This window comes from Streptomyces sp. NBC_01142 (genome assembly GCF_026341125.1).
Lineage (GTDB): Bacteria > Actinomycetota > Actinomycetes > Streptomycetales > Streptomycetaceae > Streptomyces.
In genome coordinates, this window is the sequence record NZ_JAPEOR010000001.1 from 2,404,478 (window position 1) to 2,462,148 (window position 57,671).

Annotated in this window: 50 protein-coding genes, 1 tRNA gene and 2 pseudogenes (2 of these 53 running past the window's edge); 41 read left to right on the forward strand and 12 right to left on the reverse strand. The window is 70.4% G+C overall.

Annotated elements, in window-relative coordinates; genetic code table 11:
* The 11 genes from OG883_RS10995 to OG883_RS11045 form a co-directional block, all read left to right on the forward strand.
* On the forward strand, window positions 1–388 hold the 3' portion of the coding sequence (locus tag OG883_RS10995; protein ID WP_266538372.1) for a GntR family transcriptional regulator. It extends 338 nt beyond the left edge of the window; only the last 388 of its 726 coding nucleotides appear in the window; its start codon lies beyond the left edge, outside the window; the stop codon is at window positions 386–388.
* A 178-nt stretch (window positions 389–566) separates the two neighbouring features.
* Window positions 567–1,655, forward strand: a complete 1,089-nt coding sequence (locus OG883_RS11000) for a bile acid:sodium symporter family protein (RefSeq protein WP_266538374.1) — start codon at window positions 567–569, stop codon at window positions 1,653–1,655.
* Window positions 1,652–2,059: a (2Fe-2S) ferredoxin domain-containing protein gene (locus tag OG883_RS11005; RefSeq protein ID WP_266538377.1), complete on the forward strand. Its 408-nt coding sequence runs from the start codon at window positions 1,652–1,654 to the stop codon at window positions 2,057–2,059. Before OG883_RS11000 ends, OG883_RS11005 begins: the two co-directional genes overlap by 4 nt.
* 92 nt (window positions 2,060–2,151) lie before the next feature.
* Window positions 2,152–4,449 (forward strand): hypothetical protein, encoded by a 2,298-nt coding sequence (locus OG883_RS11010; RefSeq protein ID WP_266538379.1) that lies wholly within the window; start codon window positions 2,152–2,154, stop codon window positions 4,447–4,449.
* 70 nt (window positions 4,450–4,519) lie between these two features.
* Window positions 4,520–5,680, forward strand: a complete 1,161-nt coding sequence (locus tag OG883_RS11015) for a hypothetical protein (RefSeq protein ID WP_266538382.1) — start codon at window positions 4,520–4,522, stop codon at window positions 5,678–5,680.
* Window positions 5,677–8,139, forward strand: a complete 2,463-nt coding sequence (locus OG883_RS11020) for a GTPase-associated protein 1-related protein (protein ID WP_266538385.1) — start codon at window positions 5,677–5,679, stop codon at window positions 8,137–8,139. Before OG883_RS11015 ends, OG883_RS11020 begins: the two co-directional genes overlap by 4 nt.
* Window positions 8,136–9,716: a hypothetical protein gene (locus OG883_RS11025; RefSeq protein WP_266538388.1), complete on the forward strand. Its 1,581-nt coding sequence runs from the start codon at window positions 8,136–8,138 to the stop codon at window positions 9,714–9,716. The genes OG883_RS11020 and OG883_RS11025 overlap by 4 nt, the downstream gene beginning before the upstream one ends.
* Before the next feature lie 58 nt (window positions 9,717–9,774).
* Window positions 9,775–9,909 (forward strand): hypothetical protein, encoded by a 135-nt coding sequence (locus OG883_RS11030; protein ID WP_266538391.1) that lies wholly within the window; start codon window positions 9,775–9,777, stop codon window positions 9,907–9,909.
* A 63-nt stretch (window positions 9,910–9,972) separates the two neighbouring features.
* Window positions 9,973–10,641: a tellurium resistance protein gene (locus OG883_RS11035; protein WP_266541410.1), complete on the forward strand. Its 669-nt coding sequence runs from the start codon at window positions 9,973–9,975 to the stop codon at window positions 10,639–10,641.
* Complete coding sequence (locus OG883_RS11040; RefSeq protein ID WP_266538394.1) at window positions 10,638–11,492, forward strand: PP2C family serine/threonine-protein phosphatase; 855 nt, start codon at window positions 10,638–10,640, stop codon at window positions 11,490–11,492. Before OG883_RS11035 ends, OG883_RS11040 begins: the two co-directional genes overlap by 4 nt.
* Window positions 11,492–12,829 carry a protein kinase gene (locus OG883_RS11045; protein ID WP_266538397.1) on the forward strand — a complete coding sequence of 446 codons (1,338 nt, stop codon included), beginning with the start codon at window positions 11,492–11,494 and terminating at the stop codon, window positions 12,827–12,829. Before OG883_RS11040 ends, OG883_RS11045 begins: the two co-directional genes overlap by 1 nt.
* A 24-nt stretch (window positions 12,830–12,853) precedes the next feature.
* Here OG883_RS11045 and OG883_RS11050 read toward each other — a convergent pair whose 3' ends face one another.
* The 4 genes and pseudogenes from OG883_RS11050 to OG883_RS11065 form a co-directional block, all read right to left on the reverse strand.
* Window positions 12,854–13,177, reverse strand: a complete 324-nt coding sequence (locus OG883_RS11050) for a hypothetical protein (RefSeq protein ID WP_266538399.1) — start codon at window positions 13,175–13,177, stop codon at window positions 12,854–12,856.
* Window positions 13,178–13,200: 23 nt separating this feature from the next.
* Window positions 13,201–14,724 (reverse strand): hypothetical protein, encoded by a 1,524-nt coding sequence (locus tag OG883_RS11055; protein ID WP_266538402.1) that lies wholly within the window; start codon window positions 14,722–14,724, stop codon window positions 13,201–13,203.
* Between the two features lie 175 nt (window positions 14,725–14,899).
* Entirely contained in the window at window positions 14,900–15,739 is an 840-nt protein-coding gene (gene fdhD, locus OG883_RS11060) for a formate dehydrogenase accessory sulfurtransferase FdhD (RefSeq protein WP_266541413.1), read from the reverse strand.
* Window positions 15,740–15,744: 5 nt separating this feature from the next.
* Window positions 15,745–15,918 (reverse strand): annotated as a pseudogene (locus OG883_RS11065) (Fe-S-binding domain-containing protein); the annotation flags it as partial.
* A 219-nt stretch (window positions 15,919–16,137) separates the two neighbouring features.
* Here OG883_RS11065 and OG883_RS11070 point away from each other — a divergent pair.
* The 3 genes from OG883_RS11070 (at window position 16,138) to OG883_RS11080 (ending at window position 18,386) form a co-directional block, all read left to right on the forward strand.
* Window positions 16,138–17,085, forward strand: coding sequence for a beta-ketoacyl-ACP synthase III (locus OG883_RS11070; protein ID WP_266538404.1), 948 nt, complete (start codon window positions 16,138–16,140; stop codon window positions 17,083–17,085).
* A 27-nt stretch (window positions 17,086–17,112) separates the two neighbouring features.
* Window positions 17,113–17,589 (forward strand): NUDIX domain-containing protein, encoded by a 477-nt coding sequence (locus OG883_RS11075; protein ID WP_266538406.1) that lies wholly within the window; start codon window positions 17,113–17,115, stop codon window positions 17,587–17,589.
* A gap of 98 nt (window positions 17,590–17,687) precedes the next feature.
* Complete coding sequence (locus OG883_RS11080) at window positions 17,688–18,386, forward strand: GntR family transcriptional regulator (protein WP_266538407.1); 699 nt, start codon at window positions 17,688–17,690, stop codon at window positions 18,384–18,386.
* Between the two features lie 434 nt (window positions 18,387–18,820).
* On the opposite strand, the gene OG883_RS11085 is transcribed toward OG883_RS11080, so the two are convergent.
* The 4 genes from OG883_RS11085 to OG883_RS11100 all read right to left on the reverse strand — a co-directional run bounded on the left by OG883_RS11085 (window position 18,821) and on the right by OG883_RS11100 (window position 23,218).
* The gene (locus tag OG883_RS11085) at window positions 18,821–20,254 is read right to left on the reverse strand and encodes an IS1380 family transposase (RefSeq protein ID WP_266541169.1); all 1,434 of its coding nucleotides are present in this window, start codon (window positions 20,252–20,254) and stop codon (window positions 18,821–18,823) included.
* Between the two features lie 91 nt (window positions 20,255–20,345).
* Window positions 20,346–20,864, reverse strand: a complete 519-nt coding sequence (locus OG883_RS11090; RefSeq protein WP_266538410.1) for an Ig-like domain-containing protein — start codon at window positions 20,862–20,864, stop codon at window positions 20,346–20,348.
* Window positions 20,865–21,150: 286 nt separating this feature from the next.
* Window positions 21,151–22,203, reverse strand: coding sequence for an IPT/TIG domain-containing protein (locus OG883_RS11095; protein ID WP_266538413.1), 1,053 nt, complete (start codon window positions 22,201–22,203; stop codon window positions 21,151–21,153).
* Between the two features lie 271 nt (window positions 22,204–22,474).
* Window positions 22,475–23,218, reverse strand: a complete 744-nt coding sequence (locus OG883_RS11100; protein ID WP_266538416.1) for an IPT/TIG domain-containing protein — start codon at window positions 23,216–23,218, stop codon at window positions 22,475–22,477.
* A gap of 636 nt (window positions 23,219–23,854) precedes the next feature.
* Here OG883_RS11100 and OG883_RS11105 point away from each other — a divergent pair.
* The 18 genes and pseudogenes from OG883_RS11105 (at window position 23,855) to OG883_RS11190 (ending at window position 47,346) form a co-directional block, all read left to right on the forward strand.
* Complete coding sequence (locus OG883_RS11105) at window positions 23,855–25,036, forward strand: ROK family transcriptional regulator (RefSeq protein WP_266538419.1); 1,182 nt, start codon at window positions 23,855–23,857, stop codon at window positions 25,034–25,036.
* 150 nt (window positions 25,037–25,186) lie between these two features.
* Window positions 25,187–26,710: a sugar ABC transporter ATP-binding protein gene (locus tag OG883_RS11110; RefSeq protein WP_266538421.1), complete on the forward strand. Its 1,524-nt coding sequence runs from the start codon at window positions 25,187–25,189 to the stop codon at window positions 26,708–26,710.
* The gene (locus OG883_RS11115) at window positions 26,707–27,741 is read left to right on the forward strand and encodes an ABC transporter permease (protein WP_266538423.1); all 1,035 of its coding nucleotides are present in this window, start codon (window positions 26,707–26,709) and stop codon (window positions 27,739–27,741) included. The genes OG883_RS11110 and OG883_RS11115 overlap by 4 nt, the downstream gene beginning before the upstream one ends.
* 62 nt (window positions 27,742–27,803) lie before the next feature.
* Window positions 27,804–28,850, forward strand: coding sequence for a substrate-binding domain-containing protein (locus OG883_RS11120; protein WP_266538426.1), 1,047 nt, complete (start codon window positions 27,804–27,806; stop codon window positions 28,848–28,850).
* A 161-nt stretch (window positions 28,851–29,011) separates the two neighbouring features.
* On the forward strand, window positions 29,012–30,259 hold the full coding sequence (locus OG883_RS11125) for a Gfo/Idh/MocA family protein (protein ID WP_266541416.1): 1,248 nt from the start codon (window positions 29,012–29,014) through the stop codon (window positions 30,257–30,259).
* 12 nt (window positions 30,260–30,271) lie between these two features.
* The gene (locus tag OG883_RS11130) at window positions 30,272–31,276 is read left to right on the forward strand and encodes a sugar phosphate isomerase/epimerase (protein WP_266538429.1); all 1,005 of its coding nucleotides are present in this window, start codon (window positions 30,272–30,274) and stop codon (window positions 31,274–31,276) included.
* 274 nt (window positions 31,277–31,550) lie between these two features.
* Window positions 31,551–35,240, forward strand: coding sequence for a ThuA domain-containing protein (locus OG883_RS11135; protein WP_266538431.1), 3,690 nt, complete (start codon window positions 31,551–31,553; stop codon window positions 35,238–35,240).
* Between the two features lie 85 nt (window positions 35,241–35,325).
* Window positions 35,326–36,504 (forward strand): inositol-3-phosphate synthase, encoded by a 1,179-nt coding sequence (locus OG883_RS11140; protein ID WP_266538434.1) that lies wholly within the window; start codon window positions 35,326–35,328, stop codon window positions 36,502–36,504.
* Window positions 36,501–37,922 carry a UbiA family prenyltransferase gene (locus OG883_RS11145; protein WP_266538437.1) on the forward strand — a complete coding sequence of 474 codons (1,422 nt, stop codon included), beginning with the start codon at window positions 36,501–36,503 and terminating at the stop codon, window positions 37,920–37,922. The genes OG883_RS11140 and OG883_RS11145 overlap by 4 nt, the downstream gene beginning before the upstream one ends.
* A 5-nt stretch (window positions 37,923–37,927) precedes the next feature.
* Window positions 37,928–38,830 carry a sugar phosphate isomerase/epimerase family protein gene (locus tag OG883_RS11150; RefSeq protein ID WP_266541419.1) on the forward strand — a complete coding sequence of 301 codons (903 nt, stop codon included), beginning with the start codon at window positions 37,928–37,930 and terminating at the stop codon, window positions 38,828–38,830.
* A complete protein-coding gene (locus OG883_RS11155; RefSeq protein ID WP_266538440.1) occupies window positions 38,824–39,420 on the forward strand; it encodes an EboA domain-containing protein in 597 nt (198 codons plus the stop codon). Before OG883_RS11150 ends, OG883_RS11155 begins: the two co-directional genes overlap by 7 nt.
* Window positions 39,420–40,268 (forward strand): TatD family hydrolase, encoded by an 849-nt coding sequence (locus OG883_RS11160; protein ID WP_266538443.1) that lies wholly within the window; start codon window positions 39,420–39,422, stop codon window positions 40,266–40,268. The genes OG883_RS11155 and OG883_RS11160 overlap by 1 nt, the downstream gene beginning before the upstream one ends.
* A 12-nt stretch (window positions 40,269–40,280) precedes the next feature.
* Entirely contained in the window at window positions 40,281–41,450 is a 1,170-nt protein-coding gene (gene eboE / locus OG883_RS11165; RefSeq protein WP_266538446.1) for a metabolite traffic protein EboE, read from the forward strand.
* Window positions 41,447–42,922, forward strand: coding sequence for a nucleotide pyrophosphatase/phosphodiesterase family protein (locus OG883_RS11170; RefSeq protein ID WP_266538449.1), 1,476 nt, complete (start codon window positions 41,447–41,449; stop codon window positions 42,920–42,922). Before eboE ends, OG883_RS11170 begins: the two co-directional genes overlap by 4 nt.
* A gap of 37 nt (window positions 42,923–42,959) precedes the next feature.
* Window positions 42,960–43,991, forward strand: coding sequence for a sugar phosphate isomerase/epimerase (locus tag OG883_RS11175; protein ID WP_266538452.1), 1,032 nt, complete (start codon window positions 42,960–42,962; stop codon window positions 43,989–43,991).
* 256 nt (window positions 43,992–44,247) lie between these two features.
* Window positions 44,248–44,913, forward strand: coding sequence for an HAD family acid phosphatase (locus tag OG883_RS11180; RefSeq protein WP_266538455.1), 666 nt, complete (start codon window positions 44,248–44,250; stop codon window positions 44,911–44,913).
* A 198-nt stretch (window positions 44,914–45,111) separates the two neighbouring features.
* A pseudogene (locus OG883_RS11185) lies at window positions 45,112–45,716 on the forward strand (hypothetical protein); the annotation flags it as partial.
* Window positions 45,717–45,792: 76 nt separating this feature from the next.
* Window positions 45,793–47,346, forward strand: coding sequence for an aldehyde dehydrogenase family protein (locus tag OG883_RS11190; protein WP_266538457.1), 1,554 nt, complete (start codon window positions 45,793–45,795; stop codon window positions 47,344–47,346).
* On the opposite strand, the gene OG883_RS11195 is transcribed toward OG883_RS11190, so the two are convergent.
* Window positions 47,343–48,647, reverse strand: coding sequence for a DUF2254 domain-containing protein (locus OG883_RS11195; RefSeq protein WP_266538460.1), 1,305 nt, complete (start codon window positions 48,645–48,647; stop codon window positions 47,343–47,345). The two genes, OG883_RS11190 and OG883_RS11195, sit on opposite strands and share 4 nt — an antisense overlap.
* A gap of 230 nt (window positions 48,648–48,877) precedes the next feature.
* On the opposite strand from OG883_RS11195, the gene OG883_RS11200 reads away from it, so the two are divergent.
* Window positions 48,878–48,965, forward strand: a tRNA-Leu gene (locus OG883_RS11200).
* A gap of 209 nt (window positions 48,966–49,174) precedes the next feature.
* On the forward strand, window positions 49,175–50,008 hold the full coding sequence (locus tag OG883_RS11205) for a maleylpyruvate isomerase family mycothiol-dependent enzyme (RefSeq protein WP_266538463.1): 834 nt from the start codon (window positions 49,175–49,177) through the stop codon (window positions 50,006–50,008).
* Window positions 50,009–50,169: 161 nt separating this feature from the next.
* Here OG883_RS11205 and OG883_RS11210 read toward each other — a convergent pair whose 3' ends face one another.
* Window positions 50,170–50,442 (reverse strand): DUF3817 domain-containing protein, encoded by a 273-nt coding sequence (locus OG883_RS11210; protein WP_266538465.1) that lies wholly within the window; start codon window positions 50,440–50,442, stop codon window positions 50,170–50,172.
* Window positions 50,439–50,912, reverse strand: a complete 474-nt coding sequence (locus OG883_RS11215) for a DUF2269 family protein (RefSeq protein ID WP_266538468.1) — start codon at window positions 50,910–50,912, stop codon at window positions 50,439–50,441. Before OG883_RS11215 ends, OG883_RS11210 begins: the two co-directional genes overlap by 4 nt.
* 84 nt (window positions 50,913–50,996) lie before the next feature.
* Here OG883_RS11215 and OG883_RS11220 point away from each other — a divergent pair, with 84 nt between their 5' ends.
* From OG883_RS11220 to OG883_RS11235, 4 genes are all read left to right on the forward strand, one after another.
* Window positions 50,997–51,338 (forward strand): PadR family transcriptional regulator, encoded by a 342-nt coding sequence (locus tag OG883_RS11220; protein ID WP_266538471.1) that lies wholly within the window; start codon window positions 50,997–50,999, stop codon window positions 51,336–51,338.
* Complete coding sequence (locus OG883_RS11225; protein ID WP_266538474.1) at window positions 51,335–52,015, forward strand: permease prefix domain 1-containing protein; 681 nt, start codon at window positions 51,335–51,337, stop codon at window positions 52,013–52,015. Before OG883_RS11220 ends, OG883_RS11225 begins: the two co-directional genes overlap by 4 nt.
* A gap of 171 nt (window positions 52,016–52,186) precedes the next feature.
* Window positions 52,187–52,354, forward strand: a complete 168-nt coding sequence (locus OG883_RS11230) for a hypothetical protein (RefSeq protein ID WP_266538477.1) — start codon at window positions 52,187–52,189, stop codon at window positions 52,352–52,354.
* Between the two features lie 147 nt (window positions 52,355–52,501).
* Window positions 52,502–52,984: an ATP-binding protein gene (locus tag OG883_RS11235; protein WP_266541422.1), complete on the forward strand. Its 483-nt coding sequence runs from the start codon at window positions 52,502–52,504 to the stop codon at window positions 52,982–52,984.
* A gap of 798 nt (window positions 52,985–53,782) precedes the next feature.
* On the opposite strand, the gene OG883_RS11240 is transcribed toward OG883_RS11235, so the two are convergent.
* On the reverse strand, window positions 53,783–55,387 hold the full coding sequence (locus tag OG883_RS11240) for an IPT/TIG domain-containing protein (protein ID WP_266538480.1): 1,605 nt from the start codon (window positions 55,385–55,387) through the stop codon (window positions 53,783–53,785).
* A gap of 799 nt (window positions 55,388–56,186) precedes the next feature.
* Between OG883_RS11240 and OG883_RS11245 the strand changes: the two genes are divergently transcribed.
* From OG883_RS11245 to OG883_RS11255, 3 genes are all read left to right on the forward strand, one after another.
* Entirely contained in the window at window positions 56,187–57,062 is an 876-nt protein-coding gene (locus OG883_RS11245) for a hypothetical protein (protein ID WP_266538484.1), read from the forward strand.
* 25 nt (window positions 57,063–57,087) lie between these two features.
* Window positions 57,088–57,390, forward strand: a complete 303-nt coding sequence (locus OG883_RS11250; protein WP_266538487.1) for a hypothetical protein — start codon at window positions 57,088–57,090, stop codon at window positions 57,388–57,390.
* Window positions 57,391–57,568: 178 nt separating this feature from the next.
* Window positions 57,569–57,671, forward strand: the 5' portion of a protein-coding gene (locus tag OG883_RS11255) for a VWA domain-containing protein (protein ID WP_266538490.1). 1,172 nt of this gene lie beyond the right edge of the window; the window shows 103 of its 1,275 coding nt (coding positions 1–103); it begins with the start codon at window positions 57,569–57,571; the stop codon falls past the right edge of the window.

Below are 57,671 nucleotides of genomic sequence, written 5' to 3' on the forward strand. Positions count from 1 at the left end.
GGAGGAACTGCGGCCGGTCGCCGAGGAGATCGTGGTGCAGGCGCGCGAGCACAACCTCATCGGATATCTCGACGCGGACCGCCGCTTCCACCTCGGTCTTCTCGGACTGGCCGGCAATGAACGGCTGGTCGAGGCGGTGGGGGATCTGCGCAAGCGCTCCCGGCTCTACGGGCTCACCCGGCTCGACGAGCGGGGGCAGCTGATCTCCTCCGCAGAGGAGCATGTGGAGCTGCTGGATCTGATGGTGGCCGGGAACGGGACCGCCGCCGAGGAGTGCATGGCGCGCCATCTCGGACATGTCCGCTCGCTGTGGGCGCTCGCCCGTGACGAGCCGGTGGAGCCGCGCCCCAAGCGCAGCCTCGGGAAGAGCAGTCTCGGCAAGGGCTGACGGACACACACCGGGAGTGTCGGCCCCTGTTCGTCCGTGACGCGTCTGCTCGTCCGTGACGCATCTGCGGAGACATCGTGATCCGTGATGACAGTCAGTGCGGTGTACGGGATTCCCGATCGCCTGGTTCGGGAGGAGCATGGAGAGCACGCCCTGAACCGAGAAGCAAGTGGAGCACATGAGCCGCCGCACGCCGCAGTTGCCGTCCTGGCTGCCGATCGACCCGTACATCATGGCGCTGCTGGGAACCGTGGGACTCGCGGCACTGCTGCCGGCCTCGGGCGGAGCGGCCGATGTGGTCGGCGGCGCGTCGACCGGGGCCGTGGCTCTCCTCTTCTTCCTCTACGGCGCACGGCTGTCGACCCGCGAGGCGCTCGACGGGCTCAAGCACTGGCGGCTCCATCTGACCGTCCTCGCCGCCACCTTCGTGGTCTTCCCGCTGCTGGGACTTGCCGCGAAGGGGCTCGAGCCCGCGGTGCTGACGCCGCAGCTCTACAGCGGACTGCTGTTCCTGTGCCTGGTGCCGTCGACGATCCAGTCATCGATCGCCTTCACCTCCCTCGCGCGCGGCAATGTGCCGGCGGCGATCTGCGCCGGATCCTTCTCCAGCCTCGCCGGCATCCTGCTCACGCCTCTGCTGGCGGCGCTGCTGCTGGGCGGCAGCGGGGGCGGCTTCTCGGCGGACTCGCTGCTGAAGATCGTGCTCCAGCTGCTCGTGCCGTTCCTGGCGGGGCAGTTGCTGCGAAGAGGGGTCGGCGGCTTCCTGGCCCGCCACAGGAAGGCCCTCGGCCATGTCGACCGCGGCTCGATCCTGCTGGTCGTCTACACGGCCTTCAGTGAAGGCATGGTCGCGGGCGTCTGGCACCAGGTGACGCCGGTCAGGCTGGGCGCGCTGCTGGGCGTCGAGGCGCTGCTGCTCGCGGCGATGCTGGCGCTGACCTGGTACGGGTCGAAGCGGCTGGGCTTCGGCCGGGAGGACCGGATCGCGATCCAGTTCGCGGGGTCGAAGAAGAGCCTGGCGGCGGGACTGCCGATGGCGACCGTGCTGTTCGGGGCCCAGGCGAGCCTGGCGGTAGTGCCGTTGATGCTGTTCCACCAGATGCAGCTGATGGTCTGCGCGGTGATCGCCAAGCGCCGTGCGCGGGACCGGGATCCGCGAGCGGGGGAGTTCGGTGCAGGGGAGTCCGGTGCGGGGGACTCCGGTGCGGGCGAGGCAGGTGGGGCGCCGATGCCGATGAGCCCCGCGCCTGACAAGATCACCCGGTGACGACGACGTACGCCATACGCCCTTTCGGCGCCCGCCCCTGCACCCTGGTCGTCTGCCGCGGCTGCTGCTGCGGTGACGCGCGCAAGCATCCCGGCACCGACCACGAGGGCCAGTTGGCCAGGCTGCGCGAGGCGGCCGCCGCGTCCGGCGGGCGGCTCGCCGTACGGACCAGCGAATGCCTCGGTCCCTGCGGGCAGGCGAATGTGATCGTGGTCCAGCCCTCCACGGAAGGCCGCCGCCGCGGAGCCCGGGCCTCCTGGATCGGCTGGGCGCTCGACGACGACTGCATCGACGATGTCCTGGCCTGGGTGCGGGCGGGCGGGCCCGGCCTCGCCGAGCCGCCCGAGACACTGACGCTGCAACTGATCCCGGCCCCTTCCGAAGCCCGCCGCCGGGTCCGCTGAGTCACTGTCCTGCGACGATTCCGCAAAGCGGCGACACGAGTGATCGCGATCTGCTGAGATAGAAGCACGGTCGTGACGCGGGGGACGGACTGATGCGGCAGCACTTCGGGCACTTACTGGGGCTGCCCGCAGCCGTCCCACCCCTGCCCAGATCACCACTGGTCCCGGAGGCCGGCGAACTCTTCGCGGAGCAGCGCCGGCTGGGGCTGCGGCACGCGGTGGACGCGCTCTTTCCCGGCATTTCCGCGACAGCGGTGCGCTTCCGGATCCTGGACGGGCTGCAGGTGCCGGGCCGGGGCCGGCACTGGCGCCATGTGAACCGCGCGGCGCTCGCCGAGGCGCGCGACGCATGGCTCGCGGTCCCGGACACCGACCGGAGTTGCGTCACCTCCCTCTTCGCGCGCTACGACCGGATCCTCGCAAGCGACCCGATGGGACTGCGCCGGCTCGCCCTCTACGAACTTGTCGGACTGCTGCAGGCGCACCCGCGCGGCTGTGTCACCGAGGCCGCCCAGGAGCTCGGCACCGCTCCCGCCGAGGCCGAAGCCCTCGCACTCGCCGTCAGGACCGAACCGATGCGCACAGCCGATCTGCGCGAGAGCGCCGAGGCCATCGTGGACGCCTGGCGCGCACAACGGCTGCGCCGGGCGCAGGAGTACGCCACCGCGCTCGGTGACCCCGGCGGGGACCAGCGGCTCGGCCGGCTCCTGCGGCAGATCGGGCACCGTACCGGCCAGGTGAAGGCGCTCCTGGCCGACGGCTTACGGCTGGAGCGCACCGGCGACCCGGCCGCTGCCGCCGCGCTGCACCTGCGCGCGGCGCGGATCGCCGTCGACGAACCCGCGGCGGTGGAAGCCCTGTTACGCACCGCGTCGGCCGCAGCCGCAGCCTCCACCGGATCCGTCACCGCCCGGGTCCTGACCGACGGCATCCAGGTGGAGTGGTCGGGCGCCACCGGACCGTACCGGGTGCTGCGCGGACGACCGGGCCGGTGGACCGAACTGGCCGACGCCACCGGCCGTACCGCCCTCACCGACACCACGGCGCCGCTGGGCGAACAGCTTCGCTACGCGGTCCTCCCGCTGGACGGCGTGGACGGGCCGCGCATCCGGGAACTGCCCGCGGTCAGCGCCGCCGTCCTGTTCGCCCCCGAGGTCGCCGACCCCCGGCTGACCGACGCACGCGCACGCGTCACCGCCCGCTGGCAGACGCCGCCCCTGGCACGCGGCGTCCTCGTCGAACGGCACGCGGCGCAGCCCACAGCCGTGACGGCGGACCGCGACGGCTTCACGGACGCCCCACTGGGCCCGGGAGAGCACCGCTACACGATCCGCTGCCGCTACCGCACGGCCGACGGTGCAGAGACGACGTCGGCCGGTGTCACCGTGTGCGCCACCGTGCACCGCTGGCCCGAGCCCGTCACCCGGCTCGATGTCGCCCCGGGGGAGCACCCCGGCAGTCTCGCCGCCGACTGGACCGGAGGCACCGGAGCCGAGGTGCGCCTTGTCGACCTGCCCGGTCCCGTCCCCGCGCAGGGCGCCGACGTGCCGGTGCGGGACCTGCCCGCCGAGGTGGTCTGGGGGCGCAGCCCGGGCGCGCCCACGCCCACCCCGCGCACCGAGGGCAGACACCGCCTGGAACTGTGGCCGCCGCGTGGCACCCGAGCCCGGCTGACCGCCGTGAGCGTCCTCGGCGACCGGGCCTGCGTCGGCCCCTCGGTGAGCATCGAACTGCCCGCCCCCGTCGAGAACCTGGCAGTGAGCCGCGATGTGCCCGACGAGGCGCGGGTCACCTTCGACTGGCCGGGCGACGCCGACTGCGTACTGGTCCGCTGGGAGCAGTCGGGCGAGGAACACCGCAGGACCGTCACCAAGTCGGCCTACCGGACCAGAGGAGGCCTCGAGCTGACCGTCACCCCCGCCGGGGCCCGCTTCCGAGCCGCCCCCGTCACCCTCGCCGACGCCGATGTGCTGATCCCCGTCGAGGCCGGGGCGCCGGCGCTCCTGCCGCCGTATCTGGCCGTCTCGTACGACGTGGTGAAACCGCGCTGGCGGGCGGGCCGTCGGCGCCGTGTGATCGTACGCACCGAGTACGCGGACGCTGCCGGTTCCGACGGCGGCCCGGATCTGCCCGACCTCGTACTGGTCGCCCGCGCCGGTGGGGGGACCGGCAGGATGGCGCCGCCCCGTCCCCGCAATCCGAAGGACGGAGCCACCGTGCTGCGACTGAGCGGTGCCGAGATCGGCCGGGGCGCCCCCGTCCAGCGGGACGTGGACGTGGCGGTGCCGGGCGAGAGCCCGCCGTACAGCCTCCGCGCCTTTCTGCTCGGCCCACGCGCGGACTCCGCGCGACTCGAAGAACCCCCGCACGAACGCTTGGTGGTGCGCTGACGTGACAACCGTCATCTGTCCTTACTGCTTCGCCCGCGGACCCGCCTCCCGGCTTCGCTACCGCTGTCTGATGACCCGCACCGGCGTCCGTGGCGGCAGGCAGCCCTGCTCGCCCCAACGCGACGACACCTGGGCGGAGTTCAAGGGCAGCGCTGTGGCGCCCCAGGCCCGGATGCGCGGCCCCGTCTTCGATGTCGGGCGGCGGCTGGGGCTCGGCGGAAACCGGGCCGGGTGCCCCCACTGCGGGGTGCTCACCCCGGTCCGGGTCTGCACCTCCTGCCACAGTGACCTGCCCAGCGACTACTGCGACCAGGACAGCCGCATCATCGCGCTGGTCGGCGCCAAGGCAACCGGCAAGAGCACCTATGTCACCGTCCTGGTCAACGAACTGCGCCACCGCGTCGGCAGCGCCTACCGGGGCGCCCTGGCCGCCATGGGCAGTGACACCCAGCGCCGCGACAAGGAGATGGCGGCCGAGCTGTACGACCGGCTGCACCTGCCCGGAACGACACCGCCGGCCGCGCTCGGCTTCAACGAGCCGCTGCTGTACCGCCTCAGCCTGCCCAGCGCCGGACGGTTCGGCGACGGTACCCGGCACACCGCGCTCGTCTTCTTCGACGCGGCCGGCGAGGATCTCGGGGACGCGGAGGCCGTGGACCGCTACACCGATTACCTCGCCGCCGCCGACGGCATCATTCTTCTCGTCGATCCCCTCCAGCTCCCCTCCGTACGAGAGGAACTGCCGACCGGCGAAGGGCCGCCACTGCCGCGTGTGGAGACCTCGCCGCAGCAGATAGCCGCCGACATCGCAGGACAGCTGCGCGGCCACGGACGGCGCGGTGCGCGCGGCAAGGTGTCCACCCCGGTGGCCGTGACGCTGACCAAAACCGACATGGTCAGGCCCCTGCTGCCGCACCAGTCGCCGCTGCTGCGCAACGCCCGTCATGACGGCGGGACGTTCGACGACGCCGGACGGATCGCCGTGCACGAGGAGGTGCGCTCCCTGCTGGAGGGCTGGGACGGCGGTGAACTCCACCGTCGGCTCGACCGCGACTTCGCCGATATCTCCTTCTTCGGGCTCTCCGCGCTCGGCTCGTCGCCGCCCGCCACCGCACCGGCCGATGTGCCCAAGTCGGGCCCTCAGCCGGTCCGGGTCGAGGACCCGCTGCTCTGGCTGCTGGCCCGGCGCGGCCTGCTGCCCGTACGCAAGACCAAGGGAGGCGGCTCATGAACAGCAGCACCCACCTGCCCCAGCTGCACTACACCTCCGCCGCGCCCGGGCCCGACGGCTCCGGATTCCGTTTCACCGCGGTGAGCGAGACCGTACCCGCCAATCTGCTGCGCGAGATCGAGCAGCTCGTCGGATACGAGCCGCCGCGCGACGCCCCCAGCCGTCCCTCGGCGAGTGAACTGGGCCTGTTTCCCGCAGCGTTCACTCACAGCACGCTCTCGGACGGCAGCCGGCTGCTCTGCCGCAGCGTCTACACCGGAGCGGACTACAGCGGCCGCTACGGCAACTTTCATGCCCACGCGATCTGGCTGCCGGGCGACGAACCCGTTCCTTCCGGACTGCTCCCCGTGGAGCTGTGGGAATCCCCCTCCTGGTCCCGGGGCACGCCGGACGGCGGCCGCCCCGAGCCACTCACCGCACTCCCGCCGGGCCGTCGCATGGACCGGCCGGGACTCACCGCCTTCGCCGCCGCCAGGGCCGAGCGGCTGCCTGCCTTCCTCGCCGATGTACGAGCCCTGTTCGCCGCGCCCGACGCGCCTCAGCTGATCGTCGTCGAACGCGACGCGCACCACATCATGCAGTGGATCGCCCTGGCCAGCGCCGTCCTGCCGCGCGAACTGGCGGACCGGCTCACCTTCACCTCGTACACCCGGCGCCCCCTCCAGGCGCGGCAGCAGATCGTCGGGATCTTCCCCGACGCGGACTTCACCTTCTCCGGCGGCGCCGACCACCGCTATCGCGTCCACGACAGCACCGGCGGCGCGTCCGGCCCCGCCCGCGAGGACGGCTGGGCGTCGGTCGCCGCCCGCGTCTGGACCGCGGGGCTGCCCAAGCTGTTCACCGCCGCGGAGAAGCTGCCGCCCGAAGGCGCGGACGGCGGGCCCTTCGACCACGGCCGGCTTGCCGCGGTCGCCGCCGCCGAGTGTGTGGCCCTCGACTCGGCGGGCCGGGCGGCGGCGGCTCGTTGGGCCACCCGCCACGGGCCCGCCCACGACGCCGAGTTCTGGGGCCCGCTGCTGGCCACCCTCGCCGAGGGAGGCGACCCCCGGACCTCGGAGGAGTGGCTCGCCTTCGGCCCCCTCGCCGCACAGCTCGGACGGATGGCCGACCACGCGGCGACCGCATCGCTCAAGGAGGAGCTGCTCGGCACCCTGGCATCGGTCGGCCGGGCCCCGCTCGACCTGGTCCTCGCCCTGCTCGATCTGGCCGACGCGCTCAGCGTGGAGACCACGGGAGTGCTGCCACTCCTGGCCGAACGGGCCTCCGCCGCGCTGCTCGGCGCGCAGAGCTCGCACAGCGCGCAGAGCTCTCCCGGCGCGGCGAGCTCTCCCGGCGCGGCGAGCGCGCACAGTGCGGCGAGTGCGGACGAGGACCCGGCCGCCGTCGCCGCCGCGCTCGGCCGCCACCCCGGTATCCGCGGCGCCGTCCTGGGCGAACTCGACCTGGCCGCTGCCTCCGGCGACCCGGTCCGCCTCGCCGCCGTCGTCCGCGGCGCCATGCCGGACGTGGATCTCACCGACACTCCCCATCTGCGCATGGGCGAGGCGGCCGGGCGCCGACCGCCGGGCGACGACGACCCGGTACGGGCCTTCCACGCCCTGGTCGCCGAAGCGGGGCACGCGTACAAGGGCCGCCCCGCCGTACTGCGCACCGCCTACCGGCTGGCCTGGGCGGAGCGTCCCATCACCCCGGGACAGGCACGGTTCCTGCTCAACCAGCTGCCGCCGGACTGGCTTGCGTCGTCCGGTATCGAGCGCCGGGTGACCGAGGCGGCCCTGGCGGCGCCCGCCCGCGATCCCGACGCTCCCGAACTCGCCGCCGACCTGCTGCGCTACACGACCGGCGCCCTGGAGCCGCGCACCCGCAGCGCTCTCTCCCTGCTCGCCCTCGCCGGGCAGATCGCCGACGGCCGGGCCACCCCCGGCTTCACCGAGCAGTCCGTCGCCCTGTGCCGGATGACCACGCCCCTGGAGCCTGCCATCGCCGAGCGGATCGGCGGCGCCATCGCCGGCACGCTGCTGTCCCCCCAGCCGCCGCCGGGCGAACTGGAGCAGCTCGCCCGCTCGGGCGACCCGGACCTGCTCGGCGCCTATCTGGCCATGGCCCGCGGTGACACGGTGCTCGGCCGGCTGCGCACGTCGCCCTCCTATGTCGCCGCGTGCTTCTTCCACTGGTCCAGCGGCCCGGGTCTCAACTCCGCATGGGAGAGGACCCGCACCACGCTCCTCGCCGATGTGCTGCGCCCTGTCGTGCGCCGGCTGCCCCCGGAGGCCGTCGCGGAAGTCGTACGGCACCTGGAGCGGCCGGGCGGCCGGTGGGCCCGCGACTTCCAGGAGTGGAACCGGCCGGGCCGGATCGCCCGGCTGGGCGGCCGGCTGCTCGGCCGTAAACCGCCCGAGACGCCCCCGGGACCCGGCTCGCCGGGCACCACCGCTCCCGGTGAGGAGCGCCGCCGATGAGCCCATGGCTGTCGTACCCCCTCCTGACCTTTGCGGCCTTCACCGGCGTCATCGCGCTCTTCGTGGCGCTGTACGCCTTCCCGGCCGCGGCAACGAAGGCCGTCGCCGCCATCGGGCGGCGGCTGGGCCCGTGGCGGACCGGCGCCGCCGACCCGCGCATCGTGCCCGTGTCGCAGGACGAGCCCGCTCAACTCTCCTACTGGGCACGCCAGGTGCTCGAGGACGTCGCCAGCGCCGTCGCCACGGCGGTGTCGGTCCTGCGCCGGAGGCTGGTCACCGAGTGGCTGGGCACCTCCGCCAGGAACCTGCTGCGTGGACGGCGCCCCTCCTCCAGCCCGGGCGAAAACGCCTTCACGACCACCGTGATGACGCTCACCGGCCCCGGGTTCGGCCTCGGGGCCGTCGTGGGAGCGAGTGCCGCCGCGCTCTTCCTGATACTCGTCCTCCTGCTCTTCGGGGCACTCCTGGCGGTGGTGTCGGGGGCCCTCGCGGCGGCGGCGCTCGCCCTGCGCGGCCTGGACCGGGCCGGGCTGCTGGTCCGCAGGATCCGTATGAAGTGCCCGTACCCGGGCTGCTACCGGCCGATCGATCTGCCGGTCTACCACTGCCCCGACTGCACGGCAGCCCACCGCAGGCTGAGGGCCGGCCGGTTCGGCGTGCTCAGGCGGGTCTGCGCCTGCGGAAAGCGTCTGAACACCAGCTTCCTGACGGGCCGCCACAAGATGATGTCGTACTGCCCGCACTGCGATCTCGCCCTGCCCGGATCACTCGGCACCATGCGGATCGTGCATGTGCCGATCGTCGGCGGCACCTCGTCCGGCAAGACCATGCTGATGGCCGCGATGGTGGCCGGGCTGCGCTCCTGGTCGGACCGCGGACAGCTCTCGGTCGACTACGCCACCTCCGAGGACCAGCGTGAACTGCAGCGGCTCAAGAGCCAGTTGGACCAGGACGGCTGGGTGCAGAAGACGGCCGCTCCACAGCCCAGGGCGTTCATGCTCCAGGTCACGCGCGGGCGGCGACGCCGGCTGCTGTATCTGTACGACCCGATGGGGGAGACCTTCGGTGACGCCGGTGTCGTACGGGAACAGCAGTACCTGGCACACGCCGACGGTGTGGTGCTCGTCGCCGACGTCCTCGCGGAACCGGAAGTACGCCGGGCGCTCGGCGGGAGCGACGCCCGGCGCACCGTCGACGCGCGCCCCTCGCCCGAGGGGCCCAAGGACACCTACGACCGGCTGGCGGGCGAGTTCGCCGCGATGTCCGGCCGCCGCGCCAGGACCCCGGTCGCCACCGTGGTCACCAAACGCGACGTACTGGACCAGCTGGACTCGCTGCCGACGCCCGGGACCCGGATCGACGAGTGGCTGACCCGGATCGGTCTGGGGGACCTGGTGCAGAGTCTGGGACACGACTTCGGCGACACCCGCTACTGGGCGGTAAGCGCTCAGGCGGCCACCGGCGCCGGAGCCCTCGACGGGGAGAGCCGACGGGCCGCCGAGTCCGTTCTGTGGCTGCTCTCCAGAACCGGACTGCCCGTCAAACCCCTGCTCACCAGTGAGGCGGCGAAGCGATGACGGACGCAGCCCGCAGGTCTGGGGTCGAGGCCGACGGCAGAGTACGGAGGCGCCGCGGATGAGTTACGTACCTGATCACACGGCACGTCAACGGCGTGTCGTGCTCGGCCTGTTCATTGTGGCGGTCGTCATTGCCGCCGCTGCCGTGCTGTTGACAGTAGGACTGCTGCTGACCCGGACGCTGCCCCAATGAGGGCCCGCCCGCGCACAGCGGCAGGGAGGAGGACATGCAGTGAGTGACATTCCCGGCGGCCCGATGGAGAACCGACCGGTTCATTTCATCTGGATTCTCGATGTCTCCTATTCGATGATGGGCGACAAGATCGGACAGCTCAACTACGCCATCCGCGAGGCCGTCCCGGAGATGCAGTCGGTGGCGCACGACAACCCGGCGGCCCAACTGCTGCTGCGCGTCCTGACGTTCTCGTCGGTCGCGACCTGGCATGTCGCCGACCCCGTCCCGGTGGAGAGCTTCACCTGGCAGGACGTACAGGTCGACGGCGGGACCAACCTGGGGGACGCGCTCTATGCCGTCGCCCGCGAGCTGGAGACGCCGCCCATGCCGCAGCGGGCGCTCAAGCCGGTGCTCGCCCTCGTCTCCGACGGCCAGCCGCTCGACGAATGGCGCGAGGGCCTCAAGGCCATCGACGCCACCCCGTGGGGGAAGAAGGCGGTCCGCGTCGCCATCGCGATCGGCGCGGACGCCGACCGGAGCGTGCTCCAGGAGTTCCTCGCCAACCCCGAACTCCAGGTACTGGACGCCAACAGTCCCAAGCAGCTCGCCGCCGCGATCCGCTGGGCCTCCACGGCAGCGGTCAAGGCCGCGTCGCAACCCGTGGCGAGCGGCACACCCGGCGCGAAGCAGGCTCCCCCGGCCTTCGCGCCCCCCGTCCTGGACGACGACGATGACGATGATGTGTGGTGAGCGTGCCGCACCATGAGATCCGGGACCCGGACTGGGACATTCTCAGCGGCAGTGCCCAGGGGCCGGCCAAGTCGCTGAACCAGGACTGGAGTGACGCCGAGACCATTCCCGACGGCACCGTGGTGCTGGCGGTCGCCGACGGCCATGGCTCCGCCGCGCACCCCCTCAGCCACCTCGGCGCGCGCTACGCCGTCGACGTCTTCAAGCTGTCCGGTACGGACTTCGCCGCCCGAGCCCGCCAGGCCGGGGGCGGCGGGCTGCGGCGGCTGTGGGCGGATGCCCACGACCGCGTGCCGCGCGAACTCGTCCGCACCTGGCAGGACTGGGTCGTCAAGCGGCATCGCACCGAAGAGGGGGAACCGCAACCCCCCGCCCATGAACTGCTGCGCGCGTACGGCACCACGCTGATCGGCGCTGTCCTCACCGAAGGGCTCTTCGTTGCCTGGCAGTTGGGCGACGGCGACCTGATGGTCGTCGACGCGGACGGCACCGTCGCCCAGCCGCTTGCCCCCGCGACACCCGAACTGGGCGACGAGACCGAGTCGATGTGCAGCCGCCAGGCATGGGACCTGGTGCGTGTGCACTGGGCCCCGGTCAGCGACAGGGCCCGGCTGCCGCGCCTTGTCGCCCTCTCCACGGACGGCCTCTCCAACAGCTTCGCGGCCCGCGACGGCTTCGTACGGTTCGTTCAGGAGATGGACCAGCGGATCGCGGCCGAGGGTCCCCTCGCGATCCGCGAGGCCCTGCCGGCCTGGCTGGCGCGTGCCGGCAGCTACTCCGGCGACGACACCACCGCGGTCGTGGCACGCCTTCGGCGTCCCGCTCCCGCACTCACCGAAACGGAGGACTGATGTCCGGCATGCTTGACAGCGGTGTCCGGCTCACGACGGACACCGGGGACGAAGTGGCGGTCGCCGGAATGCTGGGCGCCGGTGGCCAGGGCGAGGTCTACCGGGTGAAGACGCCGACCGTCGACAAGGCGCTCAAGTGGTACTACCCGGCCTGTGCCACACCCGAGCAGCAGCACATCGTCGAGGGCCTGGTGGGCCGTGAGTTCGACGACGACCGGTTCCTGTGGCCGCAGTCGTTCGTGACGGGCGGCCGCGCCGGCGGCTTCGGCTACCTCATGGACATCCGGCCCGACCGGTACAAGGGCCTGCCCGCACTGTTCCGCAGGCAGTTGCGGACCAGCCCGCTGGCGCTGGTCACGGCCGGGCTCAACATGGTCGAGGCCTACCAGTCGCTGCACTCGCGGGGCATCGCCTACCGGGACATCTCCTGGGGCAATATCTTCTTCGACCCGGACAACGGCGACGTACTGGTCTGCGACAACGACAATGCCGTCAGCGAGGGCGACAGCACCGGGATCTCCGGAACCATGGAGTTCATGGCGCCGGAACTGGTCCGCGGCGAACCCGGCGCCGTCCCCGGCACCCAGACCGACCTGCACTCGCTGTCCGTGCTCCTGTTCATGCTCCTGATGAACCACCACCCCCTCAAGGGGCGGGCGGAGCTGGAGATCCGCTGTCTCGACGAGGCGGCGGAGAAGCGGCTGTACGGCAAGCGGCCGGTGTTCGTCTTCGACCCCGTCAACGACGACAACCGGCCCGACCCCGTGGAGCACGGCACCGTGCTCGCGACATGGGCCGCCGCTCCGCCCATCCTGCAGAAGCTCTTCACCCAGAACTTCACCGAAGGCCTGCACGACGGCACCCGCCGGGTCCGCGAAACCCAGTGGCGCCACGCACTGAGCGAGGTACGCGACTCCATCGTCGTCTGTGCCGAATGCGGACGGCAGAACATGACGGAACCGCAGTCCGCCACCCCCGGAACCTGCTGGTCCTGCGGGCGCACGCTCATCCTGCCGCCGCGGCTGGTCGTCACCACGCTCCGGCCCAAGGTCGAACGGAACGTGCGGCTGCGCCGGGCGGCCAGGGTGTACGCGCACCATCTGGTCGCCGAGCCGGTCCGGCACCGCTACGACGACGCCACAGTCGTCGCGGAACTGGTCGAGCATCCGCAGAAACCCGGCAAGTACGGGCTGGCCAACCGGTCCGGCGAGAACTGGACGGCCCGTAAGTCGGACGGCACCACCCAGCAGGTGGCGCCGGGCCAGACGGTGCCGCTGCGCGCGGGTCTGGAGTTCGACCTGGGGTCCGCGGCGCGGGCGGTCGTACGCCCGGACTGACGAGGGGCCACGCGCCTTCGGCCCCTACAGGCCGACGGCGCCGCCCAGCGCCTGGGCGAGGGCCAGCGCGGCGCTGCCCGCGCCGGCCCCCGCCTGGATCGTGTCCAGCCAGCCGCGCACCCGGCCCTGGTCGAGTGCGCGGTCCTCCTGTTCCGCACCCACGATCTCGCCCTGCAACAGCTGTGCCTCGCCGACCAGTTCGGGCCGCTCCGCCTGCAACTGCCGGATCAGCTCGCCCGCCAGCCGTACCGCCTCGGCGGGTGAACTGCCGTTGTTGACCACGATCTTTCCGTGGTCACCGAAGTTGCCGGGGCCGTTGATCGAGCCCCGGAAGTTGTACGTACTCATCTCTCTCCTCACCCTGCTGTGCCCTAAGTGGTCTTGCCGCCCGCCTGCGGGGACTGCTGAGCCCCGCCCCCGCCCCCTGCATAGCCGCCCGGTCCCTGGCCGTGCCCCTGCTGCCCGATGGCGATGTTTCCCTGGTTGCCGATGTTGCTCGGCCCGTTGACGTTGCCGATGTTGTACGTCTGGTTGTTGATCACCTTCTGGGCGCGGTCGAAGTCGCTGGTGTCGACGTTGTGGTCGATGAGGAACTTCTCCGTCGCAATCAGTACGCCCTGCTGGAGCCGCTGGAAGGCATCCTGCGCGTCCATGCGCTCGTCGAAGTCCATCGTGTCCAGGTCCGCGGCCCGCTCACGCAGACTGTCCAGCGCCCCGTAGTCGTACGCGGCGTGGTACTTGGTGATCTCGCGCCGGATCTTCCGCAGCTCGCGCTCGTGCCTCACGCTCCGGGCACGCCGGCGCCGCATCCGTCCGAAGGCCCCCAGCAGCATCCAGCGCAGACTCGTGGCGGTGAACCGGACCAGCGCCCACCACTGTTCGAGACCGCCGAGCGGCAGATAGGCGACATGGCTGAACCGGATGTGCACCGGCGGCAGCACATAGGCGGCGACCTGCCAGGAGAGCCGGTTCTGCGTGAGGCGCGCCCGCAGATGCATCGACACCACATACTTGCCGCCGCTGCCGACCATCTCCAGGCTGAGATAGGTGCGCATCCCGCCGCCGGGCCGGATCACACCGGCCTGGACGAGCTGTTTGTCGATCCGCGGAAGAGGGCGGCGCAGCGGATCGGGCAGCAACTGCGCGCCGAGGCTCGGCACATGCAGCCCGCGGACGTAGAGGCGGTTACGGGCCCGCAGGCCCTCCAGGCCCGCGACAGCGCCCATCCCCCGCGCCATGTAGGTGTGCAGACCCACCGCGTCGAACGGCATGAGCGTGAGCTTGCCGCCGCCGGGTGCGTCGGCCGGCCGGCCGACGTCGATGCTCGGCCAGACGTCCTCCTTGATCTTCTCGCCGCTTCCGACAAAGGGGTTGTCGGCCTCGACGTGTGCGTCGTACGGGACGACGTTGGCCAGGCGCAGTGCCTTGAGCCGGTCCTCCGTCGCCGCCTCCACGGGCGCCGCGAGGTCCTGCGGCTTCTCCTGCCCCCGGTAGACGCCGCGGGCTGCCCGCCACGCGGAGTGTCCGCTGCGGTGGACGACGACTGCCGCCACCACCAGCGCGAATGCGGCGGCCAGGCCGAACGCGGCGGCCGCGCTCCGGTGGCCGTTGCCCAGCGAGGCGAGTGCCGCGATCACCGAGGCGACGATGGTGAGCAGGAGCACGGCGAGCTGCCCGTCACGTAACCTCCGGCGCTGCTGCGCCGCCCTGGCGTGCCGTACGAGCGCCACGAGGTTGATGCCCAGCGGCAGCCCGATCGCCTTGAGCCGGTCCGCGGTGAACTCGTCGAGTACTTCCTGGGCGAAGTCCTCGTCGAGATGCGTGTGCGCGCAGAGCAGCCGGGTGACGGCGTCCTCGCGGTACTGCGGCAGGAGCGGCATGGGTGCTGGCGTCATCGGTCCCCCTCCTGGTGATGCCATTCCCAGCCTAGGGAGACACGGTGGATCTGTCCGCCGATTTCAGCAGGCCAGGCGGCCGAACCCGGCCGGTCGTCCGGCCTCCTGCGGTGGGACCCGGCCGCCACAGGGCGATCCCGCCGACCGGTCCCGAATCCCGTGCAACCAAGGCACTTCAGACCTCGGTGCTCAGGGCGATGCGCTCGTCGCCCGCGTACACGTTCATATTGGGACCGCGCAGAAAACCGATCAGGGTCAGCCCCGTCTCGGCGGCCAGGTCGACAGCGAGCGACGACGGGGCGGAGACGGCGGCGAGCACCGGGATGCCCGCCATCACCGCCTTCTGGGCGAGCTCGAAGGACGCCCGCCCGGAGACCAGCAGAATCACCCGGGACAGGGGCAGCCGGTCGTCCTGGAGCGCCCGGCCGACCAGCTTGTCGACAGCGTTGTGCCTGCCGACGTCCTCCCGTATGTCGAGCAGTTCCCCCTCCTCCGAGAAGAGCGCCGCCGCGTGCAGCCCCCCGGTCCGGTCGAAGACCTGCTGCGCCGCCCGCAGGCGGTCGGGGAGGCCGGCGAGCAGAGCGGGCTCGACGCGGAGCGGGGGAGTGTCGGCGATGGGGAAGCGGGCGATGGTGCGTACGGCGTCGAGGCTGGCCTTGCCGCACAGACCGCAGGAGGACGTGGTGTAGACGTTGCGCTCGAGGGTGATGTCGGGGACGGGCACGCCCGGCGCGAGCTGGACATCCACCACGTTGTACGTGTTGGTGCCGTCGTCCTTCGCACCGGCGCAGTACACGATGGTGCGTATCTCGCGCGCCGCCCCGAGCACGCCCTCGCTGACCAGGAAGCCCGCCGCGAGCGCGAAGTCGTCGCCCGGGGTGCGCATGGTGATCGCGAGCGGCTTGCCGTTGAGCCGGATCTCCAGAGGCTCCTCGGCGACCAGGGTGTCGGGACGGGTCGACACCGCCCCGCCCCTGATGCGGATGGTGCGGCGGCGCTCGGTGACCCGTCCCATGACGATCACATCCGATTCTGTACGTGCTGGAAGCCGAAGCGGCCCTTGATGCAGCGGTTGCCGTGGGTCACCGGGCTGTCGTGAGGCGAAGTGACCTTGAAGAATTCATTCTCCTGCAGATGCAGAGTGAGCTTGCAGCCGACGCCGCAACAGGCGCAGACCGTGGTCGTCTCCGTCCGGTCGAGCGGCCGAGCGAGGGCGAAAGTGAGAGAGACGAGGAGAGGAAACGTCGACAGAATATTGTCTACAGTATGCTGTTCAGGGTCCAAGGGGGCGTTGCCACCCTGGGAGAAGCTCCAAAGTCCTGGCCCCGAAGCTGTGGGATCACGTGCCGTCGTACCAGGCGGTAACACCCAAGACTGGGTAGTTCCTGACTTTCGTTGCGAGGGGAACCATCCATGACCGGCTCACGTGTCGTCGCCCTGGGGCACTACCAGCCCGCCAAGGTGCTCACCAACGATGACCTGGCGGCCATGGTCGACACCAGCGACGAGTGGATCCGCAGCCGCGTCGGGATCGAGACCCGGCATGTGGCGGGCCCCGACGAACCGGTCGACGAGCTGGCCGCGCACGCCGGAGCGAAGGCCCTCGCCTCCGCCGGTCTGACGCCCGCCGACATCGACCTCGTCCTGGTTGCCACCTCCACCGCCATCGACCGCTCCCCGAACACCGCGGCCCGCGTCGCGGCCCGCCTCGGCATGGGCTCGCCCGCCGTCATGGACCTCAATGTCGTCTGCGCGGGCTTCACGCACGCGCTCGCCACGGCCGACCACACCGTACGGGCGGGAGCCGCGACCCGCGCCCTGGTCATCGGCGCCGACAAGATGGCCGACATCACCGACTGGACCGACCGCACCACCTGCGTGCTCGTCGGCGACGGCGCCGGCGCTGCGGTCGTCGAGGCGACCGGTCCCGACGAGGACCCCGGCATCGGCCCGGTGCTGTGGGGCTCGGTCCCGGAGATGGGTCATGCCGTACGCATCGAAGGCACCCCGCCGCGCTTCGCGCAGGAGGGCCAGTCGGTCTACCGCTGGGCCACCACCCAGCTCCCGCCCATCGCCCGCAAGGTCTGCGAGCGGGCCGGCGTCACTCCCGAGGAGCTGGCGGCAGTCGTCCTGCACCAGGCCAATCTGCGGATCATCGAGCCCGTCGCCCAGAAGATCGGTGCGGTGAACGCCGTGATCGCCCGCGATGTGGTGCAGTCCGGCAACACCTCGGCCGCCTCGATCCCGATGGCGCTCTCCAAGCTCGTCGAGCGCGGCGAGATCGCGTCGGGAGATCCCGTCCTGCTCTTCGGCTTCGGTGGCAACCTCTCGTACGCGGGTCAGGTGATCCGCTGCCCCTGATCGCCCAGGGACCTCCACACTGACCCCATGGAGACGAAGCGAAGCGCCGGCCTGCTGCTGTTCCGCAGGCGGGGTCCCGCCACCGAGGTTCTCATCGGCCACATGGGAGGGCCGTTCTGGCAGGCCCGTGACGCGGAGGCCTGGTCGGTGCCGAAGGGTGAGTACACCCCGGAGGAGGAGGCGATGGCCGCCGCGCGCCGGGAGTTCCAGGAAGAACTCGGCCTGCGGCCGCCCGACGGGACCTGGCTGCCGCTCGGTGAAGTCCGTCAGGCGAACGGCAAGATCGTCACCTGCTGGGCACTGGAGGGCGACCTCGACACCGCCCTCGTCGTGCCGGGCACCTTCACCATGGAGTGGCCGCGGGGATCAGGCCGTGTCCAGGAGTTTCCCGAGATCGACCGGGCCGAGTGGTTCGAGGCCCGGGCGGCGAGCGAGAGGCTGGTGAAGGGCCAGCGTGTCTTCCTGGAACGGCTCGAGGAGCTTCTCGAGCCGGACTCGCAGTGACCGGAGGCGACGGGATCTCCTCCGGGCACAGGGGACTGTGCTCGGTAGACTGTAGACAATAGCCAAGTGTCGCTCGCTGTTGTTGACCAGGAGGGACCGTGACGTTGTCCGCAGGACTCCCGCAGGGAACCGTGCCAAAGCTGGAACGCCCGGGTCCGCTGCGCGAGCGCGTGTACGAAGCGCTCCTGGAACTGATCACGACCCGCGCCCTGCGTCCCGGCCAGCACCTGGTCGAGAGCGAACTCGCGGGCCATCTCGGGGTCTCCCGCCAGCCCGTGCGCGAGGCGCTGCAGCGGCTGAACACCGAGGGCTGGGTCGATCTGCGCCCGGCGCAGGGCGCGTTCGTCCATGAGCCGACCGAGTCGGAGGCGGACCATCTGCTCTCGGTCCGCACACTTCTTGAGGCGGAGGCGGCCCGGCTGGCCGCCGCGAACTCCGGCCCGGCGGGCATCGCGGCGCTGGAGGAGCTGTGCGCACAGGGCGAACAGGCTGTGGCGGACGACGACGCCGACCTGGCGGTAGCCACCAACGCGCGCTTCCACGCGAAGGTGATGGAGCTGGCCGGGAATCCCGTCCTGGCGGAGCTGGCGGGTCAGGTGGAACGCCGGGTCCGCTGGTACTACACGCCGGTGGCGCGGCAGCGCGGCAGACAGTCGTGGATCGAGCACCGGGAGCTGATCGCGGCGATCCTGGCCCGTGACGAGCAGCGCGCGACCGAGGTCGTGCGCGCGCACACCGAGCACACCCGGACGACCTACCACCAGCGCGAACAGGGTGAGAGGGCGTTGTGGACGTAGCGCCGTTCGCCCGCGGGGCCGGGTCCTGCAGCGTGTGGTGCGTGCCACGGCACGGCGGGAGGACCGCTCTCGTACGGGACGTACCTGGGCGACTCCCTATCTTCATGGGGTGATTCGCTGTCTTCATGCGGTGATGCGCTCTGGCGCGCGTCCTCGACTTCGGCACCGGGCTCGTGCAGCCCGGAACGGTGACGTGGGTCCGTGGTGCGGGCCCCACGTCACGACGAGAGCAATGGACGCGCGCCAGGCGCCGGCGCGTAGTTCCCGCGAGGAGCTAACCTCGCTGTTTCGCTTCGGGTGGTTGAGGCGGTCTGATCGCGGCGGACCGGTGATTTCGTTTGCTTGTCGTCGGGTGGGCATGGCTGGGCCCCGGCGCTCGGGCCGGGTGCTCCAGGGTTCCTCGGGTCGTGGGTGGGCAGGGATGGTGCCGAGGTTCAGGTGGACGGCCGTGGCAGGGCCGTGAGGCGGGCGAATGCGCTGCTCAGTTCGTGCCGCCAGGGCCAGGTTGCGGAGATTCGCAGGTTAAAGCGGCGTCCGCCGCGGGTGATGCGGGCGGCGACGTGCAGCAGCCGGTAGCGGAGCTTCTTGGGTTCGGCGGTAGCCAGTTCGCTGTCCAGCAGGAGGACGCGCGTCCAGGCCAGCAGGTCGATTGCCGCGAGGCTGAGTTCGAGCCAGGCGGTGTTGATGGTGAAGTGGCGTGAGGGGAAGCGGCCGAAGCCTGTGGTCTTGCCCGTTCGGATGTGGTCCTCGACGGTGGCGTGCCCGCGGTGGCGGACTTCGAGGAACTGGGCGGAGCCGCCGGTGAACGGTGTGTCGGTGAGGAACACCTGATGCCGCAGGCCCTCGTCCTGGTCGAACAGCGAGAGCTGGGCGCCGGGGTGTGGACGTTCCCGTCGGACGATGATGCGGGTGCCGGGCGGGTAGCCGTTCAGGTCGACCATGCCGGTCAGTTCGGCGACCTCGGCCCCGGCACGCAGGGTTCCGTCCTGGTCCAGGGCGGGATGCCAGACCTGCCCGGGCAGGGCCCGGACCGCGCGGCGGACCGGCTCGGTGACCGCGTATCCGACCGAGAAGAAGGTACGGATTCCTCGTGTCCGCAGGTTCCGGACGTGAGTGAGGAAGGCTTTCGCTCCTCCGGCGCTGTCGGTGCGGATCAGGATGTCGATGCCGTGCCGGTGAGCGTCGGGGATCTGTGCGAGGGCCTGATCGAGGACTGTGATGTGATCGGCGGCGGTGTTGGCGCCGGCGTTGCCGGGCCGCAGCAGCCCGGACATGGCCTCACCGGTATTCGCCAGGAAACACAGCAGCGGGTGGTAGCCGAAGCCGCCTTTGTAGGTGGGCGCGGCCTCCTCCTTCTGGGAGTGGCACGTGATCAGCGTGGCGTCGATGTCCAGGACGAGACCGGGCAGTTCCTGCCCTGCGGCCCGGGTCGTGGGTATGCCGGTTCCGGTCTCGGCGGCCTGCAGCCAGGCCACTTCCCGGGCCTGGGCCCTTGCCGATCGCAGCGCAGCGAGTACGTTCTCGTCCGTGTCGGCGAGCAGCCGCCAGGCCGTGGGTGTCGAGGCGACCGGACCGAACACCTCTGCCTGGTCCCTGAGCACGGCCAGGTCGGCGATGGCTTCGCCGCCATCGGCAAGAGTCACCGCAAGGTCGGTCGCGACCCGGCCCGGATCGTGCCCGGTTGCGCGGGGACGAAGAGGCCGCAGCGCGGTGGAGTACGCGGTCGTCAGACCGGTGGCATCAGCGAGATCGGCGAGCAGACGTGCCCCGGCATGCCCGACCACCCCCGCTCCGTCAGCCGACACATGGAGCTTGGGACGCGAACCGATACCCTGCACGCAGAAAGTGCCTTCCGCCTGGACCGACAGAACCCCTCGACAAGGTTCATCGTCCCAGCCCAGAAGGCACTTTCGCGTTACCGCCCGTGATCCGGACACAGGTCCAAGTGAAACGCGCAGGCTAAGCGGTCTCGGCGCGGGTGTTGCCGGGGACGAAAACGATTGTGCCGCCACCTGCAACCGTGCCGCCGCCTACAATCGTGCCGCCACCTACGATCCAGCCACCATCGCCATCACAGGTGTGGCAGCAGGGGTACGGAGGTTCGGGCGTATTCGGTGTTCCTGACACCTGGACGGTGGTCGTGCCGTTCGAGGCGTTGCAGTTGGCGTTGCCGTTGTATGCGGCGGTGATCGCGTGAGCGCCGGTGGAGGCGAAGCTGACCGAGTAGGCAGCTGCCCCATTGGCCGCGACGGGCACGGTGGTCAGGAGCTTCGCGCCGTCGAAGAACGTGAGGCCGAGGCCGCCGCTGGGGTCACTCGAGCACACCACCGTCGCGGTGAGCAGGACCGATTGCCCAACGGTCGCTGATGAAGGTGTTGCCTGGACCGTGGTTGCCGACGGCACTGCTGCTGCTGCCGCCGCTGTCGGCGCCGGCGAAGCAAAGGTCACCACCGCGGCGAACGCCGCGAAGGTGACCATTTTCCAAGCTTTCACTTCTCGCCAACGTCTCACTGAATTGCCTCCTTGATCGGCCGTTGGGTGAGGACTGCCCCAAGGGCGTGCCCCTATACCGCACGTTCCTGCATTTCAGGGGACGTGTCTGCTTGGTCGATCCAATCGGTTGACGGAACTCGTCCGAACGGGCGGGATCCGTCCTTTCCAGGTTCGAGGACGAAGAATTCGGTTCCGTTTCTCCGCGCACTTCCCGGTGCCCCATCCGGCTTTCCACAGCCGGTCGGACCGACAGGAACGGGAGCGCGGGACTCTAGATCACGGGAGGTGCCACACGCGTGTAGGTGAGGGAGTTGCTGGTGCCGGCGTCAGTGGTGACTTTGACGAGGACGGGCCCCGCCGCTCCCGCCGGGGCCGACGCGACGACGGTGGTGTCGGACAGCACGGTGAACGCCGCGGGCGTGGTGCCGAAGAGGACGGATGTCGTGGTGGTCAGGCCGCTGCCCGTGAGGGTGACACCGGCCCCGGGTCCCGTAGGTCCCTGGACGGGGGAGAGGGCGGTGAGGACCGGCGCCGCCAGATAGATGTAGAAGACGGAGTTGCTCGTACCGCCCGGGGTGGTGACCTTGAGAGCGACGGTCCCTGTTCCCGCGGGCGCGACGGCGGTGATCTGGTTGGCGGAGTTGACGGTGTAGGAGGTGGCGGGTGTGGATCCGAAGGTGACCGCTGTGGCTCCGGTGAACCCCGTGCCGGTGAGGGTGACGGTGGTACCGCCGGAGGTCGGGCCCTGGCTGGGCGAGACCGAGGTGAGGGAGGGCGCGCCCACGTAGAAGAAGAAGACGGAGCCGGTCGTACCGTTGGGTGTGGTGACGGTGACGGGCACAGCACCAGTTCCCGCGGGCGCGACGGCGGTGATCTGGTTGGCGGAGTTGACGGTGTAGGAGGTGGCGGGTGTGGATCCGAAGGTGACCGCTGTGGCTCCGGTGAACCCCGTACCGGTGAGAGTGACGGTGGTACCGCCGGAGGCCGGACCCTGGCTGGGCGAAATGGCGGTGAGGGTCGGCCCCGCCGCGTAGACGTAGAGGGCCGGATTGCTGGTCCCGGCAGGAGACGTGACGGTGACGAAAACGCTGCCCGTGCCGGGCGGGGCCACCGCGGTGATCTTCGTCGATGAGTTGACCGTGTAGCCGAGCGCTGCGTTGGGGCCGAAGTTGACCGCAGTGGCTCCGGTGAGACTGCTGCCGTTCAACGTGACGGTGTTGTTGCCGGCTGCGGGCCCCTGATTCGGAACGACCGAACTGAGAGCGGGCGCGGCGGCGATGACGGCGTGCCCTGCTGCTCCCGCCGCGTGGGCGCTGTTTTCCACGGGTGTCTCCGTAGGTGTCTGGCGGCCCGGGAGGGCCGGAAGTGGTCGATCGGGTTGTGCGTGCCGTTGCCTTGCCGCGAACTCCAAGCGCACCGACGGGCGTCTGTATCCCCGTCCGGTCCTCGCGCCTGGTCAGGTGGGGCAACGGCCCCCGACCCAGGAGGGATTCTGGGGCGGGGGCCTTGGAAGGCGGATACGGCGTCCTGGGGAGTCACCGCATCCGCTTCCGGTGGGGGGGGTCCCCGGGTGTGGCCGCGCCTGAGGGCGACGGTCAGATTCCGGGCCCTGCGATGTACTCGAACGCGTCCGTGGCGGTCGCGCTGCCCGCGTCGTTGGTGACGACGACATCGACCAGACCGGCTGCCCCGGGAGGTGTGAAGGCCGACAGGGCGGTGTCGGAGATCACGGTGAAGGGCGCAGGCACGCCGTCGAAGGTGAGTGAGTTGGTGCTGGTGAGGCCGGTGCCGGCCACGGTGACCGGCGTGCCGCCTGTCGTCGGCCCCTCGTCGGGCGTGACCGTCGTCACCGTCGGCGGGGAGACGTAGGTGTATGAGAGCCCGTTGCTGGTGCCGCCCGCAGTGGTGACGCTGACTCCCACCGAGCCGGCCGCACCAGCCGGTACGACGACAGTGATCTGGCCGTCGGACACCACCGTCGGCACCGCACTGTTGGCGCCGAAGGAGACGCTGGTGGCGGTGGACAGGCCGGCGCCGGTGAGCGTGACGGTCCCGCCGCCCGCCGTCGATCCCGATGTCGGGCTGAGGGTCTGCTTGAACGGTGCCCCAACGTAGTAGAAGGGAATCGGGCCGCTCGTCCCTCCCGGAGTGGTCACGGTGACGCCGACCGACCCGTTGCCGGACGGGGAGACGGCGGTGACCTGGGTGGGCGAGACGTTGGTGACGGAGGTCGCGAACTTGGTGCCGAAGCGGACCGCGGTGGTGCCGGACAGGTTCGTGCCGGTGATGGTGACGGCTGTGCCGCCACCACTGGATCCCTGGTTCGGGCTGATTGGCATGAGAGGCTCCTCTTCGCTCGGAATGCGGTACATTGCCGAGCAGTTATCTGGGCGTTGAATCCGGGCATCGAGGAACATGGCCTGCCGGGCGTCAACTGCCGCCGGATCAGAGGCCTTTCTCGCGTCTGTTGAGGATTCTCGCGCCCATTGATGTGGGTGTGAGAAGTAACCCATCCGGGTGATTATTGAGACAAGGCTTCAGACACGGAGTCAGCCGTTCAGTCGAGCGCTGAGAGGTGAAATGCAGCTCATTCGCGGCGCATTTATGAAAAGCGCTTAATCGGGTCATATTACCGGCGGCGTCGAATGTGTTGACCGAGGTGGACGCCTCCCGGCCGCTGCGCGAGCGTCCCGGTTGCTGCGGCAAGGGGGATGCGATGCCCACGTCCACCGCGTCCTGCGGGGCTTCCGGGTCGTCTCCGTCACGGACCCCCGTCGCGGCCCCGCCACAGCCCGGCCAAGGCCCCGCCGCCTCTCCGCCGCGGCTCGTCCTCGGTCGGTCAGATCTTTGTCCCGGGTGTGGAGAAAGTTGTGCTGGAACTCTGCGCAAGTTCTTCCCAGCTGGAGAAAGCGCTGCTACGTTCCCCTCGAAAGCCCGACGGACGGCCTGGCAGGCGGGAGGGGCACGTGAGACGTATGACAGCTCGACCCGCGAATGCGCATCAGGCGCGACTGCTCAGGCTGCTGCGCGACGGCGGGCCCAACTCCCGTGCCCAGCTGGGCGATCAGGTCGATCTGTCCCGGTCGAAGCTGGCCGTGGAGGTCGACCGGCTGCTGGAGACCGGCCTCGTCGTCGCGGACGGTCTTGCCGCCTCGCGCGGCGGGCGGCGTTCTCACAACATCCGGCTCGCGCCCGCCCTCCGCTTCCTCGGCGTCGACATCGGCGCCACCTCGATCGATGTGGCTGTCACCAACGCGGAGCTCGAGGTGCTCGGCCACCTCAACCACCCCATGGACGTCCGCGAGGGCCCGGTCGCCGTCTTCGAGCAGGTCCTGTCGATGGCGGCCAAGCTCAGGGCCTCCGGACTCGCCGAGGGTTTCGACGGGGCGGGCATCGGAGTCCCGGGGCCCGTCCGCTTTCCCGAGGGCGTACCGGTGGCACCCCCGATCATGCCCGGCTGGGACGGCTTCCCGGTCCGCGAAGCACTCAGCCAGGATCTGGGCTGCCCCGTCATGGTCGACAACGATGTGAACCTGATGGCGATGGGGGAGCAGCACGCGGGCGTCGCGCGCTCGGTGGGCGACTTCCTGTGCGTCAAGATCGGTACGGGCATCGGCTGCGGCATCGTCGTCGGCGGCGAGGTCTACCGCGGTACGACGGGCAGCGCCGGCGACATCGGCCATATCCAGGTCGAACCGGACGGGCGTGCCTGCGCCTGTGGCAACAAGGGCTGCCTGGAAGCGCACTTCAGTGGCGCCGCGCTCGCCCGCGACGCCGAGGACGCGGCGCGCAGCGGCCGGTCGGAGGAGCTCGCGGCCCGGCTGGAGACGGCCGGCAGGCTCACCGCCGCCGATGTGGCTGCCGCCGCGGCCGCGGGCGACGCCACCTCGCTCGACCTCATCCGCGAGGGCGGCAACCGCGTCGGCCAGGTCATCGCCGGACTCGTCAGCTTCTTCAACCCGGGGCTCGTGGTGATCGGCGGCGGGGTGACCGGCCTCGGCCACACGCTGCTGGCCAGCGTACGCACCCAGGTCTACCGTCAGTCGCTGCCGCTGGCCACCGGCAACCTCCCCATTGTGCTGGGCGAGTTGGGGCCCGCCGCCGGAGTGATCGGCGCGGCCCGGCTCATCAGCGACCACCTGTTCTCGCCGGCCTGACCGGGCCGGACGATCACGTAACACCACGCGCGGACCACGAAACACCGCGTGCAGCACGCAGCACAACAGGCACCACGTACCACGTACCGCCACGCGTACCACCACCACGCCCTGCCCGCTCACCGGCCGCACCCGCCGAGGGGATTTGTCATGGCACCAGAACCACCCCTGCTCACCATGTCCGGCATCACCAAGTCGTTCCCCGGTGTCCGCGCCCTCGACGGGGTGGACCTGGAGGTCCAGGCCGGCGAAGTCCACTGCCTCCTCGGCCAGAACGGCGCCGGCAAATCCACCCTGATCAAGGTGCTCGCCGGGGCCCACCAGCCCGACGGCGGAGACATCACCTGGCGCGGCGGAACCGTCTCCCTCAAGTCGCCCATCGCCGCAATGCGGCTCGGCATCGCCACCATCTACCAGGAGCTCGACCTGGTCGAGGGACTGTCCGTCGCCGAGAACGTGTTCCTCGGGCACGAGCCCACCTCGGCCGGATTCGTCGTACGCGGCGGGGAAGCGAGATCGGCAACAGGCAGGCTACTGAAGCGACTTGGCCACCCCGAGATCGATCCGACCCGCCGCGTCGGAGACCTCTCCGCCGCCCAGCAGCAGATCGTCTCCATGGCCCGCGCGCTCTCCCACGAGGTACGCCTCATCGTGATGGACGAACCCTCGGCCGCCCTGGACCCCGACGAGGTCGACAATCTCTTCCGTATCGTCGGCGATCTGACCGCCGACGGAGTCGCCGTCGTCTACATCTCCCACCGCCTCGAGGAGATCCGGCGGATCGGCGACCGGGTGACCGTCCTCAAGGACGGCCGGGCGGTCGCCGTCGGCCTGCCGGCCCGGGACACTCCGACCCGCGACATCGTTGCCATGATGACCGGCCGGAACGTCGAGTACGTCTTCCCCGAGCGGCGGGAAGCGGTACGGGCGGCGGCCCAGCAGCCGGTTCTGCGGGTCGAAGGGCTCGCCAGAGAAAGGGAGTTCGCCCCGGTCGACCTGGAACTGAGGCCGGGCGAAATCGTCGGCCTCGCGGGGCTCGTCGGATCGGGACGCTCCGAGATCCTGGAGACGATCTACGGCGCCCGCAGGCCCACCGCCGGACGTGTCCTCCTCGACGGCACCCCGCTCCGCCCCGGCAGTGTCCGCGCCGCCGTCCGTGCCGGAATCGGACTCGCCCCCGAGGAGCGCAAGGCGCAGGCGCTGCTGATGCTGGAGTCCGTCACCCGCAACGTCTCCCTCTCCACGCTCTCCCGTTTCTCCCGTGGCGGCTGGCTCAACCGCCGCGAAGAACGGGCCGCGGCACAGCGGGCGACCCGTGAACTCTCCTTGCGCCCCGACAACCCCGACACCCGCGTCCGCACCCTCTCCGGCGGCAATCAGCAAAAGGCCGTGCTCGCGCGCTGGCTGCTGCGGGGCTGCCGGGTGCTGCTGCTCGACGAGCCCACTCGCGGCGTCGATGTCGGCGCACGGGCCGAGCTCTATGCAGTGATCCGCCGACTGGCCGACGAAGGGCTCGCCGTACTTCTCGTATCCAGCGAAGTGCCCGAAGTCCTGGGCCTCGCCGACCGGGTGCTGGTGCTCCGCGAGGGCAGCGTCGTGCACACGGCCGACGCCCGGGAGCTGGACGAGCACCGCGTACTCAACCTCGTGATGGAAGGGAGCCCGACGGCATGACGCAGCCAGCCACTCCGGCGCAGCAGGACGCGTCGATACCCACCACCAAGTCCGCACCGGACACCGGGGGGTGGCGCCGCCCGCTGGGGCTGCGCGCGGATGTCCGCAATCTCTCGCTGCTGGGCGTCCTCGCCGTTCTGATCGCGGTCGGCGGCATCACCAAGCCCGACGAGTTCCTCGCCGCGAGCAACCTCCAGCTCGTCCTGACACAGGCCTCGGTCATCGGTGTCGTGACCGTCGGTATGACGTTCGTGATCACCAGCGGTGGCATCGATCTGTCGGTCGGCGCGATCGTGGCGCTGGCTTCGGTCTGGGCGACGACGCTGGCGACCCAGGAGTTCGGGTTCGCGGGCATCCTCTTCACCGCTGTGGTGGTGGGACTGGGCTGCGGGCTGGTGAACGGTCTGCTCATCGCGTACGGCGGGATGGTGCCGTTCATCGCGACCCTCGCCATGCTCGCCTCGGCTCGCGGACTCGCCCTCCAGATCACGGACGGCAAGACCCAGATCGTCACCGTGAACTCCGTACTCGACCTCGGCATCAAGGACGCGTACGTCCTCGGAATCCCGCCGCTGGTCCTGGTCTTCGCCGCCGTGACGGTCGTCGGCTGGCTCCTGCTGAACCGTACGACCTTCGGGCGGCGCACCGTCGCGGTCGGCGGCAACGCGGAAGCCGCCCGCCTCGCCGGCATCGACGTACGGCGCCAGCGGCTCTACCTCTATCTGCTCTCCGGGCTGTGCTGCGGAATCGCCGCCTTCATGCTGATCGTCCTGGCCGGCTCGGGACAGAACACCAACGGCAATCTCTACGAACTCGACGCCATCGCCGCGGCGATCATCGGCGGCACGCTGCTCAGCGGCGGCCGGGGCACCATCGTCGGCTCGGTCCTCGGCGTCCTGGTCTTCACCACGATCACCAACATCTTCGCCCTCAACAATCTGGAGAGCGCCGTCCAGCAGATCGCCAAGGGCGCGATCATCGTCGCCGCCGTCCTGGTCCAGCACCGCACCCTGCGCGGCGCCGAGCACTGACCCACCACCCCCTCCCGCTTCCCCACATCTGTCGCACCACCCGGCCGAAGGGTTGATCCGTCATGCCAGAAATCCCAGCCACCAGCCGCAGAGGACTGCTTTTCGGCACTGCCGCGGTCTCCGCCGGCGCGCTGCTGACCGCCTGCACCAGCAACGAGCCCAAGAAGCAGGAACCGGCGACGAACAATGTGCCGGAGGCCGACGACAAGCCCGGCAAGGCCGTCACCATCGGCTTCGCCGGACCGCAGGCCGACCACGGCTGGCTGAACGCCATCAACGAGAACGCCAAGGCACGGGCGAAGAAGTACTCCGAGGTGACCCTGGAGATCACTGAGGGGTCCAACGACACCGCCGCCCAGATCGGCCAGGTCCAGACCCTGATCAACAAGAAGGTCGACGTCCTGGTGATCCTGCCGGCGGACGGCAAGGCTCTGACCCAGGTCGGTCTGCAGGCCATGAAGGCCGGAATCCCCGTCATCAACCTGGACCGGGTCTTCGCCTCTCCGCAGGCGTACCGCTGCTGGATCGGCGGCGACAACTACGGCATGGGCCTCAACGCCGGCAACTACATCGGCGAGCAGCTCAAGGACAAGCCGAACGCCAAGGTCATCGAGCTCGCCGGCCTCGACAATCTGGAGCTCACCAAGCAGCGTACCCAGGGCTTCGACGACGCCCTGAAGAACTACCCCAACATCAGGAAGGTGGCCCGCCAGGCCGCCGACTTCACCGTCGAGTCGGGCCAGGCGAAGATGGCCCAGCTCCTCCAGGCGCAGAAGCAGTTCGACGCCCTGTGGAACCACGACGACGACCAGGGGGTGGGCGCGCTGCGCGCCATCGCGCAGGCCGGCCGCAAGGACTTCCTGATGGTCGGTGGTGCCGGAGCCAAGTCCGCGATGGACGCCATCAAGGCCGACAACAGTGTTCTCAAGGCGACGGTCCTCTACCCGCCGACGATGGCCGCCTCCGCCATCGACCTCGCTCGCTCCCTCGGGCAGTCCAAGGGTCTCAGCGGGATGTCCGAACTGGAGATCCCCGCCTCGATCACCCTCTACTCGGCCGTCGTGACCAAGGAGAACGTGGACGAGTACCTGCCCACGGGCTTCAGCTGACCGGCCTGCCGCCTTCACCGAGCAACCGATGAGGAGGAACCCGTATGGAACAGAGGGACAGTGAGGCCAGTGAGGCCGCACCGTCGGCTGCCAGTGCACCGGCACCCGGTGGGTCGGGACCCGTTGTGCCGGCGTCCGGTGTGCCGACGCTCGGCGTCGGCATGGTCGGATACGCCTTCATGGGCGCCGCCCACTCGCAGGGGTGGCGCACCGCGGGACGCGTCTTCGACCTCCCGATGCGGCCGGTCCTCGCCGCGATCGGCGGCCGTGACGCGGCCGCTGTGCGGGCCGCCGCCGACAAGCACGGCTGGGCGGCGGCGGAGACCGACTGGCGCGACCTCGTGACCCGCGACGATGTGCAGCTCGTCGACATCTGCACACCGGGGGACAGCCATGCGGAGATCGCCGTCGCGGCGCTGGAGGCGGGCAAGCACGTGCTGTGCGAGAAACCGCTCGCCAACTCGGTCGCCGAGGCGGAGGCAATGGTCGCGGCGGCAGAACGGGCACGGTCCAACGGTCAGTTGGCGATGGTCGGCTTCAACTACCGGCGGGTGCCGGCGATCGCGTACGCCCGCCGGCTGATCACCGAGGGCAGGCTCGGGACGCTGCGCCATGTGCGGGTCACCTACCTCCAGGACTGGCTGGTCGACCCGGACTTCCCGCTCACCTGGCGGCTCAGGCGCGAGCATGCGGGATCGGGCGCACTCGGCGACCTCGGTGCGCACATCGTGGACCTCGCGCAGTATCTGGCGGGAGAGCCGCTGGTCGGGGTCTCGGCGCTGTCGGAGACATTCGTACGGGAACGGCCGCTGCTGCAGGGAGCCTCGTCCGGCCTCTCCGACTCTTCCGGTCTCTCCGACGTGTCCAGCACCTCCGGCTCGCCCGGCCTCTCCGGCCCGTCCCGCCTCTCCGCTCCGGGCGGCGGCGCGCGGGGGGCGGTCACCGTCGACGACGCGGCGCTGTTCACCGGCCGGCTCGCGTCGGGGACGCTGGCCTCCTTCGAGGCCACCCGGATGGCCTCGGGCCGCAAGAACGCCCTGCGGCTCGAAATCAACGGCGAGCACGGGTCGTTGGCCTTCGACCTGGAGCGGCTCAACGAGCTGTCCTTCCACGACCACACCGAGCCCGCCGCCTCCTCCGGTTTCCGCCGGATCCTGGTCACCGAGCCCGGCCATCCGTACCTGGAGGCGTGGTGGCCGCCCGGTCATGCGCTGGGCTACGAGCACACCTTCGCCCACCAGGCCCGCGACCTGGTGGAGGCGATAGCCGCCGGGAAGGACCCCGCGCCGTCGTTCGCCGACGGACTCCAGGTGCAGCGGGTGCTCGCCGCGGTGGAGGAGAGCGCAGAGAAGAACGCCGTCTACACCCCCGTACAGGCCGTGCCGGCCGTCCAGACACAGGCTCAGTGAGGAGAGGTCCCCATGCCACGTCCGTTCACGCTGTTCACCGGCCAGTGGGCCGATCTGCCGTTGGAGGAAGTCTGCCGCCTCGCCCGCGACTTCGGTTACGACGGCCTCGAACTCGCCTGCTGGGGCGACCACTTCGAGGTGGACAAGGCGCTCGCCGACCCCTCGTACCTCGACGGGCGGCATGCGCTGCTCGAGAAGTACGGGCTGAAGTGCTGGGCGATCTCCAACCACCTGGTGGGACAGGCCGTCTGCGACAGCATCATCGACGAACGCCACCAGGCGATCCTGCCCGCCCGGATCTGGGGCGACGGTGAGGGCGAGGGCGTACGGCGGCGGGCGGCGGCCGAGCTCAAGGACACCGCGCGGGCCGCTGCCGCCTTCGGGGTCCGTACGGTCATCGGCTTCACCGGCTCCTCCATCTGGCATCTGCTGGCGATGTTCCCGCCGGTGCCGGAGCGGATGATCGAGCGCGGCTACGAGGACTTCGCGGAGCGCTGGAACCCGGTCCTCGACGTGTTCGATGCGGAAGGGGTGCGCTTCGCCCACGAAGTACACCCCAGCGAGATCGCGTACGACTACTGGACCACGCACCGGACACTGGAAGCCATCGGCCACCGGCCTGCCTTCGGGCTCAACTTCGACCCGAGCCACTTCGTCTGGCAGGACCTGGACCCGGTCGGTTTTCTCTACGACTTCCGGGAGCGGATCTACCACGTCGACTGCAAGGAGGCGCGTACGCGTCTCGACGGGCGCAACGGCCGGCTCGGTTCCCATCTGGCGTGGGGCGACCCGCGGCGCGGCTGGGACTTCGTCTCGGCCGGCCATGGCGACGTCCCCTGGGAGGACGTCTTCCGGATGCTGCGCTCGATCGGCTACGACGGGCCCGTCTCGGTGGAATGGGAGGACGCCGGAATGGACCGCCTGGCGGGCGCTCCGGAAGCGCTTGCAAACCTGAAACGGTTCGACTTCGACCCGCCCACGGCTTCCTTCGATGCGGCCTTCGGAGGCGGCGAGTAGCACATAAGGGCAGGTCCGAGCCCGGTGGTGAATGCGCTGCCGGGCCGGTCCGGCCTGCCCGGACGCGCCTTTGTCCTGCGTGGGGAAGAAGTTGAACTTCCCTACTGCACAAGGGCTTTCCGACCCGGACGAACCCCGCTACCGTCCCATGAGGTGTACAGGACATAGGTGGTCCCCGGTGTGACGGCGCACTCCGGTTCCACGACCAGCCCGCCCGGCGGTTGAGGGCAGAACACCGCCCCGCCCGTTCGACCGGCCATCCCGGAGGACATTCGTGCACAGGAAAAGGCTCAGAGCGCGCAAAGCACTCGCACTCCTCACCGGCAGCCTTCTCGCCGCAACCTCGCTCGCTTTCACCGCACCACAGATCGCGGCCGCCGCCGACCCCGACCCGGCGCCGGCCGCCGAGGAATTCCAGCAGGTCACCCTCGCCAAGGGCGGTGAGGAGACCGGCGAGCCCATGTCGCTGGCCGTGCTGCCCGACCGCAGCGTGCTGCACACCTCACGCAACGGCGAGCTGCGCATGACCGACAGTGCCGGCAACACCCGTGTGGTGGGCACCATTCCCGTCTACTCCCATGACGAGGAAGGCCTCCAGGGCGTCGGCCTCGACCCGAAGTTCAGCGAGAACCGCTTCGTCTACCTGTACTACGCGCCGCCGATGAACACTCCGGCGGGCGACGCCCCCAACGAGGGCACCGCCGAGGACTTCGCCAAGTTCGACGGCGTCAACCGCCTCTCGCGCTTCGTCCTGAAGGCCGACGGCACCCTGGACAACGCCAGCGAGAAGAAGGTCATCGACATCCCGGCGACCCGTGGCATCTGCTGCCACGTCGGCGGTGACATCGACTTCGACGCTCAGGGCAACCTCTATCTGTCGACCGGCGACGACTCCAACCCCTTCGCCTCCGACGGATACACCCCCATCGACGACCGCCCGGGCCGAAACCCGGCGTACGACGCCCGCCGCACCTCCGGCAACACCAACGACCTGCGCGGCAAGATCCTGCGGATCAAGGTCAACGACGATGCGTCGTACTCCATCCCCGACGGCAACCTCTTCGCGCCCGGGACCGACAGGACCCGGCCCGAGATCTACGCCATGGGCTTCCGCAACCCCTTCCGGTTCAGCGTCGACAAGAAGACCGGCATCGTCCACGTCGGTGACTACGGCCCCGACGCCGGCACCGCCGATCCCAAGCGCGGCCCGGGCGGGCAGGTCGAATTCGCCCGCGTCACCAAGGCCGGGAACTTCGGCTGGCCCTTCTGCACCGGCAAGAACAACGCCTACGTCGACTACGACTTCGCCACCAAGACGTCCGGCGCCACCTTCGACTGCGCGGCCCTGAAGAACGACTCGCCGTACAACACCGGACTGGTCGATCTGCCGCCCGCGCAGCCCGCCTGGATCCCCTACGACGGTGGCTCACTCCCCGAGTTCGGCACCGGCTCGGAGTCCCCGATGGGCGGACCGGTCTACCGTTACGACGCCGAGTCCACGTCCCCGGTGAAGTTCCCCGAGGCGTACGACGGCGACTTCTTCGCCGGTGAGTTCGGCCGCCGCTGGATCAAGCGGATCGAGCAGGGCGAGGACGGTGCGGTCCAGTCCATCAACCCCGTCCCGTGGACCGGGACCCAGGTGATGGACATGGCATTCGGCCCGGACGGCGCGCTGTACGTCCTCGACTACGGCACCGCCTGGTTCGGCGGCGACGAGAACTCCGGCCTCTACCGGATCGAGAACGCCACCGGCGGACGCTCCCCGGTCGCCGAGGCCGCCGCGAACAAGACCTCCGGCAAGGCGCCGCTGCGCGTCGCCTTCTCCTCCGACGGAACCACCGACGGCGACGGCGACACCCTGACCTACGCCTGGAACTTCGGTGACGGCGGCACGTCCACCGCGGCCAACCCGACGTACACCTACAAGAAGAACGGCACCTACACGGCGACCGTCACCGCCAAGGACCCCAGCGGCCGGACCGGCTCCGCCAGTGTCCATGTGGTCGTCGGCAACACCGCCCCCAAGGTGACGCTCGAACTCCCTGTGGAGGGAGCGCTGTTCAGCTTCGGCGACGAGATCCCGTTCAAGGTGAGGGTCACCGACCCGGAGGACGGGACGATCGACTGCGCCAAGGTGAAGGTGACCTACATCCTCGGCCATGACAGCCACGGCCACCCCATCACCTCGGCCAACGGCTGCTCCGGCACCATCAAGACCTCCTCGGAGGGCGGACACGACCCCAACGCCAATATCTTCGGCGTGTTCGACGCCGAGTACACCGACGGCGGTGGCGGCGGCCAGGCCGCGCTGACCACCCACGACCAGTCGCAGCTCCAGCCGCGCCACCGGCAGGCCGAGCACTACAACAACTCCGCGGGCGTCAAGATCCACAACAAGAGCAGTGCGAACGGCGGCAAGACGGTCGGCGACATCCACAACGACGACTGGATCTCCTTCAAGCCGTACAACCTGACCGGATCCACCAAGCTCACCGCCCGGATCTCCTCCGGCGGCGCGGGCGGCTTCCTCGAGGTGCGCACGGGATCAGCGACCGGGAACCTGCTGGGGTCCGCCCCGGTGCCCGTCACCGGCAGCTGGGACACCTTCCAGGACATCGACGTACCGCTACGGGCCGTACCCAGCAAGACCACTGAACTCTTCCTGGTCTTCAAGGGCGGCGCCGGAGCGCTCTACGACGTCGACGACTTCGAGCTCTCCCACAGCGCCCCCGACCGGACCGCCAAGCGCGTCCTGGTCTTCTCCAGGACCGCCGGCTTCCGCCACGACTCCATTCCGGCCGGCGTCGCCGCCCTCAAGGAACTCGGGAAGACCAGCAACGTCACGGTCGACTCCACCGAGGCGGCCGCGCAGTTCACCACCAGCAACCTCGCCCGCTACGACGCGGTCGTGTTCCTGTCCACCACCGGTGACGTACTCAACGCCGACCAGCAGCAGGCGTTCGAGAACTATGTCGCCACCGGCGGCGGCTACATGGGCGTGCACGCCGCGGCCGACACCGAGTACGACTGGAAGTTCTACGGCGGGCTGGTCGGCGCGTACTTCGCCTCCCATCCGCAGATCCAGCCCGCGACCGTACGGGTCGAGGACCACACCCACCCGTCGACCGGGCATCTGGACGACGCCTGGGAGCGCACCGACGAGTGGTACAACTACCGCACCAACCCGCGCACCCAGGCCCGAGTCCTCGCCACCCTCGACGAAACCACCTACGAGGGCGGCACCATGAAGGGCGACCACCCGATCGCCTGGTGCCAGACGTACGAAGGCGGCCGCGCCTTCTACACCGGCGGAGGCCACACCAAGGAGTCGTACGCCGAGCCGGACTTCCGCCGGCATCTGCTGGGAGGACTGCGCTACGCCGCAGGCCAGGTCAAGGCCGACTGCACGCCGGCGACGGGGTACCGGCCCCTCTTCAACGGCAAGACCCTGGACGGCTGGAAGCAGGCCGGGCCCGGCAAGTTCGCCGTCGTCGACGGTGAACTGCGTACCGAGGGCGGCATGGGCATGCTCTGGTACCAGGCCAAAGAGCTGAAGTCCTACTCCGTCAAGCTCGACTGGAAGATGGCGGGCGACGACAACTCCGGTGTGTTCGTGGGCTTCCCGGCCTCCGACGACCCCTGGTCGGCGGTGAACAACGGGTACGAGGTGCAGATCGACGCCACCGATGCGGCCGATCGCACCACCGGCGCCGTCTACGGCTTCAAGTCCGCCGACCTCAAGGCCCGCGATCGCGTGCTGCGGCCGCCCGGCCAGTGGAACAGCTACGAGATCCGGGTCCAGGGTGAACGCCTCCAGCTCTTCCTCAACGGAGCGAAGATCAACGACTTCACCAACACCGACCCGGCGCGCAGCCTGAAGGACGGCCATATCGGTCTCCAGAACCACGGGGCCGACGACCAGGTGTCCTTCCGCAACATCCAGCTCAGGGTGCTGCCCTCCTAGGGCGCCCGTCAGCCGGCGGCGGGCGGAGGGGCGCCGTACCCCCCGCCCGCCGTCTCCACCACACCGAATGGCAGGGAGGCAGCCTGTGTCCGCCGAGTCCGCCGAATGCGCTGAGCCCGTCGAGTCCGCCGAACTCGTCGAGTCCGCCGAGTGCGCTGGAAGAAGTGTCGGAGTCTGGTTCGTCGGAGCACGTGGTTCCGTCGCCACCACGGCGGTCGCCGGATGCGCGGCGGTCAGCGCCGGACTGCATCCGCCGAACGGCATGGTCACCGAGACCCCGCCGTTCTCGGGCTCCGGACTGCCCGCCCTGTCGTCGCTCGTCTTCGGCGGACACGACACCGCGCACTGTCCGCTGCCCAAACGCGCGGAGGAACTGACGACGGCGGGCGTGCTGCCGCACGGGCTCGCGGCGGCGGTACGCGGAGAACTCACCGCCGCCGACAACGAGATACGCCCAGGTGGTCCGCAGGCCGGCGACATTCGCACCGACGAAGAACTGATCGCCTCCTTCACCGCGGACCTGACAGGCTTCCGGGAACGCCACGGGCTCGCCCGGGTCGTCGTCGTCAATGTCGCCTCCACCGAACCGCAGCCCGCGCCCGACGCCGTACGGCTGCCGCCCAGCTCGCTGTACGCGGCCGCGGCGCTGAGAGCCGGCTGCCCCTACGTCAACTTCACCCCCTCCACCGGGCTGCGCACCGCCGCCCTCACTGCCGCCGCCGCGGCCAGTGGACTTCCCCACGCGGGCCGTGACGGCAAGACAGGCCAGACGCTGCTCCGTTCCGTGCTCGCCCCGATGTTCGTGCAACGTGCCCTGTCCGTACGGGCATGGTCGGGCACCAACCTCCTGGGCGGCGGGGACGGAGCGGCGCTGGCCGACCCGGCGGCCGCGGCCGCCAAGAACGCCGGCAAGGAACGCGTCCTGTCGGACACGCTCGGCCACACGCCCGAGGGTGAGGTCCACATCGACGACGTACCGGCTCTCGGCGACTGGAAGACCGCCTGGGACCACATCGCCTTCGAGGGTTTCCTCGGCTCGCGGATGATCCTCCAGACCATCTGGCAGGGCTGCGACTCGGCACTCGCGGCCCCGCTGGTCCTGGACCTGGCCAGGCTGGTGGCCCGCGCGCACGAGGCGGGAATCGCGGGTCCCCTCCCCGGACTGGGCTTCTACTTCAAGGACCCGGACGGTGGCCCCGCGGGCCTGTCCGAACAGTTCACGCAGCTGCTCACCTTCGCCGACCGGCTGCGGGAGGCCAAGTGACCCTGCGGGCCTGGGCGGAACTACTGCGCGTCTCCGCACTCTTCACCGTCCCGGGCGACGCGCTGGCGGGCGCGGCCTCCGTGGGCCGTGCTCCCGACCGCGGCACCGCGTACGCGGTGGGCGCCTCACTGTGCCTGTACGAGGCGGGCATGGCGCTCAACGACTGGGCGGACCGCGAAGAGGACGCGGTGGACCGCCCCCACCGCCCGATTCCCTCGGGCCGCATCACCCCGGCCGCGGCGCTCACCGCGGCGGGCGCCCTGACGGCGGCCGGCCTGGCCCTGGCCTCCCGTGCGGGCCGCCCGGCCCTGGCGGTGGCGACGGCGCTTTCGGTGACGGTCTGGTCCTACGACCTCCACTTCAAGCACACCGGGGGCGGCCCGGCGGCCATGGCAACGGCGCGGGCACTGGACCTGGTGCTGGGGGCTGTGGCCACGGGCGCGGGCGCGGGCGCGGGCGCGCGCGGCGCGCAGCACGCACCGCCACCGGGCGCGGGAGGAGACGGTTCACCCAGGCTGAGCGCGAGTACGAAGAGCAGTGCGAGTACGCAGGGGAGCGCGAGTACGAAGGCGACCGCGAGCACGAAGGGCAGTGCGAGCACGTCAGGGAGCGAGAGCGGTGCGGCGGGTGCGACGGCGACGCGCGGGGTCCGTGCCGCCGGCCGCCCGCAGGCGCGGGGTGCGGGCTCGGAAGCCGCAGGTACGGCCCGGTCGGCCAGTCGTGCGGCATCGTGCCCCGGCGCACGGCCCACCGGCGGTGGAGGCAGGAGCCCCGCTCGGCCGACCACGTGGGACACAGGCATGGCTCGCCCGAGCGCGAGCACCCCGGGCGCGGCAGGGCGCCGCGGGCCGCGCCCGTCCGGCACCTCCGCCGCACGGATTGAGGACGCCACCGGTTTGCATCGACTGCCGGACGCGGGCCTGCGCGGCGCACTCGCCGCGCTGCCCGCTGCCGTCGTGCTCGGCGCGCACACCTATGCCGTGACCACCGTCTCGCGACACGAGGCTCAGGGCGGCTCGACCTCCGCGCCGCTCGCCGCACTCGCGGCGAACCTCGGGCTCGGCGCCCTCGTGGCCCGCGAACAGCGGGGGCCCGGGGGCCCGCTCTCCACGCGGCGGAGGCGACTGCCGATGCGGCCAGGAAAGGGAGGGGCAGAGGGCCAGCACCTCACCCCCACAGGCCTCCTCGCCGCCGTACTCGCCGTCACCTACGTCCGCACCGCTGCCAAGCCCCTCCTCCACGCCGCACTGAACCCCTCCCCGCCCCTCACCCAGCGCGCCGTCGGCGGCGGTATCCGGGCCATGATCCCGCTCCAGGCCGCCCTCGCCGCGCGCGCCGGAGCCACCGTCATCCCAGTCGCGGTCATGGGCCTCGTACCGCTCGCCCGCAAGCTCGCACGGAAGGTGAGCCCGACATGAGCGACATGAGCCCCGATCCCCGCCCCGGCCTCCGCCCCGATCCCCGCCCCGAGCCGGTGATCCGCCTCGGCTACGGCACCAACGGGCTCACCGATCTCAGGCTCGACGACGCTCTCGCCCTCCTTGCCGACCTCGGCTACGACGGTGTGGGACTCACCCTCGACCATATGCACCTCGACCCCCTTGCCCCCGATCTGGCCACCCGGACCCGCCATGTGGCGCAGCGGCTCGCCACGTTGGGCCTCGAGGTCACTGTGGAAACCGGCGCCCGTTACGTCCTCGACCCCCGCCGCAAACACGGTCCCTCCCTCCTCGACCCCGATCCCGGCGGCCGTGCCGCCCGTACCCGGCTGCTGATCACCGCCGTGCAGGTCGCCGCCGACCTCGGCGCCCACGCCGTGCACTGCTTCAGCGGAATCACCCCCGCGGCCACCCCCACCGACACTGCGTGGAAGCTCCTCGAGGAGTCCCTGACCCCCGTCCTGGACGCTGCCGCGACCGCCGGCATTCCGCTGGCCATCGAACCCGAGCCCGGTCACCTCCTTGCCACCCTCGCCGACTTCCACCACCTCCGCCGCACCCTCGGCGACCCCGACCCCCAGTTCCTCGGCCTCACCCTCGACATCGGCCACTGCCAGTGCCTGGAAGCCGCTGGGCCCGCCGACTGCGTACGCGACGCCGCCCCCTGGCTACGGCACGTCCAGATCGAGGACATGCGCCGCGGCGTCCATGAACACCTCCCCTTCGGCCACGGTGAGATCGACTTCCCGCCCGTGCTCGAAGCCCTCGCCGGCACCGGCTATCAGGGACTCACCGTCGTCGAACTGCCCCGCCACTCGCACGCGGGCCCTGAACTCGCCCGCGCCTCCATCGAGTTCCTGCGGACGAAGGGAGCACCGGCATGCTGAAGACCCGCAGGGAACTCGATGCGCAGCTCGGCGGAGCGGCGCGAGCCTGGCTCGACCAGGCGCTCACCGAAGCCGCGCGTGCGCTACCCGTGTGGGAGCTCCGGTTCGCGTCCGCCGGGCGCCACTGCGGCCAGGACCACGCCGACTCCGTACGCACTCTCCTCCTTCGGGAAGCGTGCGCCGACGGCGCCACTCTCACCCGCCTCTACCAGCAGGGGACCGCCGCCGAACGCCGTGCCGTGCTCCTCGCCCTGCACTCCCTCGTCGGCAGCCCCGCCGCGCTGCCACTCCTCGAGGACGCCCTGCGCACCAACGACACCCGGCTCGTCGCCGCGGCCGTCGGCCCGTACGCCGCCGCGCACCTCGATGCGCATGCCTGGCGGCACGCGGTCCTCAAGTGCCTGTTCACGGGCGTGCCCGTGGACGCGGTCGCCGACCTGGAGCGCCGGGCCGCAGGCGACGGCGAGCTGGCCAGGATGCTCGCCGACTACGGCGCCGAGCGCACCGCCGCCGGCCGAACCGTCCCCTCCGACCTCCCTCGCGTACTGACCCTGACCGGCGAGCGGCCCGATCGGCCCGAGGAGTCCTGATGCGCATCTTCGACCCCCACATCCATATGACCTCCCGCACCACCGACGACTATCAGGCGATGTACGCCGCCGGTGTCCGTGCCCTCGTCGAACCGTCCTTCTGGCTCGGCCAGCCCCGCACCTCGCCCACCAGCTTCTTCGACTACTTCGACGCACTGCTCGGCTGGGAGCCCTTCCGCGCCGCCCAGTACGGCATCGCCCACCACTGCACGCTCGCCCTCAACCCCAAAGAGGCGAACGACCCTCGCTGCACCCCCGTCCTGGACGCCCTGCCCCGCTATCTCGTCAAGGACTCCGTCGTCGCCGTCGGCGAGATCGGCTACGACTCCATGACCCCCGCCGAGGACACCGCCCTCGCCGCCCAGCTCCAGCTCGCCGCGGACCACGGCCTGCCCGTCCTCGTCCACACCCCCCACCGGGACAAGCTCGCCGGACTCCGCCGCACCGTCGACGTCATCCGTGAATCGAACCTCCCCACGGACCGCGTCCTGCTCGACCACCTCAATGAAACGACCGTAGAACACGCCACTGACAGCGGCAGCTGGCTCGGCTTCTCCATCTACCCGGACACCAAGATGGACGAGGACCGCATGGTCGCGATCCTGAAGACCTACGGAACCGAGAAGGTCCTGGTCAACTCGGCCGCGGACTGGGGCAGGAGCGACCCGCTCAAGACCCGCAAGGTCGGCGACGCCATGCTCGCCGCCGGCTTCACCGAGGACGACGTCGACCAGGTTCTGTGGCGCAACCCCGTCGCCTTCTACGGCCTCAGCGGCCGCCTCCAGCTCGACCTCCCCGAACCGGAGACCCTGCACGAGGGCAACTCCATTCTCCGCGGCGGGGAATGAGGAGGCACACGTATGCGCTTCCGCCACCCCGACGGGACCACCGTCCACCTCTCCTACTGCACCAACGTCCACCCCGCCGAAACCCTCGACGGTGTACTCGCCCAGCTTCGCGACCACTGCGAGCCCGTACGCAAACGCCTCGGCCGGGACCGCCTCGGCATCGGTCTCTGGCTCGCCAAGGACGCCGCCCACGCCCTGATCAACGACCCGGCGGCGCTGCGCGGCCTGCGCGCCGAACTCGACCGCCGCGGCCTGGAGGTCGTCACCCTCAACGGCTTCCCCTACGAGGGATTCGGTGCCGAGGAGGTCAAGTACCGCGTCTACAAGCCGGACTGGACCGCTCCCGAACGGCTCGCCCACACCACCGACCTGGCCCGCCTCCTCGCCGCCCTCCTTCCCGACGACGTCACCGAAGGCACCATCTCCACCCTCCCGCTCGCCTGGCGTACACCCTTCGCCGACACCGCGGCCGAGGCCGCGCACACCGCCCTGGCCACCCTCTCCGCGCGCCTCGACGCACTGGAGGAGCTGACCGGAAAGTCGATACGCATCGGTCTGGAGCCGGAGCCCGGCTGCACGGTCGAGACCACCGCCGACGCGATACGCCCCCTCACCGCCATCGGATCCCGGCGGATCGGCATCTGCATCGACACCTGCCACCTCGCCACCTCCTTCGAAGATCCCGGAACAGCCCTCGCCGCCCTCGACGCGGCAGGCGTCACCATCCCCAAGGCCCAGCTGTCCGCCGCCCTCCACGCCCAGGAACCCCACCTCCCCGAAGTACGCGCCGCCCTCGCCGCCTTCGCCGAGCCCCGCTTCCTCCACCAGACCCGCACCCGCACCGCCGCCGGGCTTCGCGGCACCGACGACCTCGACGAGGCACTCGCCGGCGAGACGCTGCCCGACGGCGCCCCGTGGCGCGCCCACTTCCACGTCCCCCTGCACGCCCCGCCCGCCCCGCCGCTCGCCTCCACCCTCCCCGTACTCCAGGACGCCCTGACGCAGCTTGTCGGCGGCACCGGTCCCCGCACCCGCCATCTCGAGGTCGAGACGTACACCTGGCAGGCGCTCCCCTCCGAGCTGCGTCCCCGCAACCGCACCCAGCTGGCCGACGGGATCGCCGCCGAACTCACCCTCGCCCGCGATCTCCTGACGGACCTCGGCCTGAAGGAGCTCCCATGACCGATGCCAGCGACAGCAGCGATGTCAGCGATGCCACCGACGCCGCCACCCCCAGCGACCGCAACGACCCCGCCGGGACCGCAAGCCCCACCCCTCTCCTGGTCCTGGACGTCGTCGGTCTCACCCCCCGGCTCCTCGACCACATGCCCCACCTGAAATCCCTCGCCCGGTCCGGCTCCCAGGCCCCCCTTTCCACTGTGCTGCCCGCCGTCACCTGTGCCGCCCAGTCCACCTTCCTCACCGGCGCACTCCCCGCCGAACACGGCATCGTCGCCAACGGCTGGTACTTCCGTGAACTCGGCGACGTCCTGCTGTGGCGCCAGCACAACGGCCTCGTCTCCGGCGACAAGATCTGGGACGCCGCCCGCCGTGTCCACCCCGGCTACACCGTTGCCAACATCTGCTGGTGGTACGCGATGGGCGCAGACACCGACATCACTGTCACTCCCCGCCCCGTCTACTACGCGGACGGCCGCAAGGAACCCGACTGCTACACCCGGCCCCCGGCCCTGCACGACGAACTCACCCGGAAATTCGGCACCTTCCCCCTCTTCCACTTCTGGGGCCCGGGCGCGGACATCGTCTCCAGCCAGTGGATCGCCGACGCGACCCGCCACATCATGCGCACCCGACACCCCGACCTGACCCTGTGCTACCTCCCGCATCTCGACTACGACCTGCAGCGCTACGGCCCCGACGACCCCCGCTCCTACCGTGCCGCCGCCGACCTCGACGCCGTCATCGCTCCGCTGCTGGACGATGCCCGTCAGGAAGGCCGCACCGTCGTCGCCCTGTCGGAGTACGGCATCACCCGCGTCAGCCGGCCCGTCGACATCAACCGCGCCCTGCGCCGCGCCGGCCTGCTCGAAGTGCACACCCAGGACGGCATGGAGTACCTCGACCCGATGGCCTCACGGGCCTTCGCCGTCGCCGACCACCAGCTCGCCCATGTCTACGTACGCCACCCCGAAGACCCCGGAGAACTCGCCGCCACCCGCGAAGCCCTCGAGGACCTCCCGGGCATCGAGCAACTCCTCGACGACGAGGGAAAGAAGGCCCACGGCCTCGACCACCCCCGGTCCGGCGAGCTCGTCGCCATCGCGGAACCCGACGCCTGGTTCACGTACTACTACTGGCTCGACGACGCCCGCGCCCCCGACTTCGCCCAGCTCGTCGAGATCCACCGCAAACCCGGCTACGACCCGGTCGAGCTGTTCATGGACCCGCTCGACCCGTACGTACGCCTCAAGGCGGCCAAGGCGATCGTCCGCAAGAAGCTCGGCATGCGCTACCGCCTGGCGGTCGTGCCCCTCGACCCCTCACCTATTCGCGGCAGCCATGGCCGCCTTCCCACGAGCGACGACAGTGACAACGGACCGCTCATTCTGTGCTCCACCCCCCGCGCTGTGGATGGCCGTGTCGCGGCCACCGATGTGAAGTCCCTGCTGCTTCAACTCGCTGGTCTCCACTGAACCAGACGCCACTGACAATCCGATCCCAGGAGATCCCATGAGCCGCACGAGCAAGGCCAACGACCCCGAACTCGCCCACAAGCTCAGCAGACGCAACATGCTCGGCGTCGCCGCGGGCGCGACCGCCGCCGCCCTCCTCGGCGCCTCGGCGAGCCCCGCCGCCGCCCACAGCAAGGGCCGCGGCCGCCCCGTCCTTCCCCCCGGCCGCCTCGGCATCCAGCTGTACTCGCTGCGCGACAAGGTCTCCACCCTCGGATTCGCCAAGGTCTTCGCCGAGCTGGAGCGCTATGGATACGACGAGGTCGAGTACGCCGGCTACACCCAGGGCGCCGCGGGCGCCATCACCCTTGCCCAGCTCAGGCAGTTGACCCGTGACCACGGACTGCGCGGAATCGGCAGCCATGTCAACTACTACGACGACAGCAACCCGGGCGCCTACAGCTTCGCTCAGAACCTCGACAGGGTCCTCGACGACGCCCAGGCCCTCGGCCTCGAGCACATCGGCACCGCATCCGGCCCCTGGCGCTACGGTGCGACGGTCGACGGCTGGAAACGCTGCGCGGAGGACTTCAACCACTACGGCGCCGAGGCACGCAAGCGCGGCATGAAGTTCTACCAGCACAACCACGCCGAGGAATTCTCCTTCGCGACCGACAAACCGCACATCCGCCTCTATGACGTTCTGCTGGCCGAGACCGACCCCGACCTGGTCTTCCTGGAGATGGACATCTACTGGGCGTACGCGGGCCAGTTCCGCTTCTCCCAGCGCGTCGACGGCACGCCCGCTCCTTTCGACCCGCTGCGCTATGTCCTCAAGCAGCCCGACCGCTACCCGCTCTTCCACGTCAAGGACGGCGAACACGACGCGTCCGCCCGCGACGGGTACCGCATGGTCGACGTCGGGGACGGGGACATCGACTACAAGCGTTTCATCTCCGCGGTGAGCAGGACTCACGGCGGACGCAAGGACCACCACTGGCAGGCCGAGCACGACAACCCCGTCGAGTCGTTCGCGTTCGCCCGCAAGTCCAGCGCTCACCTTCACTCACTGCGCGAGAAGGACTGCTAGGACGCCGCACGGCTCCCTGCCAGACCGCCAGACCGCCAGACCGCCAGGCCGCCCGTCGGCGACGATTCGCCGACGGGCGTCTCGCGTGCTCATGTGTGTCCGCCGTACATCCTGCGTACGAACAACATCTTGCTACCGACCAGTAGAGGGAATGTTGCCTTCCGTCCATCATGGGACGCGAGCATGCCAAGACTCGTCTGTCTGTTCGGGACAGACGGGCCTTCTCTGAGCTGTTCCGAGACCCAGGAGACCCCCCATGCATGTACGCAAATGGAGAACGCGGACGGCGGCGACCTTCGCTGCGCTGGCGTTCACCATGGCCACCCCGGTGGCGTCGGCAGCGGACGCGACCGCCTCGAACCGGTCGGCACACACGGCAGTTCATGCCGCACAGCAGTCGCCTGCGGGTACGGCGCAGCTCCTGGACGTCGACTACGGGACCTGGCAGCGTGACGTGGCCGCCGTTGTCGCCGTGGCCCGCCCGTACATCGAGCAGCGGACCTCGGGCGCCTCCGGCGAGAAGCAGGCGATCGTCCTGGACATCGACAACACCTCGCTCGAGACGGACTTCCGTAACTTCTGGGAGTACCCGACCCCGGCGGTCAAGCCGGTCCTCGACCTCGCCCGCTTCGCGGACTCCCGCGGCGTGGACGTCTTCTTCGTCACCGCCCGGCCGGGCATCATCTATTCGCTCACCCAGTACAACCTGCGAAAGGTCGGCTACCCGGTCTCCGGTCTGTACGTGCGGGACCTGCCCGACCTCTTCGACGAGGTGAGCGCCTACAAGACCGGCAAGCGGGCGGAGATCGAGGCGAAGGGCTACACCATCATCGCCAACATCGGGAACAAGCCCAGCGACCTGGTGGGCGGTCACGCCGAGCGGACATTCAAGCTGCCTGACTACGACGGCCAGTTGTCGTGAAACAGCGGGTGGCTGCGGCGCCCGGTTTCCCGGCCGCCGCAGTCCCCCGCAGGTCCGCTGCCCGCCGCACCCAGCCGCCCGGACCGGATCAGCCCATGTCTCGGCGGATCGGACATGGATCGGGCTCGATACGCCCCCCGCGGCCGCCCCGGCGGATGCAGGAGCACCGCGACACAGCCGGCGAACAGCGAGATCGCCCGTGTCATCAGCCCTGACAACCTCAACTGCCCCGGCCTGATCAGCCCGGGCCAGTCCGATGCCGGCATCATCCCGGCCGGCATCGCCGCCAAGCCCGGGCAGGCCGGACTCGTCTCCAAGCCCGGGCAGGCCGAACTCGTCTCCAAGCCCGGGCAGGCCGGACTCGTCTCCAAGTCGGGCACGCTCACGTATCAACTCATGTACGAGCTGCGGGAGACAGGCCCTCGTCCGCGGTCGGCATCGGAAGCGACCCGGTCGTCGGCGCGCCCCCACATCGACCGCCCTGCCGCCTTCCAGCAGGGCCCGGACACCGAACTCATCGTGCTCGTCGAGGAGATCGGAGGTGACGCCGAGGAACGCGCGGCGGCGTACATCGCCGATGACATCAGCAAGCCTGTCGTCGGCCACATCGCAGGCTTCACTGCTCCGGAGGGCAGGACGATGGGCGCCGTGCCGGCGCCATCGGCTCAGGCTCCTCCGACACCGTGCACGCCAAGAAACAGGCCCTCGAAGCGGCTGGGGTACACGTCGGAGCGATCCCCACCGAGATCTCGCGACTCGTCCTCGACCGCCTCGCGCAGCCCGGTGACGTCGCCGATCATTGACGCCGAGTGCGTGCCACACACTCACGGCCGTTCATCCGGCCCCTCCCGCCCCCTTTCGAGCGGAGACCACATCCTCATGGCGCCCACCCGCACCCCGACCCTCACCCTCAAGCCGGGCACCGCCTGGTCCGACGCCTGGCAGCGCTGCCTCGCCGTCGCCCCCGAGTCCTTCCGGGACGACCGCGTGCTGAATCTCTGGGACGCCCAGTGGCAGCCCGACGGCAGCCCCCTGCCCGCCACCAGCCCGATCGACCTCAGTCCGATCGCGGGACCGCCGCGCCTGGACGCGGCCACCGCCCAGAAGACCGTACGGGCCTCGCTCGACCAGCACCGCGCCTGGCGGCACGTTCCTCTGGCGGAGCGCCGGGCCCGCGTCGCCGCCACGCTCGACGTCCTCACCGAACACCGCGAGCTGCTCGCCCTGCTCCTGGTCTGGGAGATCGGCAAGCCATGGCGGCTCGCACAGGCCGACGTCGACCGTGCGATCGACGGAGTGCGCTGGTACGTCGACGGCGCCGAGCCCATGCTGGCGGACCGTACGCCGCTGCCCGGCCCGGTCTCCAACATCGCCAGCTGGAACTACCCGATGTCCGTCCTGGTGCACGCGATGCTCGTGCAGGCACTGGCCGGGAACGCGGTGATCGCCAAGACCCCGACCGACGGCGGCGTCGCCTGCCTCACCCTGGCCTGCGCTCTCGCCGCCCGCGAAGGCATCCCGATCACGCTGGTCAGCGGCAGCGGCGGCGAACTCTCCGAGGCCCTGGTGCGCTCCCCGGAGATCGGCTGCGTCTCCTTCGTCGGCGGCCGCGACACCGGGGCCCGTATCGCCACCGCAGTCGCCGACCTCGGCAAACGCCACATCCTCGAGCAGGAGGGCCTCAACACCTGGGGCGTCTGGAACTACACCGACTGGGACGCGCTCACCGCCGTGATTCCCAAGCTCTTCGACTACGGAAAACAGCGCTGTACGGCGTATCCGCGCTTCGTGGTCCAGCGAGCGCTGTTCGCGGAATTCCTGGCGGCCTACCTCCCCGCCGTACGTTCCGTCCGTACCGGCCACCCCCTGGCGGTCGAGAACCCGGCCGACTCCCTCCCCACCCTGGACTTCGGCCCGCTGATCAACGCGGCGAAGGCCGAGGAGCTGACGGACCAGGTGGCCGAGGCGATCGACCGCGGCGCGGTCCCGCTGTACCGGGGCTCACTCACCGACGGCCGTTTCCTCCCAGGCCAGGACACCTCGGCGTACGTCCACCCGGTGACACTCCTGAACCCCCCGCCCTCCTCTCCGCTCCACCACGCGGAACCGTTCGGCCCGGTCGACACGATCGTCCTGGTCGACACGGAGGCGGAACTGCTCGCCGCGATGAACGCCTCGAACGGGGCGCTGGTCGCCACCCTGTCGACCGACGACCCGGCGACGTACGAGCGACTGGCCCCGCAGATCCGTGCCTTCAAGGTCGGACACGGGAAGCCGCGCTCCCGCGGTGACCGCGACGAGCTGTTCGGCGGCTTCGGGGGCTCGTGGCGGGGCGCCTTCGTCGGCGGCGAGCTGCTGGTGCACGCGGTGACCGAGGGGCCCGAGGGCGAGCGCTTGCCGGGCAACTTCCCCGACTACCACCTGATGCCCTAACCGATGCCCTGGTGGTCGGGGGTGAGGGCGAACTCGCGCTCGGCCGCCTCCGGCACCGTACGCTCCACGGCCTGCACGAGGAGCGTACGGTGCCGGACCAGTGGCTCCCTCCGCTCCTCCGGCGCGAGAAGCAGCAGATCGTCGATGCCGGCCAGAATCCGCCGGGACACCTGTGGATTCCCCTGCGCATGGAGCCGCATCTCGGCCAGCCCCAGATCCACCAGGTCGGTCCACCCGGGCACGTCCTGCACCAGCCGCACGTCGCCGCGCCGGTCCCGGTGGTGCACCTCCCCGAGCGGCCGGCGGGCCACGGCCGCCAGGAACTGCACGACCCGGTCCAGGCACTGCACGGCGGTGGTCGGGTCGTTCACGGCCGGTGACAGCGACCGCAGCCCGATGTCCGACAGCTGACGCAGACCGAACGCGAGATCCTGGTGAAACGTCCGCTCGACTCCGACGGAGACCGTGTATCGCAGCGCGCGGCGAGGCGGCGCGCTCCCGCCGTGCACGGCGAGCACCGGCGTCCCCGGCACCACGAAATCCCCGATCCGCGGAATGAGTCGCAGCACCACACCCTGCCGCCGCGCGGTCCGCACCAGCCGGGCCACATTCACATCCAACAGCACCCCCGCCCGCCCCTGGTACGCGATCCGTGCGGTCTCGGGCGGCAGCCGGGCCCCACCCGGCACCACGACGGGCTGCCGGTGCAGCACCTGGAAGGAGTCCCGGGTGATCCGCTCGACGACCGGCCCGATCTGCATCAGCCGCAGCGTCGAGGACACATAGCCGATGAACAGGAACAGGCTCAGCAGCACCAGCAGGATGGTCAGCACGCTCTGCAGCAACGGCACGGAGGTGACGCGCCGCGGATCGGTCTCGCTCTCGTACGAGCTCAGTACCAGCAGTGAGAACAGGAACGTCGACAGGAACACGGTCAGCGTGAGCTTGCTGATCCGGCTCCGTACGAAGATCCGCACGACCCGGGGCGTGAGCTGCCCGCTGGCCATCTGCACGGCCACCAGCGAGATGCTGAAGACGACGCCGATGAAGGTCATCATCGCGGAGCTGATGGTGGTGACGATGGTCTTGGTGTCCTCGGCGAACGAGATCAGATCGCCGAGCTCCTCGTACGCCTCCTGGTCCTTCAGGTATGCGACGAGCCGGGCGTCCACCTCGTCTGCCACCCACCACAGGAGCATCGCGCACACCAGCCCGGCGGTCGGCGCGAACCAGAAGGTGTCCCGCAGATGCTCGCGCAGCGGCGAGAGCAAGCGGGGCCGTCGATAGCTGCGATCACTCACGTACGCGAAGGTAGCGCCACGACCGCGTTCAGGGTCGGACGTCGCGGGGCGATCCCCTGGACTGTGCGTACGCGGAACGCAACACTCTGTACGCAGGTGGGGCGACGTGGGCCGGACGGCCTCGAACGAGTCCGCCGCACCCCACTGACCACGGGATATGCAGGTGAAGGGCACCTCAAACCCCTGGTATTGTTGTCCATGTCGCCACGGGAAACCGGGGCGGTCACCTGGTCCGGGTGGCGGAATGGCAGACGCGCTAGCTTGAGGTGCTAGTGCCCTTTATCGGGCGTGGGGGTTCAAGTCCCCCCTCGGACACCAGAGAGACCCCAGTTCATCTGGGGTCTTTTGCGTTTCCAGGCCAGAGGCGGGGTGGTTGCAGCCCCCGAACGGGCCGTTCCGCTCCCGGTTCTCCGCCCCGATCATCGCTCGGACTCTTGTCGCAGGCCCCTGTGGCCTGGTCTTGTGTACCGCGGCAGCCAAGGACGGGTCTGCCGACGGGTTGCGCGCGTTCCGTGTGGCCGTAGGCGATGGGGAGCAGCGTGGAATCAGTGACGGGGCAGGACGTACGAGGCACCCTGCCCGACGGACTCGCCGACGCGATACGTGACACCGCCGAGAACATCGCCGCACTGTTGCGCGGGGTTGCCGACACGGGTGCCCCGGTGCCCGGGTCGGAATGGACCATGGGCGAGGCGGCGGCGCATCTGGCGCAGGCCAACGAGCTGATGGCGGACATCGCGGCCGGGCACGAACGGAGCTACGGCGACGGCACGCCGCAGAGCCTGGCCGCGGCCAATCAGCGGGCCCTGGCCGAATTCGCGGAGCGCGGGGCCGATCCGCTGGCCGACATGATCGTGGCGCAGGCCAATGCCTATCTCGAGGCGATGGACCAAGGCTTGGCGGAGGAGGCCGTGCTCACCCCGTTGGGCCCGATGTCCCGGGCAGTGCTGGGCTCGTACCTGCTGACGCACATGCTGGGCCACGGCTACGACCTCGCGCGTGCGGTGGGCCGCCCGCACATGATCGACGCCGCCCGGGTGGAGCTCACCCTGCCCTTCATGATCACGGCCATGCCCCGGGTGACCAATGCCGCTGCCACCGCCGGTCTGACCGCCCGCTACCGGGTCCGGATGCGGGGCGGCACGGGCTTTGGTGTCACGTTCACGAACGGTGCGGCAGCCGTGAGCCCGGGGCCGCCGAGCCGGCCCGACTGCACGATCCTGATCGAGCCGGTCACGTTCCTCCTGATGGCGCTCGGTCGCTGCGAACCGTGGGGCGCGATCGCCCGGGGCCGAGTCCTTGCCTGGGGCCGCAAGCCCTGGCTCGGTCCCCGCTTCCCGACGCTCTTCACGGCGCCGTGAGCGCGCGTACGCCTTCGCTGTGGCCGTCGGTCACCTGAAGGAGCCCTCTACCGAGCCGGCTTCCGGCGGACGGCGGCCTGAATCCGGGTGCGCGCTTCGTGTCCGCCGGCAAGACGATGTACCAGGCCCTGGACTCCCGTCTGTCAGGCGCCACTTGGTGGTCACGCCCCGAGAACTCGGGAACGGTTTCGGATCCGCCGCAGGGCGAGCAGTCCACCGACTCCCGGGATGGCGGCGCGCCACCGGGCGCCCTGCGAGGCGGCCGAAGAGGCAAGGGCAGTGACCGCGATGACGACGAGGTAGGCCGTGCCGTGCAGCGGGCCGACCAGCGTTGTGATCGCCTGCGTGTGTGTGGTCAGCAGGTTGCCGAGCAGGACCGCGAAGGAGGCAGCCTCGGCGCCGGCCGCGATCCGCAGCGTACGCACCGTGATCACGCTCCCGTGGTGGAGCCGGGGCGAACGATCATCAGGATGACGACGACCGCCCAGAGGACGTTGAAGATGCCGGTGAGCATGGTCAGCCGGGTGGCCGCGGAACGCGGCCCGTCCTCGGTGGCCGTGTCCTGGGTCAGTGCGAGCAGGCGCTGCTGGCCGGGCAGGATGGCCATGGCGAGGATGACGGCGGCGATCACGGTCAGCGCGAGCGACGCGATCAGCCAGGCGTCGGTGAGGACGCCGAGCGCGGCGCCGGTGGCGAGCCCGAAGACCGGCACGGCGAGACCGGCGACAGCGTAGCCGCGGCAGATCTTGTGCAGGAGTGCGGCGATCGTGGCGGCTCGAGCGTCCGGATCCTGGCCGCCGGATGCCTGCAGCGCGTAGCGGGGGAACATCGAGGCGGCCACGGTGATCGACCCGACCGCCAGGATCGCCGCGAGGACATGTACGGACAGCAGCACCTTGGTCACTGCGGGCGCCTCCAAGTCAGATCATGAATGTGTTGGCTGCCAATACATACACTGCCTACCTCATTTTGGGTAGGCTGCCTACTCATGAAGGCAGACGCGGTGCGAGGGCACCTGGACGGACTGTTGCTGGCCGTGCTCGAGCCGGGCCCGCTGCACGGCTACGCGATCATCGCCGCGGTCCAACACCGCAGCGGGGGCGCACTCGAGCTGCGCACGGGCACGATCTACCCGGCCTTGAACCGGCTGGAGCGGATCGGGCTGCTGAGCAGCAGCTGGCAGTCCTCCGGCGAACGGCGACGGCGTTGCTACGAACTCACCGAGGCGGGACGGCACACCCTGGCCGGCGAGCGGACCGCGTGGAGCGAGTTCACCACAGCGATCGGCTCGGTCCTGAACCCCGTCACACCGCCCGGACTTGCCACATGAACGCCATCGGCCGGCAGGCCGACCCCATCGAGGACTACGTCGCGGCCCTGACCGCCGCCCTGCACGGCCCGGCCCGGGCCAAGGCCCGGATGATCGAGGAGATACACGACGGCCTCGCGGACACGGTAGCCGCGCACACCAGCGAGGGAACGCCCTACCCACGCGCCGCCCACCAAGCCGTCGGAGAGTTCGGGACCCCCGACGAGCTCGCGCCGATCTGCCAACGGGAACTGACCATCGCCCAGGCCCGGCACACTGCTCGGGCCGTCGCCCTCACCGCCCCCTTCCTGATCGCCTGCTGGTACGTGGCCCGGACCGCCGACCACGGTCAGTCCTGGCAGCTGCCACGCATGGCTCAGCTGCTGGCTGTTCATCTGGCCGGTGTGGCGACCGGCGCCGCACTGCTCGCCGCGGCGACGCTGGCCACCACCGGCACCCTCGCGCGTCGGCTGCCCACGCCGCACGGGCTGCCCGTCGCGGTCGCATGGACAGGCACCACTGCCAGCGTGGCCATGGCGGTCGCGACGCTCGCGCTCGCCACGGCCTCCGTCCTGGCGACGAACTGGCCACTGCTCGCGTTCGCCGCCGCGCTCGCAGCCGCGTCGCATGGGGTGGTGGCGGCCTCGGCCCGCGCCTGCCGCCGATGCGCGCGCCTACCGACCAATGATCGCCGGTAGCTACCCGTGTGTGGCTGACTGCCGGTCGCCGGCGTCTCCTGGAGCGCGACCGGCACGTTGACCGCCCGCGATGTACGAGCGAAACCGCACCACTTCGTGCGGCCCCCGGCGCTGCCCCGCCTTCCTGCGTCGGTCGGTCAGGAACTCTGCGCGGCGTTACGGGCGCGCACCATGAGCATGCCGATTGCCGGTCTCCAGCGCGTCGAGGATGCAGGCGTCGATGTCCGTGAACCCGTGACGCTTGAGCAGATCGGCCCGAGCGCAAGGCTTGTACTGCCGGCGAAGGCGAAGGCGAAGGCGAAGAGGCCCCCGCCGCAGCCGGAGCGAGAGAACACGTAGGGGCGTGGCGGGCTGACCCGACGACCCGCCGGTACATGCAGTCACGGGCTGCGGTACGTGCCCCGCAGGCACCGCTGGAACCGCTGGTCAGCGAACCGCCACATGGCCACGCTGAGTGGTGTGGAGACCGAATCCGTATGCATTGACATGCTGCAATCGGCAACACCTGCAGGACAGTTCACGCAGTTGCTGAGCGCCACCCGGCGTGGTGCGCGTCTGGCGCGGCTGCTCGCTGTCGAGCAGATCACACAGTGGGGGTGGCCCCGCGGCAGTGAGCGGGCAGAAGCCGCCGAGGCCGTCGTCGCCGAACTGGCCGCGAACGCCGTCATGCACGGACGGCTCCCCGGCCGGGGATTCCGGCTCAGCCTCGTACTCCTGCCGAGCGCCGGCCTGCTCATCGAGGTCACCGACCCGCGGGGCGAACGCCTTCCTGTTGTCCCCAGGACGGCCGACGAGGAAGGACATGGACTGGTCATCGTGGAAGCGCTGGCCGCCGACTGGGGCGTACGGTCCTGCCCGCCGTCCGGGAAGACTGTCTGGGCGGAGATCTCCCCGGCTCGCCTGCGCCCGGTGGCTGCTTCCGTCGATCCCTCGGACGCTGTGCGCCCTGCCGCCGCCGAGGAGACATGAGAGCGCGGCCGCTTTTTCGGGGAACTCTTTGGTGCGCCCGACGGAGCGGTCGCTCCCGGCCGCGGTGATGGCGTTGTTCACTGGCGTCGGCCGGTCGGCAGGTGGGCCGTCTCCGCCGTGACGCGCGTATGCCGCGGAGCGTCGGGCGGGGCCACCCGACTCCTCGGCCGGGCTCAGGGCGACAACCGACCAGCCGGTGCCACGCTGTGTGGCACCGGCTGGCGGATCCAGTCCCTCTTTTGGGGTGCCCATCGCAGAATCACGGATGGACACTGGCTGCCCTACGCGCAAGGAGGCCAGCGGACAGACCGGATACCGCGCTCCCCCGAGGAGGGATGGGCTGCCCACCGGTTGGATACGAACAGTGAGCCACGTTACGGAATATGCCGCAAGGGATATTACCCTCAGTCACTCAATCGGCGGGCGTACAGGGGAGCATGGCTGAGACAGGGTTCGACCGATTGAGCGCCCTGGCGCTCGTTCTGCGCTCTGGTGCGCAGGGAAACGGGCATCACCGGACCCCAAGCTGCTTCTGGCTGTTCACATTGCGGTCAGCATCAGACCTCCGGTCGGTCCGGTCTGACCCTGGTTGCAATGAGCGCTCGAGGCACACGTGCCCACCAAGAGTGATGGCAGCTCGGCATCTCCTCGGTCGGCACAGCCAGGCGGTGACTCGGCGCGACCAAGTCGGTCGGGAAGTCTGCCCGGGCTCACGCGAGTTGACCTCGCACGGCTGCCGGCAAAAGAGCGCGGACCGGCCGGAGACACCCGGCCGGTCCGCTGGAGGGCGCCTCGCGGTTACACGTAGGTGAAGCCCCCGGTGACGGTGGTGCTGCCGGCCGGGGTGGTGACGACAACAGCGGCGTTGCCGACTGCTCCAGCAGGCGTGATGCCGGCCAGCACGGTGCCGGTCGGGTCCACCACGATGCCGGTTGCCGGGACACCGCCGATGGTGACCGTCGCGCCGGTGAGGTTCGCGCCGACGATGACGAAGACCGTACCGCCGACGGCGGGGCCGGTGGCCGGGGTGATCGAGATTGCCGTGGGCAGCGGTGGTGCGATGTAGGTGAAGCCGCCGGTGACGGTGGCGCTGCCGGCCGGGGTGGTGACGACGACCGGTACGTTGCCTGCGGCGTGTGCCGGAATGACTCCGGTCAGCACCACGCCTGCCAGGACGTTGACTCCGGTGGCGGGGATGCCGTCGAAGGTGACTGTCGCGCCGGTGAGGTTGGTGCCCAGGATGGTGAAGAGGGTGCCGCCGGTGGTGGGGCCGGCGGGCGGGACCAGAGCGATCACGGTCGGACCGGCCGGAATCGGTGGTGCGATGTAGGTGAAGCCGCCGGTGACGGTGGCGCTGCCGGCCGGGGTGGTGACGACGACCGGTACGTTGCCTGCGGCGTGTGCCGGAGTGACTCCGGTCAGCACCGAGCCTGCGATGACGTTGACTCCGGTGGCGGGGATGCCGTCGAAGGTGACTGTCGCGCCGGTGAGGTTGGTGCCCAGGATGGTGAAGGGCGTGCCGCCGGTGGTGGGGCCGGCGGGCGGGACCAGGACGATCACGGTCGGACCGGCCGGAATCGGTGGTGCGATGTAGGTGAAGCCGCCGGTGACGGTGGCGCTGCCGGCCGGGGTGGTGACGACGACCGGTACGTTGCCTGCGGCGTGTGCCGGAGTGACTCCGGTCAGCACCGAGCCTGCGATGACGTTGACTCCGGTGGCGGGGATGCCGTCGAAGGTGACTGTCGCGCCGGTGAGGTTGGTGCCCAGGATGGTGAAGAACGTCCCACCGGTGGTGGGGCCGGTGGGCGGGACCAGAGCGATCACGGTCGGACCGGCCGGAATCGGTGGTGCGATGTAGGTGAAGCCGCCGGTGACGGTGGCGCTGCCGGCCGGGGTGGTGACGACGACCGGTACGTTGCCTGCGGCGTGTGCCGGAGTGACTCCGGTCAGCACCGAGCCTGCGATGACGTTGACTCCGGTGGCGGGGATGCCGTCGAAGGTGACCGTTGCACCGGTGAGGTTGGTGCCCAGGATGGTGAAGAACGTCCCACCGGTGGTGGGGCCGGCGGGCGGGACCAGAGCGATCACGGTCGGACCGGCCGGAATGGGCGGTCCGATGTAGGTGAAGCCGCCGGTGACGGTGGCAGTGCCGCCCGGGGTGGTGACGACGACCGGTACGTTGCCTGCGGCGTGTGCCGGAGTGACTCCGGTCAGCGCCACGCCGGCCACGACATTGACTCCGGTGGCGGGGATGCCGCCGAAGGTGACCGTCGCACCGGTCAGGTTGGTGCCCAATATGGTGAAGAACGTCCCACCGGTGGTGGGGCCGGTGGGCGGGACCAGAGCAATCACGGTCGGAGCTGCGAGTACGGACAGATCGGGGGCCTGCAGAGTTGCGGACATGCTGGTCCTCCTGGGAGAGCTGGCTGGGTCGGTTGCGGGTTGGAGCGGCGCCTGCGCCGTACGCCCTGGTCTCCTGCGCGACCCCGACGAGGGTTCAGGCGCAGCAGAAGGTCAGGAGCGATCGGCCGAGGCGGGCCCCTGTCGAAAGCAGGGTCGGCCACCGGCGGTCGGAGAGAGCGGGTTGGCGGCTGGTGACGGGCAGTTCTCTGCGCCGTCAGGTCGCTTCACCGGTTTGCTTCCTAAGGGGGCGGTGGGGCAACTTCGTCCATCTGCCAAGGGCTCGAGGGCCCTTTGGCCGGGCCGCCCGCGGGGATTGCCGGTCTGCAGCAGTTGTCCACCATGGGGGGTGTGGGCGGCTGCTTGTAACCGGGCCTCTCGGGGGGCGCCCATCGCAGACAGAGTCGTGTCGACTGCTGCTGGCAAGGCGCATCAGGACAGGTCAGCGGACATTCAGATGTCGCGCTACCCGGATGGGATGGGCTGCCCGCCGGTACCTACAGTGACCCAGACGGGTGTACGCCTTGACAATAGACGGGACATCACATCACTCGGATGGCGGAGCGCGCGATCCGAGGGCGGAGCGAATGGCAGTAGTGGATCCACCCCACACACTCCCTGTGCGCCCTCCGCGCCCTGCGCTCGTGGTTGACGTCGAACGCGACCGATCGCGACCGCCCCTCGCCCGGAAGTGCGGCGCCGCAGGCGCCGTTCACCCGGGCGGGCGTCGTCCGGGGGCCGACGCAGCTCTCGGCATCTAGCGTGGGACGGGGGACACGCGAAGAGAGATCGGGACCGCGTCATGTTTGTCACTCAGCTCGCTCTGGTGTCCGAGTCCACTCGCATCAATCCCTCCCAGCTGAACCGCGTGGCGGCCGCCCTCCAGAAACAGGCGACCCGTGACTTGAGCCCCCTGTGGGGGATCGACGCCACCGTGGACGCCTTCGCCGAACTCGAGGACGTCCCGGTGGGCTATTGGCCGCTGATCGTGGTGGACGACGTGCCCGACGCGGCCGGGTTCCACCACGACGAGAACGGGCAGCCCTTCTCCCTGATCGAGTTCGGCGACAGTTGGTCGCTGACCGCCAGTCACGAAATGCTGGAAATGCTCGTCGATCCGTGGGGCAACCGTCTGGTGCCCGGCAAGTCGCCCAAGCCCGACCAGGGACTGGTGGAATTCCTGGTGGAGGTCGCCGACCCGTCGGAAGACGCGGAATTCGGATACACGGTCAACGGAATGCTCGTCTCGGACTTCTACACCCAGAACTTCTACGACCCCGTCGTCACCACCGGCACGCGCTACAGCTTCGGCGGCCACATCAGCGAGCCCCGTCAGGTACTTCCCGGCGGCTATCTCAGCTGGCGCGAACCCATCACGGACCACTGGTGGCAGCAGACCTGGTTCGAGGGCAACGAGCCGAAGTTCCGGCACCTCGGCCGGTTGACGGACCGTACGTCCGGTCTGCGCGCGGCCATCGACGCCATGACCAAAACGGCACCGCGCCTCGCACGGCGGGGGCCTGTCTCCGAGCGGTACGCCGCCGCCACCGTCACCCGTATGCAGGCCAAGGAGAGTACGGGCGCACGCGCCGAGGGCTGGCGCGGCCTGATCGCACAGATGCGCAGCACCGGCTCCCCCGAAGGCGGATTCACGGACGGCGGGCCGGACCGGGGCTGAAGGCCGCCTCGAGGAGGAGGCCGTGATGGCCGAAGGCGCCGGAAAGCGCAAGAGCTACGCAGAGCTCATGCGGCAGCTCAGGAAACGTGGCCGGACCAATGCGCCCGCCGACGAACCGGGGGAGCAGGAGAGTCTGCGAGAAGCCGTCCATCGGCGTATGCGGGAGCTGGACGAGAGCGAAGGCGGAGAAGGCGGCGGTACGGGTGAGGGGGCGCGGAAGCCCCGTACCGGTGAGGACAGGAACGGACGCCGGAACGCAGCCGACGACGACGCAGCCGACGACGACGCGGCGGACGACGACGCGGCGGACGACGACGCGGCGGAGTGACGTGGGTGAGTGACGTGAGTGGGTGACGTGGCGCCGATCCGCTCTCCTGACGCAGACGCAGACGCAGACGCAGACGCAGACACAGACGCAGACGCAGACGCAGACGCCGTCACCGTCCCGAACACTGATGCCGGAAGCTCGTTTTGGATCGGTGGACGATCTTCAATACGATCCGGCGATGATCATAAGAAAACGGCTGGCCGCTGCGGCGTGCGGCCTGCTGGCCGCCGTGACCGTCGGGCTCTCCCCGGCGGGCGCCGCCGCCGATGAGCCGGCGGCGA

Bases quoted from the DNA above. Each gene is read 5' to 3' on its own strand.
- OG883_RS11030 (WP_266538391.1), top strand. From the start codon at position 9,775: ATGAGTTACGTACCTGATCACACGGCACGTCAACGGCGTGTCGTGCTC.
- OG883_RS11050 (WP_266538399.1), bottom strand. From the start codon at position 13,177: ATGAGTACGTACAACTTCCGGGGCTCGATCAACGGCCCCGGCAACTTC.
- OG883_RS11150 (WP_266541419.1), top strand. From the start codon at position 37,928: ATGAGCCCCGATCCCCGCCCCGGCCTCCGCCCCGATCCCCGCCCCGAG.
- OG883_RS11220 (WP_266538471.1), top strand. From the start codon at position 50,997: ATGAAGGCAGACGCGGTGCGAGGGCACCTGGACGGACTGTTGCTGGCC.
- fdhD (WP_266541413.1), bottom strand. From the start codon at position 15,739: ATGGGACGGGTCACCGAGCGCCGCCGCACCATCCGCATCAGGGGCGGG.
- OG883_RS11100 (WP_266538416.1), bottom strand. From the start codon at position 23,218: ATGCCAATCAGCCCGAACCAGGGATCCAGTGGTGGCGGCACAGCCGTC.
- OG883_RS11055 (WP_266538402.1), bottom strand. From the start codon at position 14,724: ATGACGCCAGCACCCATGCCGCTCCTGCCGCAGTACCGCGAGGACGCC.
- OG883_RS11120 (WP_266538426.1), top strand. From the start codon at position 27,804: ATGCCAGAAATCCCAGCCACCAGCCGCAGAGGACTGCTTTTCGGCACT.
- OG883_RS11190 (WP_266538457.1), top strand. From the start codon at position 45,793: ATGGCGCCCACCCGCACCCCGACCCTCACCCTCAAGCCGGGCACCGCC.
- OG883_RS11240 (WP_266538480.1), bottom strand. From the start codon at position 55,387: ATGTCCGCAACTCTGCAGGCCCCCGATCTGTCCGTACTCGCAGCTCCG.
- OG883_RS11170 (WP_266538449.1), top strand. From the start codon at position 41,447: ATGACCGATGCCAGCGACAGCAGCGATGTCAGCGATGCCACCGACGCC.
- OG883_RS11125 (WP_266541416.1), top strand. From the start codon at position 29,012: ATGGTCGGATACGCCTTCATGGGCGCCGCCCACTCGCAGGGGTGGCGC.
- eboE (WP_266538446.1), top strand. From the start codon at position 40,281: ATGCGCTTCCGCCACCCCGACGGGACCACCGTCCACCTCTCCTACTGC.
- OG883_RS11000 (WP_266538374.1), top strand. From the start codon at position 567: ATGAGCCGCCGCACGCCGCAGTTGCCGTCCTGGCTGCCGATCGACCCG.
- OG883_RS11160 (WP_266538443.1), top strand. From the start codon at position 39,420: ATGCGCATCTTCGACCCCCACATCCATATGACCTCCCGCACCACCGAC.
- OG883_RS11020 (WP_266538385.1), top strand. From the start codon at position 5,677: ATGAACAGCAGCACCCACCTGCCCCAGCTGCACTACACCTCCGCCGCG.
- OG883_RS11250 (WP_266538487.1), top strand. From the start codon at position 57,088: ATGGCCGAAGGCGCCGGAAAGCGCAAGAGCTACGCAGAGCTCATGCGG.
- OG883_RS11025 (WP_266538388.1), top strand. From the start codon at position 8,136: ATGAGCCCATGGCTGTCGTACCCCCTCCTGACCTTTGCGGCCTTCACC.
- OG883_RS11130 (WP_266538429.1), top strand. From the start codon at position 30,272: ATGCCACGTCCGTTCACGCTGTTCACCGGCCAGTGGGCCGATCTGCCG.
- OG883_RS11090 (WP_266538410.1), bottom strand. From the start codon at position 20,864: ATGGTCACCTTCGCGGCGTTCGCCGCGGTGGTGACCTTTGCTTCGCCG.
- OG883_RS11035 (WP_266541410.1), top strand. From the start codon at position 9,973: ATGGAGAACCGACCGGTTCATTTCATCTGGATTCTCGATGTCTCCTAT.
- OG883_RS11235 (WP_266541422.1), top strand. From the start codon at position 52,502: ATGCTGCAATCGGCAACACCTGCAGGACAGTTCACGCAGTTGCTGAGC.
- OG883_RS11075 (WP_266538406.1), top strand. From the start codon at position 17,113: ATGGAGACGAAGCGAAGCGCCGGCCTGCTGCTGTTCCGCAGGCGGGGT.
- OG883_RS11110 (WP_266538421.1), top strand. From the start codon at position 25,187: ATGGCACCAGAACCACCCCTGCTCACCATGTCCGGCATCACCAAGTCG.
- OG883_RS11010 (WP_266538379.1), top strand. From the start codon at position 2,152: ATGCGGCAGCACTTCGGGCACTTACTGGGGCTGCCCGCAGCCGTCCCA.
- OG883_RS11175 (WP_266538452.1), top strand. From the start codon at position 42,960: ATGAGCCGCACGAGCAAGGCCAACGACCCCGAACTCGCCCACAAGCTC.
- OG883_RS11105 (WP_266538419.1), top strand. From the start codon at position 23,855: ATGACAGCTCGACCCGCGAATGCGCATCAGGCGCGACTGCTCAGGCTG.
- OG883_RS11225 (WP_266538474.1), top strand. From the start codon at position 51,335: ATGAACGCCATCGGCCGGCAGGCCGACCCCATCGAGGACTACGTCGCG.
- OG883_RS11205 (WP_266538463.1), top strand. From the start codon at position 49,175: ATGGGGAGCAGCGTGGAATCAGTGACGGGGCAGGACGTACGAGGCACC.
- OG883_RS11070 (WP_266538404.1), top strand. From the start codon at position 16,138: ATGACCGGCTCACGTGTCGTCGCCCTGGGGCACTACCAGCCCGCCAAG.
- OG883_RS11015 (WP_266538382.1), top strand. From the start codon at position 4,520: ATGACCCGCACCGGCGTCCGTGGCGGCAGGCAGCCCTGCTCGCCCCAA.
- OG883_RS11155 (WP_266538440.1), top strand. From the start codon at position 38,824: ATGCTGAAGACCCGCAGGGAACTCGATGCGCAGCTCGGCGGAGCGGCG.
- OG883_RS11115 (WP_266538423.1), top strand. From the start codon at position 26,707: ATGACGCAGCCAGCCACTCCGGCGCAGCAGGACGCGTCGATACCCACC.
- OG883_RS11045 (WP_266538397.1), top strand. From the start codon at position 11,492: ATGTCCGGCATGCTTGACAGCGGTGTCCGGCTCACGACGGACACCGGG.
- OG883_RS11245 (WP_266538484.1), top strand. From the start codon at position 56,187: ATGTTTGTCACTCAGCTCGCTCTGGTGTCCGAGTCCACTCGCATCAAT.
- OG883_RS11180 (WP_266538455.1), top strand. From the start codon at position 44,248: ATGCATGTACGCAAATGGAGAACGCGGACGGCGGCGACCTTCGCTGCG.
- OG883_RS11230 (WP_266538477.1), top strand. From the start codon at position 52,187: ATGAGCATGCCGATTGCCGGTCTCCAGCGCGTCGAGGATGCAGGCGTC.